This is a genomic window from Blautia sp. TM10-2 (assembly GCF_003480845.1).
Classification (GTDB): Bacteria; Bacillota; Clostridia; order Lachnospirales; family Lachnospiraceae; genus Fusicatenibacter; species Fusicatenibacter saccharivorans.
On the sequence record NZ_QUJZ01000015.1, the window covers coordinates 46,939 to 104,609 of the forward strand.

Annotated in this window: 48 protein-coding genes and 1 pseudogene (1 of these 49 running past the window's edge); 34 read left to right on the forward strand and 15 right to left on the reverse strand. The window is 48.4% G+C overall.

Annotated elements, in window-relative coordinates:
* The 5 genes from DXD92_RS19075 to DXD92_RS15085 form a co-directional block, all read left to right on the forward strand.
* Window positions 1-625, forward strand: a 625-nt coding sequence (locus DXD92_RS19075; protein WP_243104921.1) for an RNA-guided endonuclease InsQ/TnpB family protein, incomplete at its 5' end; no start/stop codon positions are given.
* 195 nt (window positions 626-820) lie between these two features.
* Window positions 821-1,252: a prepilin peptidase gene (locus tag DXD92_RS15070; protein ID WP_022461943.1), complete on the forward strand. Its 432-nt coding sequence runs from the start codon at window positions 821-823 to the stop codon at window positions 1,250-1,252.
* Between the two features lie 2 nt (window positions 1,253-1,254).
* Window positions 1,255-1,680, forward strand: a complete 426-nt coding sequence (locus DXD92_RS15075) for a TadE/TadG family type IV pilus assembly protein (RefSeq protein WP_243004587.1) — start codon at window positions 1,255-1,257, stop codon at window positions 1,678-1,680.
* A gap of 16 nt (window positions 1,681-1,696) precedes the next feature.
* On the forward strand, window positions 1,697-3,166 hold the full coding sequence (locus DXD92_RS15080; protein WP_118640919.1) for a DUF6382 domain-containing protein: 1,470 nt from the start codon (window positions 1,697-1,699) through the stop codon (window positions 3,164-3,166).
* 307 nt (window positions 3,167-3,473) lie between these two features.
* A complete protein-coding gene (locus tag DXD92_RS15085; protein ID WP_226906363.1) occupies window positions 3,474-4,148 on the forward strand; it encodes a rhomboid family intramembrane serine protease in 675 nt (224 codons plus the stop codon).
* Here the strand turns inward: DXD92_RS15085 and DXD92_RS15090 are convergent.
* The gene (locus DXD92_RS15090; RefSeq protein ID WP_055219129.1) at window positions 4,123-4,806 is read right to left on the reverse strand and encodes a two-component system sensor histidine kinase NtrB; all 684 of its coding nucleotides are present in this window, start codon (window positions 4,804-4,806) and stop codon (window positions 4,123-4,125) included. The genes DXD92_RS15085 and DXD92_RS15090 overlap by 26 nt on opposite strands.
* A 203-nt stretch (window positions 4,807-5,009) precedes the next feature.
* Here DXD92_RS15090 and DXD92_RS15095 point away from each other — a divergent pair, with 203 nt between their 5' ends.
* Both DXD92_RS15095 and DXD92_RS15100 read left to right on the forward strand, forming a co-directional pair.
* Window positions 5,010-5,426: an HIT family protein gene (locus tag DXD92_RS15095; RefSeq protein ID WP_172680766.1), complete on the forward strand. Its 417-nt coding sequence runs from the start codon at window positions 5,010-5,012 to the stop codon at window positions 5,424-5,426.
* A 59-nt stretch (window positions 5,427-5,485) separates the two neighbouring features.
* Window positions 5,486-6,010, forward strand: coding sequence for an RNA polymerase sigma factor (locus DXD92_RS15100; protein WP_158568377.1), 525 nt, complete (start codon window positions 5,486-5,488; stop codon window positions 6,008-6,010).
* Between the two features lie 3 nt (window positions 6,011-6,013).
* On the opposite strand, the gene DXD92_RS15105 is transcribed toward DXD92_RS15100, so the two are convergent.
* On the reverse strand, window positions 6,014-7,081 hold the full coding sequence (locus DXD92_RS15105) for an undecaprenyldiphospho-muramoylpentapeptide beta-N-acetylglucosaminyltransferase (RefSeq protein ID WP_117509959.1): 1,068 nt from the start codon (window positions 7,079-7,081) through the stop codon (window positions 6,014-6,016).
* Between the two features lie 83 nt (window positions 7,082-7,164).
* Between DXD92_RS15105 and DXD92_RS15110 the strand changes: the two genes are divergently transcribed.
* From DXD92_RS15110 to DXD92_RS15120, 3 genes are all read left to right on the forward strand, one after another.
* Window positions 7,165-8,118: a DUF4367 domain-containing protein gene (locus DXD92_RS15110; protein ID WP_118640920.1), complete on the forward strand. Its 954-nt coding sequence runs from the start codon at window positions 7,165-7,167 to the stop codon at window positions 8,116-8,118.
* Window positions 8,119-8,176: 58 nt separating this feature from the next.
* Window positions 8,177-8,674 (forward strand): DUF6147 family protein, encoded by a 498-nt coding sequence (locus tag DXD92_RS15115; protein ID WP_118640922.1) that lies wholly within the window; start codon window positions 8,177-8,179, stop codon window positions 8,672-8,674.
* Between the two features lie 627 nt (window positions 8,675-9,301).
* Window positions 9,302-10,924, forward strand: coding sequence for an MBL fold metallo-hydrolase RNA specificity domain-containing protein (locus tag DXD92_RS15120; protein WP_117509956.1), 1,623 nt, complete (start codon window positions 9,302-9,304; stop codon window positions 10,922-10,924).
* A 184-nt stretch (window positions 10,925-11,108) separates the two neighbouring features.
* Here DXD92_RS15120 and DXD92_RS15125 read toward each other — a convergent pair whose 3' ends face one another.
* Window positions 11,109-11,351, reverse strand: coding sequence for a TIGR03905 family TSCPD domain-containing protein (locus DXD92_RS15125; RefSeq protein WP_022461364.1), 243 nt, complete (start codon window positions 11,349-11,351; stop codon window positions 11,109-11,111).
* A 304-nt stretch (window positions 11,352-11,655) separates the two neighbouring features.
* Here DXD92_RS15125 and DXD92_RS15130 point away from each other — a divergent pair, with 304 nt between their 5' ends.
* The 3 genes from DXD92_RS15130 to DXD92_RS15140 all read left to right on the forward strand — a co-directional run bounded on the left by DXD92_RS15130 (window position 11,656) and on the right by DXD92_RS15140 (window position 14,762).
* Complete coding sequence (locus DXD92_RS15130; protein ID WP_117804838.1) at window positions 11,656-12,354, forward strand: 5'-methylthioadenosine/adenosylhomocysteine nucleosidase; 699 nt, start codon at window positions 11,656-11,658, stop codon at window positions 12,352-12,354.
* A 490-nt stretch (window positions 12,355-12,844) separates the two neighbouring features.
* Window positions 12,845-13,630, forward strand: coding sequence for a hypothetical protein (locus tag DXD92_RS15135; RefSeq protein WP_055226627.1), 786 nt, complete (start codon window positions 12,845-12,847; stop codon window positions 13,628-13,630).
* A 175-nt stretch (window positions 13,631-13,805) separates the two neighbouring features.
* A complete protein-coding gene (locus DXD92_RS15140; protein ID WP_118640924.1) occupies window positions 13,806-14,762 on the forward strand; it encodes a D-2-hydroxyacid dehydrogenase in 957 nt (318 codons plus the stop codon).
* Window positions 14,763-14,908: 146 nt separating this feature from the next.
* On the opposite strand, the gene DXD92_RS15145 is transcribed toward DXD92_RS15140, so the two are convergent.
* Window positions 14,909-15,172 (reverse strand): hypothetical protein, encoded by a 264-nt coding sequence (locus tag DXD92_RS15145; RefSeq protein ID WP_022461360.1) that lies wholly within the window; start codon window positions 15,170-15,172, stop codon window positions 14,909-14,911.
* Window positions 15,173-15,226: 54 nt separating this feature from the next.
* Window positions 15,227-16,102: an AraC family transcriptional regulator gene (locus tag DXD92_RS15150; protein WP_055265553.1), complete on the reverse strand. Its 876-nt coding sequence runs from the start codon at window positions 16,100-16,102 to the stop codon at window positions 15,227-15,229.
* A 204-nt stretch (window positions 16,103-16,306) separates the two neighbouring features.
* Between DXD92_RS15150 and DXD92_RS15155 the strand changes: the two genes are divergently transcribed.
* The 4 genes and pseudogenes from DXD92_RS15155 (at window position 16,307) to DXD92_RS15170 (ending at window position 18,354) form a co-directional block, all read left to right on the forward strand.
* Window positions 16,307-16,945, forward strand: coding sequence for a bifunctional 4-hydroxy-2-oxoglutarate aldolase/2-dehydro-3-deoxy-phosphogluconate aldolase (locus DXD92_RS15155; RefSeq protein WP_118640926.1), 639 nt, complete (start codon window positions 16,307-16,309; stop codon window positions 16,943-16,945).
* 30 nt (window positions 16,946-16,975) lie between these two features.
* Window positions 16,976-17,383 (forward strand): annotated as a pseudogene (locus DXD92_RS15160) (glycoside hydrolase family 3 N-terminal domain-containing protein); the annotation flags it as partial.
* Window positions 17,384-17,464: 81 nt separating this feature from the next.
* Window positions 17,465-17,722: a hypothetical protein gene (locus DXD92_RS15165; protein ID WP_055265559.1), complete on the forward strand. Its 258-nt coding sequence runs from the start codon at window positions 17,465-17,467 to the stop codon at window positions 17,720-17,722.
* A gap of 26 nt (window positions 17,723-17,748) precedes the next feature.
* Complete coding sequence (locus tag DXD92_RS15170) at window positions 17,749-18,354, forward strand: NUDIX hydrolase (protein ID WP_055219153.1); 606 nt, start codon at window positions 17,749-17,751, stop codon at window positions 18,352-18,354.
* Between the two features lie 109 nt (window positions 18,355-18,463).
* Here DXD92_RS15170 and DXD92_RS15175 read toward each other — a convergent pair whose 3' ends face one another.
* The 8 genes from DXD92_RS15175 to DXD92_RS15210 all read right to left on the reverse strand — a co-directional run bounded on the left by DXD92_RS15175 (window position 18,464) and on the right by DXD92_RS15210 (window position 28,499).
* Window positions 18,464-20,284, reverse strand: a complete 1,821-nt coding sequence (locus DXD92_RS15175; RefSeq protein WP_118640928.1) for an ABC transporter ATP-binding protein — start codon at window positions 20,282-20,284, stop codon at window positions 18,464-18,466.
* Complete coding sequence (locus DXD92_RS15180; protein WP_118640930.1) at window positions 20,284-22,086, reverse strand: ABC transporter ATP-binding protein; 1,803 nt, start codon at window positions 22,084-22,086, stop codon at window positions 20,284-20,286. The genes DXD92_RS15175 and DXD92_RS15180 overlap by 1 nt, the downstream gene beginning before the upstream one ends.
* A gap of 184 nt (window positions 22,087-22,270) precedes the next feature.
* Window positions 22,271-22,930 carry a sensor histidine kinase gene (locus DXD92_RS15185; RefSeq protein ID WP_055219159.1) on the reverse strand — a complete coding sequence of 220 codons (660 nt, stop codon included), beginning with the start codon at window positions 22,928-22,930 and terminating at the stop codon, window positions 22,271-22,273.
* Between the two features lie 51 nt (window positions 22,931-22,981).
* Entirely contained in the window at window positions 22,982-23,722 is a 741-nt protein-coding gene (locus DXD92_RS15190) for a LytR/AlgR family response regulator transcription factor (RefSeq protein WP_118601527.1), read from the reverse strand.
* A 1-nt stretch (window position 23,723) separates the two neighbouring features.
* Window positions 23,724-24,629 (reverse strand): alpha/beta hydrolase, encoded by a 906-nt coding sequence (locus tag DXD92_RS15195; RefSeq protein ID WP_118601528.1) that lies wholly within the window; start codon window positions 24,627-24,629, stop codon window positions 23,724-23,726.
* A 60-nt stretch (window positions 24,630-24,689) separates the two neighbouring features.
* Complete coding sequence (locus DXD92_RS15200; RefSeq protein WP_055226893.1) at window positions 24,690-26,078, reverse strand: alanine/glycine:cation symporter family protein; 1,389 nt, start codon at window positions 26,076-26,078, stop codon at window positions 24,690-24,692.
* Between the two features lie 201 nt (window positions 26,079-26,279).
* Window positions 26,280-27,674, reverse strand: a complete 1,395-nt coding sequence (gene mgtE, locus DXD92_RS15205; RefSeq protein ID WP_022461398.1) for a magnesium transporter — start codon at window positions 27,672-27,674, stop codon at window positions 26,280-26,282.
* Between the two features lie 420 nt (window positions 27,675-28,094).
* On the reverse strand, window positions 28,095-28,499 hold the full coding sequence (locus DXD92_RS15210; protein ID WP_117509948.1) for a GGDEF domain-containing protein: 405 nt from the start codon (window positions 28,497-28,499) through the stop codon (window positions 28,095-28,097).
* A gap of 245 nt (window positions 28,500-28,744) precedes the next feature.
* Here DXD92_RS15210 and DXD92_RS15215 point away from each other — a divergent pair, with 245 nt between their 5' ends.
* Window positions 28,745-29,440, forward strand: a complete 696-nt coding sequence (locus tag DXD92_RS15215) for a response regulator transcription factor (RefSeq protein ID WP_022461396.1) — start codon at window positions 28,745-28,747, stop codon at window positions 29,438-29,440.
* 16 nt (window positions 29,441-29,456) lie between these two features.
* Window positions 29,457-32,135 carry a sensor histidine kinase gene (locus DXD92_RS15220; RefSeq protein ID WP_117509947.1) on the forward strand — a complete coding sequence of 893 codons (2,679 nt, stop codon included), beginning with the start codon at window positions 29,457-29,459 and terminating at the stop codon, window positions 32,133-32,135.
* Window positions 32,136-32,239: 104 nt separating this feature from the next.
* Here DXD92_RS15220 and DXD92_RS15225 read toward each other — a convergent pair whose 3' ends face one another.
* Entirely contained in the window at window positions 32,240-33,055 is an 816-nt protein-coding gene (locus DXD92_RS15225; protein ID WP_070100805.1) for a YesL family protein, read from the reverse strand.
* A gap of 349 nt (window positions 33,056-33,404) precedes the next feature.
* Between DXD92_RS15225 and DXD92_RS15230 the strand changes: the two genes are divergently transcribed.
* From DXD92_RS15230 to DXD92_RS15250, 5 genes are all read left to right on the forward strand, one after another.
* Entirely contained in the window at window positions 33,405-34,517 is a 1,113-nt protein-coding gene (locus tag DXD92_RS15230; protein ID WP_055219170.1) for an ABC transporter ATP-binding protein, read from the forward strand.
* Window positions 34,518-34,713: 196 nt separating this feature from the next.
* Window positions 34,714-35,805, forward strand: coding sequence for a PucR family transcriptional regulator (locus DXD92_RS15235; protein ID WP_055219318.1), 1,092 nt, complete (start codon window positions 34,714-34,716; stop codon window positions 35,803-35,805).
* Between the two features lie 119 nt (window positions 35,806-35,924).
* Window positions 35,925-38,213: a hydratase gene (locus DXD92_RS15240; protein ID WP_199696582.1), complete on the forward strand. Its 2,289-nt coding sequence runs from the start codon at window positions 35,925-35,927 to the stop codon at window positions 38,211-38,213.
* Window positions 38,214-39,108: 895 nt separating this feature from the next.
* The gene (locus DXD92_RS15245; RefSeq protein WP_055265689.1) at window positions 39,109-39,774 is read left to right on the forward strand and encodes an RluA family pseudouridine synthase; all 666 of its coding nucleotides are present in this window, start codon (window positions 39,109-39,111) and stop codon (window positions 39,772-39,774) included.
* A gap of 159 nt (window positions 39,775-39,933) precedes the next feature.
* Window positions 39,934-41,154: an ABC transporter substrate-binding protein gene (locus tag DXD92_RS15250; RefSeq protein ID WP_158565876.1), complete on the forward strand. Its 1,221-nt coding sequence runs from the start codon at window positions 39,934-39,936 to the stop codon at window positions 41,152-41,154.
* Window positions 41,155-41,231: 77 nt separating this feature from the next.
* Here the strand turns inward: DXD92_RS15250 and DXD92_RS15255 are convergent, their stop codons facing one another.
* Window positions 41,232-42,323 (reverse strand): TM7S3/TM198-like domain-containing protein, encoded by a 1,092-nt coding sequence (locus tag DXD92_RS15255; RefSeq protein WP_022461538.1) that lies wholly within the window; start codon window positions 42,321-42,323, stop codon window positions 41,232-41,234.
* 163 nt (window positions 42,324-42,486) lie between these two features.
* On the opposite strand from DXD92_RS15255, the gene DXD92_RS15260 reads away from it, so the two are divergent.
* The 10 genes from DXD92_RS15260 to DXD92_RS15310 form a co-directional block, all read left to right on the forward strand.
* On the forward strand, window positions 42,487-42,912 hold the full coding sequence (locus DXD92_RS15260; RefSeq protein ID WP_082424871.1) for a hypothetical protein: 426 nt from the start codon (window positions 42,487-42,489) through the stop codon (window positions 42,910-42,912).
* A gap of 147 nt (window positions 42,913-43,059) precedes the next feature.
* Window positions 43,060-44,217, forward strand: coding sequence for a class I SAM-dependent methyltransferase (locus tag DXD92_RS15265; RefSeq protein ID WP_118640934.1), 1,158 nt, complete (start codon window positions 43,060-43,062; stop codon window positions 44,215-44,217).
* Window positions 44,217-46,685, forward strand: coding sequence for a hypothetical protein (locus DXD92_RS15270; RefSeq protein ID WP_118640936.1), 2,469 nt, complete (start codon window positions 44,217-44,219; stop codon window positions 46,683-46,685). Before DXD92_RS15265 ends, DXD92_RS15270 begins: the two co-directional genes overlap by 1 nt.
* Before the next feature lie 76 nt (window positions 46,686-46,761).
* Window positions 46,762-48,153, forward strand: coding sequence for an asparagine--tRNA ligase (gene asnS / locus DXD92_RS15275; protein WP_117762055.1), 1,392 nt, complete (start codon window positions 46,762-46,764; stop codon window positions 48,151-48,153).
* 129 nt (window positions 48,154-48,282) lie between these two features.
* On the forward strand, window positions 48,283-49,347 hold the full coding sequence (locus tag DXD92_RS15280; RefSeq protein ID WP_118640938.1) for a metallophosphoesterase family protein: 1,065 nt from the start codon (window positions 48,283-48,285) through the stop codon (window positions 49,345-49,347).
* A 26-nt stretch (window positions 49,348-49,373) separates the two neighbouring features.
* Window positions 49,374-50,906: an ATP-binding protein gene (locus DXD92_RS15285; protein ID WP_118640940.1), complete on the forward strand. Its 1,533-nt coding sequence runs from the start codon at window positions 49,374-49,376 to the stop codon at window positions 50,904-50,906.
* Between the two features lie 60 nt (window positions 50,907-50,966).
* Window positions 50,967-51,797: a deoxyribonuclease IV gene (locus tag DXD92_RS15290; RefSeq protein ID WP_117509937.1), complete on the forward strand. Its 831-nt coding sequence runs from the start codon at window positions 50,967-50,969 to the stop codon at window positions 51,795-51,797.
* Window positions 51,798-51,816: 19 nt separating this feature from the next.
* On the forward strand, window positions 51,817-53,229 hold the full coding sequence (rlmD, locus tag DXD92_RS15295) for a 23S rRNA (uracil(1939)-C(5))-methyltransferase RlmD (protein WP_118640942.1): 1,413 nt from the start codon (window positions 51,817-51,819) through the stop codon (window positions 53,227-53,229).
* A 1,195-nt stretch (window positions 53,230-54,424) separates the two neighbouring features.
* A complete protein-coding gene (locus DXD92_RS15305; RefSeq protein ID WP_243104923.1) occupies window positions 54,425-56,971 on the forward strand; it encodes an AAA domain-containing protein in 2,547 nt (848 codons plus the stop codon).
* A 53-nt stretch (window positions 56,972-57,024) separates the two neighbouring features.
* Window positions 57,025-57,671: the 5' portion of a virulence RhuM family protein gene (locus tag DXD92_RS15310; RefSeq protein WP_055265578.1), read on the forward strand. The gene runs 373 nt beyond the window's last position; 647 of the gene's 1,020 nt are visible here — the first part of the coding sequence; the start codon lies at window positions 57,025-57,027; its stop codon lies beyond the right edge, outside the window.

The window sequence follows — 57,671 nt, forward strand, 5'->3', positions numbered from 1 at the left end:
CAACAAAACTGCTGATCCTTCTAACGAAGGAATCGGCATCGACCTGGGGCTAAAGGATTTTGCCATTGTTTCAAATGGTAAGACCTATAAGAATATCAACAAATCAGCAAGATTAAAGAAATTAGAAAAACGACTCGTTCGGGAACAGAGATGTCTCTCCCGAAAGTATGAAAATCTAAAGAAAGGAGAGTCCACTCAAAGAGCGAATATACAAAAACAAAAACTTAAGGTACAAAAACTTCATCATAAAATAGACAATATCCGTACGGATTACATCAATAAGACAATCGCAGAGATCGTAAAAACCAAACCATCTTATATAACGATTGAAGACTTAAATGTATCGGGGATGATGAAGAACAAACATCTTTCAAGAGCAGTTGCTTCGCAGAAGTTTTACGAATTCAGAATAAAACTGAAGGCGAAAAGCAAAGAAAATGGCATTGAACTTCGGGTTGCAGACAGATGGTATCCATCATCAAAAATCTGCCATTGTTGTGGAACGATCAAGAAAGATTTAAAACTTTCCGATAGAACATTTCGATGTCATTGTGGCTATGTCGAAGACAGGGATTTCAATGCGGCACTGAATCTGAGGGACGTAAAAACTTACAAGATTGCATAAGGAAGCAAATGTAAGTATGTACCGAAGGCTATTTCGGGAATTAACGACTGTGGAGTGTACATGGACCTACGAGTAGATATGATTTCGGTCAATCAAAAGTATACACACTGAAGCAGTAAGTAAGATTCGTGAGAACTTACATTATCTCGATGTGATAAGTATATTTAATCACATTTTGAGTGGCAGGCCGCGGCTGTGTATCAGGAAGAAGTAAAGAGTGCAATTATATTGCTGTATCTTGGGATTCTTGCCGGGATGGATGTGAGGAAACGGCAGATCAGCCTTGTCCTGACCGGTGTTTTATTCCTTGCAGGCATTGGATGGCAGATTCTGGTGGAACAGACATCGTGGCTGGAATGGCTGCTGTCCCTGCTGCCGGGAGCAGGATTTCTGACGCTCAGTTATATATCACGGGAACAGGTGGGATACGGGGACGGCCTTCTGCTTCTGACGGTTGGAATCTGGCTGGGATTTGGGCAGACGTTCGGCGTTCTGACGCTGGGACTCATTCTCTGTTCGGTACTCTGCGGAGTTCTTCTGATGCGGAAGAAAATACGGAAACAGGATTCTATACCGCTGGTGCCGTTTCTGCTGCTTGGATTTGTGGGGAGGTGCGGAATGCTTTGAAAGTGAAAATGAGAAAAGCAAGTATTACGGTAGAGGCAGTTCTGGTCGTGCCGCTTGTTCTGATGGTGATTTTTCTTCTGCTGTCGCTGACATTTTTTGTGCACGCACGGAGCTGGTATACATTTGCGGCATATGAAAGCACAATGCTTGCCGCCAGTGAAGGCCGCCTGTCTGTGGAAAAAGGAGAGGCAGCCGCCCAAAGCCGGATGGAATGGTGGATTTCCCAGATACCGCTTCCGGCTGAACCGGTGACCGTACAGACGGTGTGCAGAGAAAAAGAGATTCAGATAAAAGCAGAAGGAAACATTCTGCCAATCTGGAGCCGGAACGCGTGGGAATATTCGGTTTTGAGTGAAATCAGGAGAAACAATCCGGTGAAAACGATCCGGAAGATACGGGCAGTAAAACAGATCTGGAACCAGAAGTAAGGACGGAAGCGGAGAAATGCAGATTGATTATAAAAGAGATTTGAACCATACGTATGTTATTTTACAGGAGGAAAAAGAGCCGGACACGGCGTCGTATCAGATCCGTATGCTGCTGACAAACGCAATCCCAGGGCTTTTGGACTGCAAAATCGGGAAAATGGATGATAAAACATTGTTTTACTATGAGGTGACATCAAGGCAGTCACTTCAGAGTGTGTTTGAACAGCGCTCGATTGGGGCGGAGGCGCTGCGGAAACTGTTTGAACAGCTGCTGGATCTTCTCGAAGAACTGGGGCAGTACCTGCTTGCACCGGACGGCCTCGTTCTGCAGCCGGAGCTGGTTTTTGCAGATGCAAATCTGGAGAACTTTTCCTTCTGTTATCTGCCGGGAAAGCAGGGACACACAGGCTGTTTTCAGAAGCAGATCCGGGAGCTGATGGAATATCTGCTGCCGAAGCTGGATCACCAGGAGCAGGATGCGGTGGTACTCGGGTATGGACTGTATCGGGAGATTTCGGCGGAGATCTTTTCGGTTGAGATGATTCAGGCACTCTTATATCAGACAGGGAAAGAGAAGAAAGAAACGACGGAGCAGGAGGGAAAAGAGCGTCCCAGGGAAGAAAATCCGCCTGTACAGATGGAGGAAACACTTTGGGAAGAACAAGAAGTGGAAGCGGCGGAAGAAAAGGATGAGGGACGCTGGAAAAATATTGTGGAAGCAGTGATCTGCATCGGATTTCTGGGAGGTGTGCTGGCACTGCGGTGGACACAGGCCGAAACTGTTTGGTATCTGGTGCTGGGAGGAGCGGCGGCTGTTGTGGGAATTGTAAGTCTGGCATTGGAACTTGCCAGCCGATGGAAAAAGCGGCAGTCGGGAACAGAAACAGGAAGCTATGGGAAGGCCGCAGGAATCCGGAAACAAGGAGAAACAGGAGATGTATTTTCGGAATATCAGAATCGGAAGGGCTTAAAACAGAAAGATGGAACATGGAATCCGCAAAGCGATACAGAACAGCAGGGATGGAGAAGGGATTCCTCAGTCGAAAAAGAGAAAACATGGGAAAAGAATGAAGAACAGGAAAACAGAAAGATGCACAGCCTGATGGAATTGGAGGGGCATGAAGAGGATCTGTTTGGAAAAACGGAACTGCTGACCAGCCCGGAGGATGAGGGAAGGGCATATCTGATTCCGATAGATCCGATTGATCTTCCGCTGATTCCGATTGAACGCGGAAGCACATTGATTGGAAAACTGTCAGCGGCGGCAGATGTAATTCTGCCATACCGTACGGTAAGCCGCCTTCACGCAAAGCTGGTCAGTACAGAAGAGGGAGATTATCTGCTGGATCTGAATTCGCGGAACGGAACAACGGTGAATGGCGTTCCATTGATGGGCGAGACAAAAAAGAAGCTGGAGGATGGAGACGATATCTCATTTGCCGGGAAGAAATACCGGTATAAGGCGGGAGAGAAAAACAGAAATTAGAGAAAAATGACGCATTACACTTTTTCGATTTGGAGAAAGTGCTGGATGCGTTATTTTTAATATGCCAGAATGATCGAAGAAAAAAGTTATGCGAATGAAACAAAAATATTATAGAAAAGAAAATTATGCATAAAATTAAAAAAAGAAATAATGTAAAAAATAATGTCATAAAACGTCGAAAGCCGTCGTGAAGCGTCAATAATTGTCGAAAAACGTTTATCAAAAAAGAAAAAAATTTGACGATTTCTTGCATTTACAAGTGAATTAAATTATAATAAAAAAATAGCACAGATAAGGAAATGATGTAATGGAAGAACAAAGGAAAAACAGTTACGATCCGAACGAAGATATCGTGGACCGTATGTGGAAGAGGTCAAAAAACAGCATCAATCTGGTCATCGTCGTATGCAATATTCTGGTATTCCTTGCAGTCACACTGACCGGAGGGACAGAGAGCTCCAGACATATGATGGACTGCGGTGCGGCGTATGCGCCGCTGATTGAGAGCGGAGAATACTATCGCCTGTTTACGAGTATGTTTCTTCACTTTGGCATCCAGCATCTGATCAACAACATGCTGCTTCTTTTGTTCCTTGGGGATTACCTGGAACGCGCAGTTGGAAAGATCCGTTATCTGGTCATCTATCTGGGCGGCGGACTCGTCGGAAATCTGTGCTCGTATCTGCATGAACTGTCCCTGATGAAAACAGGGGAAGCACCGGCAGTTTCCGCCGGCGCTTCGGGAGCGATTTTTTCTGCTGTCGGAGCGATGCTTGTTCTTCTGGCATTTCGGAAAGGAAGGCTGGAGGATCTCACCTTCCGGAGGATGGCCGTCATGGCTGTCCTTTCGCTGCTGGTCGGATTCCAGTCTTCAAATGTGGACAACTTCGCACACATCGGCGGTTTTCTGGCAGGTGCAGTCCTGATGGCGGTTCTCTATCCGGGAATGGCAAGGATCAGGAAAAGGGGAAAACGACCGTAAAGGTGCTTCCTTCCCCGGGAACGGAAGAAACGGAAATCGTGCCGTCGTGTGCGGTTACAATTTCCTTGCAGATGGCAAGTCCAAGGCCGGTTCCGTTTTTCTTATGTGTGACAAAAAGGTCAAAGAGAGTCGGCAGATCCTCGGCGGGGATTCCGCAGCCAGTGTCCTGCACACGGATGGTCAGAAAGTCACCGTCGAAACAGAGAGAGATTTTGATCGTTCCGCCGGAAGGCATTGCTTCCGCCGCATTTCGGATCAGGTTCAGAAAAAGCTGACGAAATTGCGTGGTATCAAGGGCAAAGCGCGGAATGGCAGATTCCTTGACAAGTTCAATGGAAACCTGTTGTTTTTCGAGGAGAACGCCGGTATCGGCACAGAGATTCTGGAGCAGAAGATAAGGATTCACGTAAGCGCGTACCGCCCGATATGAATGATTATAGCAGGAGAGCTCATCGAGCAGGGAGTTCAGAAAAGCCATATTTTCCTGGATTTTCTGAAAATAGAGATCGTTGGAAAGCTCCGGATGCGCTAAAAGAAGAAGCTGATGAAAGCTGTGGATAACCGCAACAGGATTTCGAACCTCATGTGAAATCCGGGAAATCATAGCGTGACATTCTTCCGATAAGCCCTGTGAATTGGTTGTTGGTTCTTTTGACATAGCCGTATCCTCCTTATGATGCGTAGGTAATGATTTTTGATTAGGCAAAAGTTTAGCATTGAAAAGGGGGAGCGCGCAACAAAAAGCGTTCTGCATTATTTGACATTTTTCGACAAATAGTGAGAAAATAGAGTTGTTCGGAACCGTGCAGAACGGGATTCGGAACAACAGAAGAATTAAAAAAAGTAAAGGAGAAAAAGATCATGGATTGTATTTTTTGTAAATTAGCAAACGGAGAAATTCCAACCGCGACATTGTATGAGGACGATGAGTTCCGTGTCATTCTGGATCAGGGACCGGCAACGAAAGGACATGCGCTGATTCTTCCAAAACAGCATTTTGCAAACATTTATGAAATTCCGGATGAAACCGCAGCGAAAGCAATGATTCTCGGCAAAAAAATGGCGACGGCCATGACGAAAGCGCTTCATTCTGATGGCTTCAATCTGGTACAGAACAATGGTGAGGCAGCAGGACAGACGGTATTCCACTTCCATATGCATCTGATTCCAAGATATGAAGGTGACAATGCCGGTATTGCTGCATGGAAGCAGGGAACTCTCGAGGATGCGGTAAAAGAGCAGATCATTGAGAGCGTGACGGCAGAGCTGAAGGCCTGAGAAAAGGCTGGCAGCAGCCAGAAAAAGAATCAATGACAGACGAACAGGGGCGGAGAACAATGGACAAAAATAACTTTTCAGAAATATATAAAAAGTATGTAATGACAGCCTATTCAGCCGCAATGCAGGTGGTGCACAATGAAGCCGATGCGGATGATATCGCACAGGAAACGATGGTGAAACTGTACCTGAATATTGATGCGCTGGATGAAGACAGAGTAGAAGGCTGGGTCCGTGTCGCTGCAAAGAATCTGGGAATTGATTATCAAAGAAAAACACAACGTTTTGACTGGAACGAACTGGATGAGGATCTTCGGGCGGAAGAGATGGAACTTCCGACGCTTGCAGAGGAAGAAAAGCAGGAGAGAAATCATTTTTTTCAGGAAGTGATGGATGCACTGAAAGATCATGATGAATCGGGTTATTATATTACGCGTGAAATCAAGGTGCATGAGCGTTCGGAAAAGGAAGTAGCATCCGAAATGGGTATCACCATCGGAAATCTGCGGGTGAAAATGACCCGGACGAAAAAATGGCTTTGCCAGCACTTTGCTGACAAAGCCAGAGAAAGGGGATTTCTGTAGTTACTATTTGCGTTCGCATTCCTGGATCAGGGAAAGGATGCGGCCGATGGAATCGGTGTGGCTGCTCTTCTTCATCGCATTGATGTAGGTCTGACGGTTTTCGTAAACCTCACGGATTGCGGACTGAAGAGTCTGCGCATTCACGGATTCTTCTTCCAGAACTTTACTGTAACCCTGACGCTCAAAGGAACGCGCATTTAAAATCTGGTCTCCGCGGCTGGCATTGGCAGAAAGCGGAATCAGAATGTTTGGTTTTGCCAGAGCACTGATTTCGCAGATCGCATTTGCGCCGGCGCGGGAGATGATCAGATCTGCTGCGGCGAAGAGATCCGGGAGCTCATCTTTGATGTACTCGAACTGAACGTAACCTTCGGTACCATTTAAGGATGCATCCAGTTTATCTTTACCGCAGAGATGAATCACCTGGAAATCTTTCAGAAGTTCTGGTAAAATAGAACGGACCGCATGATTGACAGCGACGGAACCGAGGCTTCCTCCGATGACGAGAATAACCGGTTTTGCGGCATTGAATCCGCAGAACTTCAGGCCTTCCCGTGCATCGCCGGACAGCAGTTCCTGGCGGATTGGCGTTCCGGTCAGAACGGCTTTGTTTTCCGGGAGACATTTAACGGTTTCCGGGAAATTACAGCAGACCTTTGCAGCGGACGGAATACACAGTTTATTTGCCAGGCCAGGCGTCATATCCGATTCATGGATGAGCGCCGGAACTTTACATGCTTTGGCGGCAAGGACAACCGGTACCGAAACGAAGCCGCCTTTGGAGAAGACAACGTTTGGTTTCAGCTTTTTGAGCAGTTTTTTTGCTTCAAAGTAGCCTTTTACGACGCGGAATGGATCGGAAAAGTTTTTCGGATCGAAGTAGCGGCGCAGCTTTCCGGATGAAATTCCGTAGTACGGAATGCCGAGATCTTCGATCAGCTTGCGCTCCATACCGCCGTAGGAACCGATATAAGAGATTTTATAACCTGCTTCCTTTAATTTTGGAATCAGGGCAATATTCGGGGTAACATGGCCGGCGGTACCTCCGCCTGTCAGAACAATATGCTTCATGAGAATTCCTCCCTGGAATTTGATAATATCATTTGGCTTTTATTATCCCCTCAAGAAGAAAAAAAGTCAAGAGCGGTTACAACATGGAAAATGCCGAGGAACGGAAGAAGATGAAAAAGATAGAAAAAGAAGAACAGCTGAAAAAGAAACTGGAGCAGACGATGGAAGAAAAAATGGCTGCGGATTCGAAAACGGTGGAAGGGGAATCGGCAGTTGTAAAGGCAGAGGAAGGAAACACAGCAACAGAACAGGAGGCTGCGCCTGCGCTTTCAGAGGAAGAACTGAACGCAATGTACGAGCGCTTCCAGCAGCGCCTCCAGAAGGAAGGACTCGCGGACACGGAAGGGAATCCGACAGAAAAAACACTGGAGATCCGCCGCCAGATCGTGGAGAGAAAGGCAGAACGCGAAAAGCAGGCGGAGAGACAGAAGAAGATTGCGAAGAGAGCGAAAACAACAAAACACTGGGTACGGACGGCAAAGGCGGCTGGTGTTGTGTTGGTTGTGGGGGCTTGCGTTTTTGGGGCGAGTATGACGAGCGAGGCGAATCGGATTCGGTTGGTGGAATCGGTGCATGGAGTTTGGAATACGGGCGATGGAACAGGGATGAATAATGGAGAGAATAGGGAATATTCTGCTGGAAGTTTGGATGAAGCAACTCAAGAAATAAAAAACAAATTACATCTTGCTGTGCCAGAATTTTATTATATTCCAACGGGAATGAAATATAGCAAAACGGTAATAATGTCTGAGATACAAATGGCTTCGATAGAATATCAATACAATAAACAACTTGTGTATTTTCGCTTGGCTGCAAATGAGAAGGATTTATCACAAGGAAGTTGGAAGGATAAAGAGAAAGTTCAAGTAGAAACATTTGATGATATAATAGAAGTTGAAATGGGAACAATCGCGGAGAATAACGAAGAAAATTATTATGCAATTTGGAAATATAAAGATGCATATTACCAATTGAGTGGGCAAATAGAAAAAGAGGAACTAATAAAAATTTTAAACGAAATGCAGTATAATTTGTAATTATTTAAGGGAATATCCGTATATAGTACGTAGATGAAAACGAGGGAAAAGAGGAAGTATGAAAAAGGTTATGAATTTAAAAAGCTTACTCTTTTGCGCAGTGCTTGTATTAACTATGACATTAAATACGGTGAATGCACAGGCAGATGCATTAGACTATTTGGGCAACACAATTGATGGATCTGAACTGACAAATGATACAGAAGCAAAAGGAAATTATCAAAGTGTGGCGAGAAGTACATATTTACACGAGGGATATGTAAGAATCACTAATAATGGGAATGGATATGTTGGAGTGGGTGGTGCGACATTGTGTAATGTCACTTGTAATACGGTGAAATTTAATCTTTATCTGGAACGTTCAAGTGGCGATGGTAATTTCTACAGTTATAAAAAGTGGGAAAATATAGACTATAATACTAATTCTTTATATTTTAGTACGCAGGTGAAAGTAGAAAAAGGTTATTACTACCGTTTAAGAGGATATCATTCTTGTACTAAAAGTGGCGTTACTGAGAATGGTGGAAGTAGAACTGACGGTATATACATTGGATGATTATTATCTTTCAAAATAGTAAAACAAGTAAATGAAGTATCATGTATACAAGCACAAGAGAGTAATGCAAACGAATGAAAATGATTTTTAAGCCAAAGTAGTTCATTACCCTCTCCCTGAAAACCTCGGGGCCAGTCCCCTATAGAAACCTTATAACAATGAATATATTAAGACGAAAACGCAGATCTTTCAGGATTTTCAACGCGTCGAAATTCCTTTTTCCAACCACAACACAGATCTGAGTCATCATGTGTTACTATGTTCAGTGTGTGAGTGATCATACGGAACATCGGCTGGCCCCGATAAGTGAGGCATCGGTATTACTGCAGGAATACCGGTGCCTCTTTTCTATGCACTTCCGGCGGCCGATGCCCATAATTGAACAAAAATATCAAGATTGTTGTGCAATCTGCCTTAAAATTCCGTTGGAATCTGCCAGATATTATGCTATAATAATCAAAAAAGAGAGAATAAGCATAAAATACAAAAGGAATTTCAGATTATTTTCGCGGACAACGCGTCAAAGACCATGCTGGCCGCGATAACGGGCCAAACGCATAACGCGTGTTTTGACCCGCAGTGACAACATTTTGTCCCCGAACAAAACGGGAGAACAGGAGGCATCTTATGCGTCTTACATTTCTTGGAGCAACACATGAAGTGACGGGCAGTTGTTATTATCTGGAGGCTGCCGGAAAGAAGTTTTTAGTGGACTGCGGTATGGAGCAGGGACCGAATATTTATGAAAACAAGCCGATTCCGGTCCCGGCATCCCAGCTTGATTTTGTATTGATCACGCACGCGCACATCGACCATACCGGAAATCTGCCGCTGCTGTATGCGCACGGCTTCCGCGGCCCAATCTATATGACTCCGGCGACGGTAGCGCTTTCGGACATCATGCTCCGCGACAGTGCACACATTCAGCTCGCCGAGGCCGAGTGGCGGAACCGCAAGAACCGTCGGGCGGGAAAAGAAGATTACGTCACACCATACACAATGGAGGACGCCCTCGGCGTGATCCGCTTGCTGGAGGGCATTCCGTATCATCAGCGTGTGACACTATCGGACGGCATTCAGATCCGTTTTCTCGATGCCGGTCATCTGCTCGGCTCCGCATCCATTGAGCTGTGGCTGACAGAGGACGGTGTGACGAAAAAACTGCTCTTCTCCGGCGATATCGGAAATATCCATCAGCCGCTGATCAACGACCCGGAGTACCCGGAGAGCGCTGATTACGTGATTATGGAATCCACCTACGGTGACCGGAGCCACGGTCCGAAACCGGATTATGTACCGGAGCTGGCAAAAATCATTCAGGAAACGCTCGACCGCGGCGGCAACCTCGTGATCCCGTCGTTTGCTGTTGGAAGAACGCAGGAGATGCTGTACTTTATTCGTGAAATTAAGGCAGAACATCTGGTTCACGGCCACGGCGAATTCCCGGTTTACGTGGACAGTCCGCTTGCCGTTGAGGCAACCAATATTTTCCGCGATCATCAGAAAGAGTGCTACGATTCCGATGCAGCTGCGCTCCTTGCGCAGGGCATTAATCCGATTCTGTTTCCGGGCTTAAAGCTCTCGATTACATCCGATGAGTCGAAAGCCATCAACTTCAACGAAACCCCGAAGGTCATCATATCCGCAAGCGGCATGTGCGATGCAGGCCGAATCAAGCATCATCTGAAGCACAACCTCTGGCGGCAGGAGAGTACGGTTCTCTTCGTCGGCTATCAGGCCGTCGGTACACTGGGACGGGCGCTGATCGGAGGCGCGAAGGAAGTGAAACTGTTCCAGGAAGAGGTTCATGTGAACGCGCACATCATCCAGTTCCCGGGCATGAGTGGCCACGCAGATCAGGAAGGACTGCTCAAATGGGCGGGCAGTCTGCGGGCAAAACCGGACCGCGTTTTCGTGACGCACGGAGAGGATAAGGTGACGGAACTTTTTGCAGAAAAACTGTGGGATGAATTCCGTTATCCGGCGATGGCTCCGTTCTCCGGAACCGTATTTGATCTGAAAGAAAATGAATTTATCGAGAAAACTGTCGGCATTCCGATCCAGAAAGAAAGTGCCGCAAATGCAGGAACCCTGCGCACGAGAAGCAGCGGAAATGCCGTCTTCGACCGCCTCGTTGCGGCTGGTCAGCGGCTGCTTACGGTTATTACAAGAAACAAAGGCGGCGCCAACAAAGATCTTTCCAAATTTGCTGACCAGATCAACAGTCTCTGCGACAAATGGGACAGATAAAGCAGTCCGGTGGCTGGAAGAAAGACTGTGCTATTAATATAGAAGAAAAACCGGAAGAAAGCAGGCGGCAGGGAAGCTGTGCTGCATCAGAAAAGAAAAAACAGAAGTGGATAAATTACAAACTCCCCGGGGTGAGCATTCCCCGGGGAGTTATTATAATAAAAAAGAGCAAGCGTAAAAAAAGTTATTTCTGGATAGCCTGTTCCAGCGCTTTTGCAAGCTGGTCTGGACATGATGTTCCGCGTCCGTTGCAGTCGATGCCTTTCATGCGGGAGATGGCTTCGTTTACGTCCATGCCCTCAACGAGTCTTGCAACACCCTGTGTGTTTCCGTTGCATCCGCCTACGAACTGTACGTTGTGTACTTTACCGTCTTCTACCTCAAACAGAATTTTTCTGGAACAGGTACCTTTTGTTGTATATTCCATCGATAGGATCCTCCTTTGTGAATAAAAAATTAGAACATTATCGTGAACTTCAGCCACGATAATTCTTCGGTTCCTGCTATTATATCATAGATTACGAAAACAGCAAAGAAAAAAGATACCACAGATCCCAAATTTATTGTATACTGTAACAGGAATTACAAAGAAACCAGAAGGAAAAGAAAATGGACTCCCGGAGTTTTCCGTTCTTACTTTAGCGGCTGACCGCTGACAAAAATGATTTCATAAAAGCAAGAACAGAAAGAATCGGGGAGTACATGTAAAGTTATTGGAGGATATCATAAACATGAAGTTAATCGGAATTATCGGTGCAATGGAAGTTGAAGTTGCAAGCTTAAAGGAAATGATGACGGATGTTACAATCCGCACGAAGGCATCCATGGAGTTCAACCACGGTTACCTGAACGGAAAAGAAGTGGTTGTTGTGCGCAGCGGAATCGGCAAAGTAAACGCCGGTATCTGCACCCAGATTCTTGTAGATGATTACGGCGTGGACTGTGTCATCAACACCGGAATTGCAGGCTCCCTGCGGAATGAAATCAACATCGGCGATATCGTCATCTCGACCGATGCTGTTCAGCATGACATGGATGTGCGCATCTTCGGATACCCGCTCGGCGAGATTCCGCAGATGGGTGTTTTAAGCTTCCAGGCAGACGAGCACCTCGCAGAGGTGGCAGAGGAAGTCTGCAAGGAAGTCAATCCGGAAATCCAGGTATTCCGCGGACGCGTGGTCAGCGGTGACCAGTTTATTTCCAGCAAAGAAGTGAAAAACCGTCTGATCGAGGAATTCAACGGTTCCTGCGCCGAGATGGAGGGCGCTGCGATTGCGCAGGGCGCTTATCTGAACAAGATTCCATACGTCGTACTCCGCGCCATCTCCGACAAAGCAGACGACAGCGCAACAATGGACTACCCGACCTTTGAGAGCGAGGCAGCCCGCCACTGTGTCAACCTGCTGCAGGAAATGGTAAAACGCCTGTAATCTAAAAAAAGCAAGAAGAAAAAATCGACAAACGGGCAGGCGAAAACCAGCGAAACCACGCGAACCGGCACGAAAGCAGTCCCCTGAAGGAACGAAAAATAAAAATTCACGCGAAAAAGCACAGAATCACAAAGAATTTGACGAACGTTTTTTGTTTCCAAATTTTTCCGGCAGTGCTATACTGTGGCACATCGGAACAAGAAGATGCTCACTACGGATTGCTCAGCAGTAAAACACTTGCTGTTTTGCTGCGTAAGAAAGTGATTCAGGTGTGAGCAGCCCTCCTTTTGCGAAGCAAAATTTTCAATGAGGGCTGCGAATGTTACAGTTCCCAGGTACCTGTGAACTGTAACACGTCTCCACTGCCGATATGCCAGCGGAAGAATCCTGTGCGCGCAAATTCTGCCGCGGCATCCGCCGATGCACCGCAACGGAAGCACCGGCATATGATCATGACAGGCAAATTCAAAAATCATCAGGGGGAATAAGAATGCTGGAGTTTTGTGTGAAACAAAATGTGTTCTTATACGCAATGATAGCAGCAGGAATCGCCGGTGTGTGGTGCCTGTTCTGGAATAACCGTTTCTACACCCGGGCCATCCGCGATCTCGGAAGGCTGAAGGAACCAAAGTCGAAATGGACCAGGTCGGTGCTGGAAACGTGTCAGAGAAAAGCGCATCCCTTTTCGAATGCCGGGGCGTTTATGCGCAGCCAGATTGCACAGGGCAGGTCAGCGGGAATGGCAGTCCCGACGCTTCTGCGCGGAAGCCAGAATATGATCCTCACGGTTCTGGCGCTGTCGATTCTTTCGCTGTGGGCGATCTACCGATACCGTTATGGAGAGGCGGAGCTGATGCGCTACCTCGGAACGGGCACCGCGCTCGCCGGAGGCCTTGTCTTTTTCCGGCTCTGTCTGGATTTCGGCGGAAAAGAGGAAATTCTGCTGAACGGCTGGACAGACTATCTGGAAAATGAGTTTGCAGCGACGAAACAGAGTGCGGTGCTGGAAACCGTACAGCAGACCGAACGGCAGCCGGTGCAGGCGGAAACCATGGCACAGGCAGGAACCGGAGCGGCGAAAGCAAAAGCGCAGACTGCGGGAAGCGAGTCCGCCAAAGAGAGGAATGAACTGTTCGCAGATCCGGAAAAAGAAGCGAGGATTTCGAAAGTCAGGGAGGGCATCCGCCAGACCGCCGCGGCCGAGAGCAGGTTTGCCGGAATGCTGACGCCCGAGGAAGAGAAGCTGATGAGGGAGATTATCAGCGAATACGTGTAAATACCAGGGGATCAGACCGGGGAGCATGGCATATCGACATGACCATATTTCCGAATCGGCAGTCCGCAGGTATCTAAGATAAAAATATTTCAGGCAGTGCCGTCTTTCAAAACAGACAGGCGGCACTGCTTTCCCGGATAAAGCAGAATCATCATCTGCAAAAGGAGGAACCAACATGAGACTTGTAATTCTTGAGGCAGAGTCACTGGGAAAGGACATGGATCTGTCCGGCTTTTCCCGTTTTGGAGAAGTGACAGTATATGAAAAAACAACGGAGGAGGAATGCCCGGAGCGTGTGCGGGAGGCGGATATTGTCATCTGCAACAAGGTGCGCATGTGCAGCCGCACCCTGTCCGGCGCGGAGAACCTGAAACTGATCTGCGTCACCGCGACCGGCATCAACAACATCAATCTCGATTATGTGAAGCGCCACAACATCGCCGTGACGAACGTCGCCGGCTATTCCACCGTCAGCGTGGCCCAGCACACCTTTGCGATGTACTTCTATCTGGCAGAAAAACTCCGTTATTACGATGATTACGTAAAAAACGGCAGCTACGCCGCCAGCAGTCTTTTCACCTGCATGGACAGACCGTTCACCGAGCTGGAGGGCAAGACGTGGGGCATCATCGGCCTTGGCGCGATCGGCAGAAAAGTGGCTTCGATTGCACAGGCATTCGGCTGCCGTGTGATCTATTACTCCACCTCCGGTGCACACGACGATCCGGACTACGAGCGGGTCGATCTCTATCGTCTGCTGAAGGATTCTGATGTGGTTTCCATCCACGCCCCGTTAAATGAGGCGACCGAGAACCTGATGAATATCGAAACGTTTGCCAACATGAAGCGGAACGCAATTCTGATCAACGTCGGCCGCGGCTCGATCGTGAATGAGCGTGACCTCTGCTGTGCCCTGCGCGAGGGCCTGATCGCCGGAGCAGCGCTCGATGTACTTTCCAGCGAGCCGATCCGCAGTGACAGTCCGTTGCTGAAAATGGCGGACGATGACCGCCTGTACATTACGCCGCACATCGCCTGGGCATCGAAGGAAGCCCGCACGCGCCTGATCGGACTGGTGCAGAAAAATATTGCTTCGTACCTGGAAGGCGGCATGGAAAACCGCGTGGTATAAAAGGGGTACAAAGCCAGGGACAAAATACATAAAAAGAGCCGGACATCCGACGGAACCGCAGAGGGGACTGTAAGAACAGCCACTCCCAAGTTCCGCCGGATGCCCGGCTTTTGCATTTGCTTTATTGCTGCAAAAACGAGAGAACATTATTCCTCTGTAATCTGAATTTCCAGATAATCAAACTCCAGCGATTCAATAAAATTATCCTGTGTGAACCGCGTTTTCGATCTCCGTTTAAACTCCGAAATATTCGTATCGAGCCAGATCGGCTTCGCCAGATTCCAGGCATCACAGATTTCATCGAGCGCACGGAAGACCTTGTGCGTTCTGGTATCCTCATCGTCGATGCAGACGGTAAGATCCTGAAGAACATGATTGTTTTCCACTAATTTTCCCCACATCTGAAACATATTAAAAATCCTCCTGAAAAGTACAAAGTGAACAGTGCATTTGGAACGACCGTGTTAATCGCTGGTAACGGTATGCAGTTCTTTAAAATCCTTCGGCGAGATCCCGTACTCTTTTTTAAACGCGCGGTAAAAACTCGAATAGTCGTGAAATCCGAACAGCAGATACACCTTCGTGACCGGTACATCGCCGAGCAGCGCTTCACGGCACCTTGCCAGCCGCTTTTTGGAAATGTACTGGTGGATCGACATGCCGATTTCATCCTTGAAAACGTGTGCAATGTGATATTTGCTCACAAAAAGTTCCGCCGCCAGCCGTTCGAGCGACAGATCCTCGGACAGGTGCTCATCAATATAGAAACAGAGCTGTTCATACAGCGAAAGCTGCGCCTTCCGGGTGAGCGGGTGGTGCTGTTCATACACCGTGCGGTTGATCTGCATCAGCAGGTCGCTGACGTAGAGAAAAATCTGCGTCTCTTTTCCAAAATGATCGGACCGCATTTCCTCAATCAGTCGGATGGTGCGGTACTGGATCGTGTTGAACTCGACGGAATCGAGCGGGAACAGATATTTCTGATTTTCGGCAGCGTATTCCATCAGGTAAACGTAGTCGGCGGAACGGGCGCGGAGCTGTTCTGCAAAAGCGGCGCTGACCCAGAACACAAAGCGGCGGTACGGCACAGACAGGTCGTGCATCACCAGATGATGCGGCACGCCGGGCGGAATCAGAAGAAGATCGCCGGGCGTCGGTGTGTAGAGCACTCCGTCGATTTCCAGTGAGATCGCCCCTTCGAGAAAGAGATAGAACTCATAATGCGTATGCGTATGTTCTTTTACTCCGGGCACATCGTCGGTGCTGTAATAGTATAACTCAAACGTATCCGAAATCATGTACTGCCGGGTGGCAAATTTCGTCTGCAGTTTTTCTTTCATAATAAAAGCATCCTTGCAAAAAAATGATATTTTTGAACCATAACAACAATTCCCAGCATATCACAAAACAGCAAGTTTTACAATGTATTCGGCAATCCGCACAATAGAAAAAAATAACCTGTCCGGTTATGATACAAGGGAATAAAATAAAAACAGAATGCAGAATAATTTTCAGATAAAGATCAAAACGGAGGAACAGCTATCATGAATCAGATTCTCGAACAGCTTGGAACATACGGCATTGTGCCGGTTGTCGTTTTACAGGATGCAGCAAAAGCAGAGCCGCTTGCCGAAGCTCTCTGCAAGGGCGGACTTGCCTGCGCCGAGGTGACCTTCCGCACCGATGCGGCAGAAGAATCCATCCGCATTATGAGCGAAAAATTCCCGGAGATGCTGGTGGGAGCCGGAACTGTGCTCACAATCGAGCAGGCGGACTGCGCCGTGAAAGCCGGAGCAAAATTTATCGTCAGCCCGGGCCTCAACCCGGAGGTAGTAAAATGGTGCCAGGCACACGAAGTACCAGTGATCCCGGGCATCGTGACCCCGACTGAGATGGAGCAGGCGATCGGTCTTGGGCTCACCATGGTGAAATTCTTCCCGGCAGAACCGGCAGGCGGACTGAAATACATCCGTGCCATCGCAGCACCGTACACCATGATGAAATTCATGCCGACCGGCGGCATCAACCCGCAGAATGTAAGAGAATACCTGGCATACGACCGCATCGCAGCATGCGGCGGAAGCTGGATGGTAAAAAATACGATGATTGAAAACAACGAATTCGACCGCATCGAAGAGCTGGTGAAAGAGGCGGTTGAGATCGTAAAGGAAAGCCGGACGTGACGACATCCTTCCCGCAGCCGCTGGGCACCGACCGTTGACCTCGAGCGTGATCCGAGATGGGGAAGAAACGAGGAGGGCTACGGCGGGGACCCTGCGCTGACCGGAAAAATGGCCGGCGCTTACATCGAGGGAATGCAGGGCGACGATCCAAAATATCTGCGCTGTGCATCAACCCTGAAACACTTCTATGGAAACAACACCGAGGTCGGCCGCGGCTGGAAGAACTCTTCGATTGACCCGCGGAATAAATATGAGCTGTATCTCGAGCCGTTCCGCAGATGTATTGAGGAGAGCGGCGCAGAGGGCATCATGACGGCGTACAACAGAATCAACGGCACCGTCGGCGGAATGGTCCGGGAAAACATGGAAATCTCGGAATCCGTCATCATGAAACAGGCGGACCAGAAGATGTATGAAAATAAAAAAAGTTCACGGTGAATCGCCGCAATGGATTGTCCCCGCGGGTCTTTTCGTGGTACAATGAAACATAACCGATAAAAAGAAAAACGAGGGCAGAACATGAACGAATTATATGAAATGATTGAAAAGAAAATCAAAGAATCCGGCTATCCGCGGCCGATTTCGGGAAGCGATGTTTACGATGACATCTGCGACCAGATCGAGGGAAAAGAGAACGGTTCCTATGTGGTATTATCGAAATTTGATGATGATGTGATTTTCGAGTACCACATCACGGTGATGGATGATGAATTCAACCTCGGCGTGCTGACGATGCGCACCCCGGAGGGCGTGTTTGAGACTGATTTTGACCAGTAAAAGAGAAAAGAAAGAGGTTGTTACTTATGCCGAATGTTGAAAAAATCACAAAACAGACGGAAAATCCGTTCGTAAATCTTTACCTGGTGGAAGGGACAAACAAAGTAAACCATCACTTCCGCTATTACGTGGCTTCCCGCGCAAAATCCATCGAGCAGATGAAGATTAAAACAAGGAAAAATACGCCGGACGGTGTGCTGATGTACAGTCTGTACGGGGAAAAACGCGACAAAATTGTCCTGGTGCGCCAGTACCGCGTTTCCATTGATGACTACATCTACGAATTCCCGGCAGGCCTGGTGGAACCGGGCGAGGAGTTCCATGAGGCTGCCGTGCGCGAGATGCATGAGGAGACCGGTCTTACGTTTCACCCGTTGAAAGTAGATCCCTGCTACGAGAAACCGTTCTTCACCACAATCGGCCTGACTGATGAAGCATGCTCTGCCGTTTACGGCTGGTGCGAGGGCGAGATCAGCCGCAAATACCTCGAAGAGAGCGAAGTGATCGAAGTTGTCCTTGCTGACCGCGAGGAGGCAAAGAGAATCTTAAAGGAAGAAAATGTAGCAATTATGTGTTCTTATCATCTGATGCATTTTATTCATGATGAGGAGCCGTTTGCATTCCTGAAATAAGTGGAGGGGAGCCAGAAAAACACAACCCCTGGAAGTTCTTAGCACGAACTGCCAGGGGTTGTGTTTTTCTGACTCCCATTTACGTTGTGGGGGACGGGAGGGTGAGGACTCAGGTGTAGTATTGGGCCTGGGTTTCGTAAAGATTGGCGTAGATGCCGTGGTTTGCGAGGAGGGTGTCGTGGGTTCCGTCTTCGGCGATGCGGCCGTGGTCGAGGACGATGATGCGGTCGCAGAATTTGCAGCTGCTCATGCGGTGGGAGATGTAGACAGCCGTTTTACCGGCGATCATCTGGCTGAACTGTTCATAGATTTCGGCCTCAGCGATCGGGTCGAGGGCTGCGGTCGGCTCGTCGAGGATGACGAACGGGGCATCCTTGTAGAGGGCGCGGGCGATGGCGGTGCGCTGGGCCTCGCCGCCGGAGAGGTCGACACCGGAGCCGTTGTTGTTGTAAAGGCGGGTGCGGACGCCCTGCGGGAGTTGCTGTACACGGTCGGTGAGACCGACTTTTGCAAGAGAGGATTGCAAAGCAGCTTCATCAATCGTAGTCCCTGCGGCGATGTTTTCGTCGAGCGGAAGGGAGAACAGGTGGAAATCCTGGAAAACCACGGAGAAGGCCTGGGTGTACTCTTTGTAATTGTATTTGCGGATGTCAATGCCATTTAGGGTAATGTAACCTGAAGTTGGTTCATACAGGCGGCAGAGCAGCTTGATGAGTGTCGTTTTTCCGGCTCCATTGCGGCCAACGAGGGCGGTTTTGTCGCCGACGGCAAAGGACAGTGTCACATGCTCGAGCACCGGAAGATCCGTGCCGGGATAGGAGAATGAGACATCGTGGAACGCAAATTCATATTGGCCGTCGTCGCGTTTCTCAATCGGCAGTGTACCGTCGTAGGCCATAGACGGCTGCGCGATGAAATCCTCATAGGTCGAGAGATAGGAATTGATATAGTCGAACTCCGATCCGGTTGCGAGAAATGTCTGAAGATCACTCATGGCGCGTGTCACGGAACCGGCATACAGAAGAACATCCCCGATGGGGAGAACGCCGTACAGAGCCCTGGCGCCGATCACAAGGTACGCAGCGAAATTGGAAAGGAGCGAAAGCAGCGCGTTTTTTCCGTCTGTGATGGTGGAGAAGCGGGCGAAGTCGAGGTACATCGGCAGGAAATGTTCCATGGCCTTTCCAAACTGTGTGTCGAGAAAGTGATCAAAATGACCGATGCGGATATCGTCCGCGCGCCGTTCTTCCAGCGTCGCATTGGCGAGATAATTGGCAACCGAGTTGGAATGGTCGTTGCCCTGGTTCAGCTCTATCTTTTTCTGTGTACTCTTGCGGTTGATGCGGGAGGAAAGTGCAAGCTGCACACCACAGAGCAGGAGCAGTGCAAGCATCGAAAACGGCGAGGTGAAAAAGTTCTTCCTGCTGCTGGCGGACAGAAGAAACAGACGGAGCAGGAAAAACAGGGCATAGAGAACCGAGAGCAGGGAAGTGATCAGCGTATGAATGACAATGAGCTGGTCACCCACATTTCCCGATCCCATGGAGGAGACGTTGGTGCGCCGGATGGCATCCATCGTCTCTGTTTTTTCGAATTTCTCAAACTCCAGCTCCAGCGCCTTTGCGGTGATTTTCTGTTCCGTGCGTGCAAGACAGAGTTCTTTTTGGCCGTCGAGATACTGACGGCAGATTTTTTCAAACAATCCCAGCCCATACTGCGTAAGCAGAAAGACGACAACAGTATACAGACAGGCGCGGTACGACTTTGCAAGCAGTAAATTCAAAATTCGCGCCGAGAAAAACAAGGAGAGATACGGCAGCGTTGCAGCTGCAAAAGCGCTTCCGAGAAGCCAGAACAGCACGCGGTGATTGCCCTGGCTCACCATAGTTAAAAAGCGGCAGATGGCATGAAACCGTTCTTTCATTTTCATCAGATATCTTCCTCCGTTTCCTGATAATACTGGCTCTGCACCTCAAACATATGCGCATACGATCCGCCGAGGGCAATCAGCTCATCGTGGGTTCCGCATTCTTTGATCTTTCCGTTTTCGAGAAACAGGATCGTATCGCAGAAGCGTGTCGATGCAAGACGATGCGAGATGAAAAGCGCAGTCTTATTTTTCAGCAGTGTGCTGTAGGTTTCGTACATTTTATTTTCCGAGATTGCATCGAGCGCAGCCGTCGGCTCATCGAGCAGGAGCAGATGGCAATTTTTATAGAGTGCCCGCGCCATCATCAGTTTTTGCATTTCACCGCCGGAAAGCGTAATGCCGTCGTCCGCCATATCCTTGCCAAGATAGGTTTCTTCTTTCTGCGGCAGACTTGCAATTTTTTCCCAGAGTCCGGCGCGGATGAGTGCTTCTCGGCAACGGTTACGATCGGTCTCTTCCAGCGGGGAGCAGCTCACATTTTCTGCAATCGAAAACGAAAGTGCAAACGGGTCCTGAAAAACCGCTGCGATTGCTTTGTAATACTGTGCCGGATTCAGACTGCCAAGGGGAATGCCGTTAATGGTGATGTTCCCTTCTGTCGGCTGATATAGTCCGCAGATCAGCCTGACAATTGTGGATTTTCCGGCGCCGTTGATGCCGACAAGTGCCGTATGCTCACCCGCATGGAGCGTAAAACTGACATCATCGAGGATCCTTTTATCGCTGCCCGGATAGGAAAACGAGACGTGGGAAAAGCAGATTTCCAGCGGTTTTTCTTCCGCAAGTTCCGGCCGGAACGGCAGCGTGTGGCCTGCAGGGAACGGAAGATCGAAGAATTCCCGCAGCCAGCGGATCTGCTCGAGACAGAGCACGGATTTGGAGAGCGCGGCGGTGATCTCGTTAAAATATGAAGAAAAACCGGAGACGGCACCGAGCGCAAGCACAAAGCCGGATACGGTCATCGTGCCGTGGGATAGACGGTAAATCAGAAAGCCATAGCAGATTCCGTCGCGCAGAAGCTGTAGTGTAAGTGTCAGCAGATCATTTGCAAAGTAGGCGCTGCGGATGCGGAACAGAATTTTCTGATACCGCTTGTTGAGCTGGCGATAAACACCATCGAGCCATCCGTTCAGCTGATACAGACGGATATCCTTTCCGGCGGATGTGTTGTACGACTGTTTCTGGAAATAGCGCTGCGATACTTCAATTTCAGACAGATCGTCTCTGCGGCGGACTTCGTAAGAAGCCGCGCGGCGGTAGCTGAGAAACTGCAGAACCGAGAGCACAAGCAGCAGAAGAATGATAGCCGGATGGACGGTTCCGATCAGTCCTGCGTAGAGAATCAGCCCAAGAAACGAAGAATAAATTGTGACATCGTATCGGAACATGCCTTCCACGCCAACCCAGTTGCTGCAGGTGGCTCCGACGGCTTTTTCGGCGAGCTGCAGCGTTTTTGGTTCTGTCAGAACCGCATAATCTATCTGCATGAAATGACAGAGAAGGCGGCGCGTAAAAAAGCCGGTCCGGAATTCGGTATACTGCCAGGCGTTCCGCGATTGCAGAAAGGTGTGGCTGACAAAAACAACGGCATAGCAAAGAAAGAGAACGAGCGTTCCAAGTGCAAATCCGGAAAAGCCGCTGCTCTGTTCCAGAAACAGGAGAATCCCGGCAGGAAGCAGAATCCCGAAAAAGCCGGTGAGCACCTGTGAGACGATTTCGAGTGCCTGAAAGAGAAACGGCTTTTTGCTGTAATGCCACAGCTCCCGATGAATATAAATGTAGTTAGACCATAATGAATACATAAAGACCTCCTCTGTCACATGTCTTTCGTGAACTGTAGTTATCCTACCATATTCATGCAAAACACGGGGGAAAAGTACGTAAATGGAACAAAAAAGAACGCGAACAGCAAAAAAAGTGTTCACGTTCTGCAAAATTTTTCTGTAGAATCATCGGACAAAATCAAAAAATTCTGGAAAGAGCTTTTTACAGCGGCAGCATAATCTCCGTCACGAAAACGCCGGGCTCGTTCTGCCGGTTGATATATCCTTCGTACTTTTCCACAACAAGATTGATCCGTTTCAGCCCATGCCCGTGATTTCCGCGCTTCGTGGTGATATACTCGCTGTCCAGCTTCCGCACAGTATCCTTTGTTGCATTCGTAACGGAAATATACAGCTGGTTTTTCAGCACACCAATATAAAGCCGGATATAGGGATCCGCAAGGCCCTCGCATGCTTCCACCGCATTGTCAATCAGATTTCCGATCAGCGCGCAGAGATCAATATCACTCACCGTAAGATTGGCCGGGCAGGCTGCCTTGTAATCCACGCGGATGCCGTTCTTTTCGGCGAGTGAAATTTTGGAATTTAAAATCGCATCGAGATTCACATTCCCCGAGTCGCAGAGCTGGTTGACCTGATCGAGATCATTTTCGAGCAGCCCGAGATATTCCTGCAGCTTATCATACTGTCCCATCTCAACATATGCCTTCATTGACTGCAGATGATTGTGGTAATCATGACGCCAGCCGCGCATTGTCAGATAGATATTCTGCACTTCCTCGACCTGGCGGGCGAGAAGCTGGTTCTGGTATTCGATATTTTTGCGTTCCAGATAATGGGATAAAAATGGAATGTGCGCCATGAAACATCACCTCGGTTCGTTCGGAATTGGAAATTAAAAAATGCAAAACCTTTAAAACGCATTCGGCCGGTAAAACTGCAGGAACACCTGGTTGAGTGATGCATAGCATCCGCGGCTGACCGGAATTTTTGTTCCGTCCGACAAGAGACATTCCGTCCGCGTGATCCGCTCCACATGAGCGAGATTCACAAGATAACTCCGGTGTGCTGCCGCAAAACATTCTCCTGTCCCACCAGAAGCCTGCCATGCGGCGGAAAGCTCTTCGCGGAACTCCGACAGATTTTTCTTAAACGTTTCCGTGCCGGCGGCCGTATGCAGCGTCAGATAATGATTATCGGACTCCACAAAAAGCAGATCCGAGAGGAACAGCTTCTGCGTCTCCCCGCCAAGTGAAAGCAGCAGATGCGGCTTTTCCTGTCCGCGCATCGTCTGCAGTTCGTCGAGCAGCGGAAACAGTGTGTCTTCCGTCACCGGCTTTAAGAGATACCGGAACGCCTGCACCTCATACCCTTCGAAAACGTATTCTCTGTGGTTCGTCAGAAAGAGAATCGGCACCTCGCTGTCCGTCTCACGGATTTTCCGCGCCAGCGCCATGCCGTCCATTCCGCCGAGATCAATATCGAGAAAGATGAGATCGAACGGATACGAGTCAGGGTAGTGGAACAGAAAAGCAGCGGAGTCTGAAAAGGCTTCCACGGTAAGAGGAAGCCTTTTTCGCTCCGCAAAGGTGTGGAGCAGCAGTTCCATCCGGGAACGCTGCGCCGGTTCATCTTCGCAGTAAGCAATTCTCATGTTATTCACCCAAACATTTTTTGAAGAAGTTATCGTAAACGGTAATCATTTCCTCGGTCCAGAATGCTGCACCGCCGTGGTCTGCGCCGCGAAGAAGATACAGCTGTACATCTTTTCCGGCATCCTTTAATGCGTGGTAGAGATCGACACTCTGCTGGCAGAACACCATCGTGTCCTTGGTGCCGTGTGCGATCAGCATCGGCGGGAAATCCTCGTTCACGTATGTTTTGGAGCAGGCTGCCTTAGCCTCCTCAAGATGCTCGGTAATGTCATAGCCCATCAGCATGCCCTCCGGGCTGTCCGGTTTCTGATGGTTCAGCGTTATCGGATAGCCGTACGGCAGTGTCACATCAACAGCTCCGTACAGATCGATAATACCGCATACCTCGCAGCTTTCCTCATTGATCGGCTCGTCAAGTTTTCCGCTCTTTGCGGTCATGCCGGCAACGGAAGAAACCTGTCCGCCGGAAGAATCTCCCATTAGGAACATCTGCGATGGATTCAGCTTGTATTCCTCCGCATGCGCACGCAGAAAACGTACCGCATTTTTTGCGTCGATGATCTGCGCTGGGAAATGTGCGATTCCGCTGTGACGGTATTCGACGATTGCAACAACGTAGCCGCGCTGCGCCAGACGGGCGATCATGCCGACCTTCTGGTAGACATACTGTTTCATCCAGGCGGATCCCTGAATAAATGTGATGCACGGCCAGGTGCGCTCCGGGTGCGCCATCTGGAATGGTGTGAAAATTTCCAGATGAAGATTGTGCGCCTCGTCGTAGACAACTTCATGCGCATAGCGGATCTCCATTTCCTCTCCGGTCACCGGAATTTCCACGGCGCCGTCTACCGCGTCCGTGTAGTCCGGCATTGTCTCATACGTGTAGTTTGATGGTTCAATGATCATGTGTAAAAACCTCCTTTTTCTAAAACCCCTTTTTCGGTCCGAAACAGCAATCCACAGGATTTACAATTTCTTCGACTCCTCATATGATTTTAACTCGGAAAGCGCCTCACCTGCAAGTGGATACAGTGCAATAATGTTGAAAATTGTCATCAGCCCGATGCCGACATCACCAAGATCCCACACAAAAGTGTATGCGGCAATACCGCCGATAAACAGCATTACAAGTGCAAGAACCTTGTAAGCGGTCTGGAAACACCACTTGTCACCGAACAGGTAGGCAACGTTGCTTCTTGCATAGAACAAAATGCCGAGGAACGTGGAAAAGCTGAACAAAAACAGCGTAAGTGCGATAAAAATCACACCGAATTTTCCCAGATGATACTGCATGGCGGTCTGCAAGAGATCCATGCCGGAAAGGCCATTAATCAGATCCTTTGGTGCAAGCAGCATAATCATTGCGGTGCAGCTGCAGATGACGATTGTGTCAACAAAAACGCCGAGCGCCTGTACAAGGCCTGCTTTGGCCGGGCGGTCACATTCTGCGGCGGCAGCGGCGCATGGAGCGGAGCCGGAACCGGCTTCATTCGAAAACAGACCACGCTTTACACCGTTCATCAGAACAGCACCAAAACCGCCGGCTGCCATCTGACGAAGTCCGAAGGCTTCCTCAAAAATGCGTGCAAACACAGAAGGAATCTGACGGAGGTTGACTGCGATGATAAACAGTGTGATAAAGAAATAGCAGACTGCCATGACAGGAACTATAAAATCCAGCACCTTTACGGTTGCATTTTTCCGCAGTACGATGATTGCAGAAAGAATCACCAGCATGATACTGGTGTAAAGCGGCGGAATGGAAAATGCATTTTTAAAAGAAGAAGCCACGGAGTTGCTGATTACCTGACTGATACCGCACCAGCAGATCAGACCGGCAATGGCAAACAGAACAGCCGGCAGAACGTATCGTTTTTTCTTCTTGAGGTGGTCTTCAACCAGATCGTGAATGTAGTAGGCAGGACCGCCGCGGTAGCCGCCGTACAGAGGATCTTCTTCTTTGTGAAGCTGTGCGAGCGTAGCTTCGATAAACGCGGTAGACGAGCCGATGATAGCCGTCACCCACATCCAGAACACAGCACCTGCGCCTCCGGCGGAGACTGCAGCGACAACGCCGACCAGATTTCCCATACCGACACGCGTTGCGGTGGAAACGATCAGTGTCTGAAAAGAAGAAAGGCTGCTTTTTTCATTTTTCTTTTCCGACAGGGCACGGATCATGTCCGGGAACAGACGGATAGGAAGAAAACGTGTCCGGATCGTAAAATAGATGCCGGTTGGGATCAGCAGAAGAATCAGAAGGGAGATTCCGAGACTGCCGCCGCCCGGGAGCGGAATCGTAAAAAGATCGCCCCAGAGAAAGTTGTAGACTGTGGTGATGAGATTGACAATCATGTTTTCAAAAACCCTCATTTCAAAATATTTGCGGCACTGTGAAACGTCAAAGCATAAAAGCACCGTTACCTGCTATTATATCGGTTTCTGTTTGGAATGTAAAGAAGGGAAGAGAAAAGATAAGAGGCAAATATCAGCTTTTTCCGAAACCAGAAAAAGTTGATATCTGCCTCTTAAAAATTTTTCAGTCGTATCAAAAGATCAGCCTGCGAGATGCAGCATCTCGATCAGGAACAGCCAGCTCAGGCCATAGAATGTAACGACAGCGACAAGGTCGTTGACCGTTGTGATCAGCGGGCCGGAAGCAACCGCCGGATCGATGTGGATCTTTTTAAAGAACAGCGGAATGCAGGTGCCGACGGCACTGGAAATCAGCATAGCCAGCAGCAGCGCGATACCGATGCAGGCGGAAACAGAAAATGCGAACATCATGGTCTTTCCTTTGAATAAGAAGATGAAAAGTCCGATGACAGCAAAGGACAGAACACCAAGCAGAAGACCATTGCAGAAACCGATGCGCATTTCCTTGAAAACAAGCTGTAATTTCTGTTTTCCGGTCAGGGACTCATCCATCAGGACACGGATGGTAACAGCCAGGGACTGGGTACCAACGTTTCCGGCCATGTCAAGGATCAGGGACTGGAAGGTCATGATGATCGGAAGGGTTGTGACAACCTGTTCGAAAATACCGACTACAGAAGAAACCAGCATGCCAAGACCGAGCAGGATGATCAGCCATGGAAGACGTTTTTTCATACTGTCTTTTAACGGCTCTTTTAAATCCTCCTCTGCGGTCAGACCTGCGAACATCGCGTAGTCCTCACCCATCTCATCATCAACCAGGTCGATGATGTTTGATGATGTGATGACACCGAGCAGGCGGTTGTCATTGTCGAGGACCGGAATAGAATCCTCGGAATAATCCTTCAGTTCTTCGATACACTCGTTGATCGGCTCCTCTGCATATACGTACGGGTAAGAAGTTACGGTCAGATCCTCGAGCGTCTCGTCGCGTCTTGCGATGATCAGGTTTTTCAGATCGATCGCTCCGTAAAATTTCTGCTGCGCATTGACAACAAAGATGGTAGAGATGTTGTCGTTCTTTGCGGCCTGATCGATCAGGCTGCTCATCGCCTGTTTGACATTCAGATCCTCGCGGATGATGATGCAGTTTGTCGTCATGCGGCTACCGATTTCATCTTCATCGAAGGAGGCGATCATCTCAATATCGTGGCGTACTTCCGGATCGAGCAGTTCGATCAGAAGTTTTTTCTTTGCTTTGTCGAGTTTCTGCAGAACCTCGGCCAGTGCATCGGTCTCCATTTTGGAGAGGATGGAAGCGGCTTTTTTGACATCCATCTCTTCGAGGTACTCGGCTACGTTGTCGGATTCAGCATACTCAAAAATATCGGACAGCATGTCCGTGTCCAGAATGCGGTACAGTTTGCATCGCTCCGGAACCGTTAAAAGCGGCAGAACATCTGCCAGGTCATTTTCGTGGTAATCTTCCAGGCGGCTGCCCATGACAGCCGGAGAAGAGTTACTGCGGATTGTATCCAGGATCTCCTGGGTATAATCCTGTACTCGTTTTTCCATTTTTTCGTTATCCTCCATTCTTTTTTTTGACAGCAGAAAAAAACATGCGTGCTGTCGGTGCGAAAAAGCATGTTGGAACCCTCACAGGGCAGTAAAAGCACACGAAAAAAGAACCAGAGAATTACGTTTCAAAACTGGTTTGGATCATGTGTCTTACTTCGGGTTTTCATAGGATAAGAAGGGAAAATATTTAAGATTAAAGCAGGACAGAAGGATGGCCGTCATCCTGCATATTTTCCGGTTCCCGTCCTATGCTGGTACTTCGCCCATGAGAATCACAACTATCCATTCTGTTCACCTGCCTTTTTTTAGAAATTTTTTGATCAAACAGCCGTTTTTGCCGGTCTGTTTCGCTTGAAATACGGGATTCAAAAATCATCCCTCAAGTATTCTAACTGCTTTCCAGAAAAAAATCAATTCCTATTTTGGTAAAATTTTCGCAACATTCTTATCTCGTTTCTGTTTCTCCTCGTAAAGCATTGCATCCGCATGCGCGAGCATCTCCGGAAGTGTGGAATCCATGTCTTTCGGAAGCAGATAAAAGCCGGTGGAAACGGTAATATTATATGCTTTTTCGTTCGTTCTATTAAAAATGTCGAATGCGGAGTGCAGCGTCCGGTACAGATCCCTGGACATTGTTTCGTCGGAACACGGAACAAGACATGCGAATTCATCGCCGCCGATGCGTCCGCAGACACCGCGTTTGCCGATGGAATCCTGCAGAAACTGTCCGACAAGGCGGATGGAGAAGTCCCCTTCTTCATGCCCGTATCGGTCGTTGATGATCTTTAAATTATTGAGATCCGCATAGACGGCAAGCAGGATGTGCTAAGAAAATAATTGCAATTGTCTAAAAAATGTTTGAGCTCTGAATTCACAGACAAAACTTTATAGAAACTTAAGATTTTCCTTTGCGGACCTAAAGATTCCTTTGGTACAGTAAGGATGAAAACAAAAGACATCTGGCAACTTGAGGGAATTTGCGGTACAATCATCTTTGAATCATGTGGGAGGTCCGGCGCGGAAAAAAAGTGCCGGAAAAGAAAAAATGAAAGGTGGAGAAAGAAGAAATGTACAACATTTTAGTATGTGATGATGATAGAGAGATTGTAGACGCCATTGAGATTTATCTGACCCAGGAGGGCTATCATGTGCTGAAAGCATATGACGGCATGCAGGCCATCCAGATGCTCGAGAGGGAGGAGATTCAGCTGCTGATTATCGACGTCATGATGCCGAAACTGGACGGCATCCGTGCGACGCTGAAAATCAGGGAAAAGAGCAGTATTCCGATCATTATTCTGTCCGCAAAATCAGAGGATGTGGACAAAATTCTGGGACTGAACATCGGCGCGGATGATTACGTGACGAAGCCGTTTAACCCGCTCGAGCTGGTGGCGAGGGTGAAATCTCAGCTGCGGCGCTACACGAAACTTGGAAATCTTCCGGCGGACGACGGAGAAAATGTGTATCAGGTCGGCGGGCTTCTCGTCAATGACGATTTAAAAGAAGTCAGCGTCGAGGGTGAACCAGTCAAACTGACCCCGATCGAATATAACATTCTCCTGCTGCTGGTAAAAAATCCAGGCAAGGTATTTTCGATTGAACAGATCTACGAGAGCATCTGGAACGAGGAGGCGATCGGTGCGGACAACACCGTTGCGGTCCACATTCGTCACATCCGTGAGAAAATCGAAATCAACCCGAAGGAGCCGCGCTATCTGAAAGTTGTATGGGGAATTGGGTATAAGATTGAGAAACAATAATAAGGAGTGAATAATTGTGAAAGAACGAAAACTCTACAGCCTGACGGGGAAGCTGATCGTTTTTCTTCTGCTGATCGTTTTTGCCGCCAGTGCGCTGTTCGGGGGCATTCAGACACTGATGCTTTCCAGCGTCGGCCTGACGCCGAATGCGGCAGCAAAAAAGTATGCGTTTGAAGAAACCACCGCATGCGGCACACTGGTGCAGCGGCAGCTTCATAACGTCATGAGCTACTATAATGATATGAGTAAATTCGGCACAAACGGTCGATACGACGGAACAAAAGAGATTGATTACCGTGCCTTTGCAACCGATGGAGAGGGAAGCGGCGGGATAAGTACAACGTACACCATTGACCAGCTTGTCAAGATGTACGATGACGGCAGCAGCGCAGACCTCAATGAGGTGGCAGCGTATACTGCGGACAATTATGCGACGAACGATGCCGGAATTGACAAAGAAGCCTATCTTGCATACGAAGATGGAACTGACGTGAGCCAGGAAACAGAAGAGACGGATGTAGCCGCACTCACCGAAGAAGTGAGCGCGGCAGATGCAGAGACGTTTGACAGCTTTTCCCCGGACGGCGAGGTCTACTTTCCTTCCGATAATGCAGTGAAAAGCCTGAAAGAGAAAAAAATTGATCCTGCTGATGTTTCCTCCCAGTTTTTGTATCTATACGATCAGGGAATGAGCCTGGAAACGCAGAAAACGAAAGCGGGAACGTACCTCTATGAGTACGCGGCGGCAAATCTGAAAAAGGTATCCATCCGCGATCTGTATATGACACTTTCCGGGGTCACGGAAGAAGTTGCTGCTTTTAAAAACCAGGAGAGCGGCATCAGCGTCGATGCGGACGATGCCAATCTCTGGTACTGTCTGGAGGATAAAGAAGGAAATATCTATACGAATGTGGATTCCTGGAAAAATGGTTACACAACAGCCATTGCGCAGAAATCGCCCTATCCGTTCGCCTTTGCTGTTGACCGGACCGGCGGTGCCGACAAAGTCCGTTCTTATGCAACAAGAAAAAACAGCCCGGCCGTGGAAGCAGCGAGAAGCTATCTACTGAACAATCAGATTGCAGATAATTATCAGAAGATCTTTGTTGCACTGGATCCGGATCTGGCAGCAAGCGACTATTTCTCCCAGTACAGTGAGATCTACAGCCAGTGGCTTCCGAAAATGCAGCTCCTTCTTCTGATGATTGCAGTTGGCGGAATCGGAACGCTGGTCTGCCTGGTCCTGTTCACACTGCAGGCAGGAAGAAATGGAAAAAACAAAGAAATCCGCCTTTACTTTTTCGATCAGTGGTACACGGAAATCGCAGCTGCAGCCGCCATCCTGATTGTGATGGGAGCAGTTGGAATCGTTGCTGTCTGCATCGAACTTTCCTACGGCGGCGTTCATTATATCCAGAATTTTGACGGAAACTACATCTACAGCGGATCCTATGGAAATGAAGCAGATACATGGCGAAGCCTGGTGGCCGCATCGGGCATCCTCGCCGGATTTCTGATCACACTGATTCCGTACTGCTCACTGGTGCGCCGGATCAAAGCACGCAACGTCTGGAAACAGTCGTTTTTGTACTGCGTCGGCCACCGGATCGTGTCTGCCGGAAGAACCTTCTATGAAGGCAGACAGGAGTCGGAGCGAACGATCCTTATGTTCTGCGTTTTCTGCGGCGTGCAGATCATTCTCTGCTGCGGCTTCGGAATGTTCGGCGTATTCCTTACCCTGGTGATGGATGCCGCAGTGCTGCTTCTTCTGCTGCGCGAGGCATCCGGAAGAAAACAGATTGAACATGGCTTAAAAGAGATTGCTGCGGGCGATCTGGATTACAAGATTGACCTGACGGAGCTGCAGGGGGAAGACAACCTTCAGCTTGCCGGAATTGTCAATTCGCTCGGAGAGGGAATGAAAGCGGCAGTGCAGGAGCAGATGAAGAGCGAGCGCTTAAAAGCGGATCTGATCACCAACGTATCCCACGATATCAAGACACCGCTTACTTCTATTATTAATTATGTCGATCTGCTGAAACGGGAAAATATTGAAAACGAGAAAGCGAAAGATTATATCCGCGTACTCGACGAAAAATCACAGCGCCTGAAACAGCTGACGGAGGACCTTGTCGAGGCATCGAAGATCAGCTCCGGAAATATTAAACTGGAATTCATGAACCTGAACCTGAATGAACTGGTACAGCAGGTGAACGGAGAATTTGCGGAGCGGTTCGAAGGCCGCAATCTCGACCTGATCTGTATTCTCCAGCCGGAACCGCTTCTGATCCGTGCGGACAGCCGCCGCATCTGGCGCGTGCTTGAGAACCTGTACGTAAATGTCTGCAAATATGCCATGCCGGGAACACGGGTTTATGTGGATGCCATCAAAAAAGACGGAAAGATTCAGCTCTCGATTAAGAACATTTCCGAGAACCCGCTGAACTTCCAGGCAGATGAACTGACGGAGCGTTTTATCCGCGGCGATGTCAGCCGGAGCACCGAGGGCAGCGGCCTGGGTCTTTCAATCGCAAAGAACCTAACGGTATTGCAGCATGGAAGCTTCAACATTTATCTGGACGGCGACCTGTTCAAGGTTACGATTACGTTTGATGAAGCTGTAAAGGAGAAAAAACCGATGCCTCCGATGATCGTACCGGAAGCGGTACAGGAGGAAGCACAGCAGGATGCCTGAGAAGTGTTGAAAAATAAAAGAGAATAGAAAACGACAACTCCCCGCCGGGAAACACGCAGCAGATGCGGTTCCCGGCGGGGAGTTGTTTATGAAATGCAGTTTATTTATTCGTTTGTTTCGTCTGTTTCTGTCTGTTCAGCCGGGCTTGCAGATTCCTCTTCCGAAGCAGTTTCTGCAGCATCGGTAGTTTCAGCCGGAGCAGCGTCATCGGAACGTTCAGTCAGCGGGCTTGGTCTGTCCATTGCTTCGAGTGCCCGTAAGGATTCTTCTTCCGGTGTCAGAACCTCGTTTTCTTCCTCAGGCATATAGAATGGGAAGATTTTGTTTACGAAGAACCAGGAGCATCCAAGCGCTACCGTGGAAAAGCCCAGAAGGAACATCAGAAGAATCAGATAGCTGACAATCTTTGTCGTGGAGAATACATAGATCAGCAGCGGACAGAGATTGACGAGCAGGATCATGATGGTCCACGGCAGGTGGCGGATTGCCATCAGGATGGAGTTCTTGATCGTGTTTTTTACAGTATTGTCAAAGCGGCTCAGTACCGGAAATACATAGGAAAGTACCATGGCCTCGAAAAAGATCAGTACCAGGAAAACAAAACGCAGGTAGGTGATGGTACCCGGCATTCTCATGACCAGCAGAAGATCAAGAATCAGAACAATCAGAACCGCCAGCAGGATGAGCCAGATGGCAGTTGCCTGCTTGAAGTTTTCGCGGAAGGATTTCCAGTAGGTACGGAAGATATACGTCTCCTCATTTTTGATCATCTTCAGCGTGACGTAGTACATTGCTGTGAAATTGGCGCCGATTGTCACAATCGGGATACACATAATAAGGAAAATAATGTTCAGCATCATCAGGTCGAAGACACGGCCCATAATCTGCGAGAACTTACTGTCCAGGCTGAAAAAACTCATAATTTGTTCCTCTTTTCTGTTGAATTAAGTGTGCCGCCGATTAACGTTCCGGCTGGCAGACATCATAGAAAAGTATAGCGAATTTTTCAGAAAAATGCAATGAAGAGAATATAAACTTTTCGTTTCGTCATTTTGTATAAGAGTGAACATTTTGTTTGTGCAAAGTGGACAGAAGAGAACGGTTCGAGAAAATCCGAAAGCAGAATTGCCAATCTGCCGGAGGAAAGTTTGTGTAATTGTGGCATGGTCGAATGCGGGTAGAAAAGGTATACTAATCCCATAAGCAAGAGAGATGCAAATGCAAAACTCATAATAAAACGCATGATGTTCATTTAGGGAGGATTCAAAAATGGCAAGTTTATCTTTACAGCACATTACAAAAAGATATCCGAACGGTTTTGAAGCAGTAAAAGACTTCAACCTGGAAATCGCTGACAAAGAGTTTATCATCTTCGTAGGACCATCTGGATGTGGTAAATCTACAACACTTCGTATGATCGCAGGTCTTGAGGAGATCTCCGATGGTACTCTGAAAATTGACGATAAAGTAGTAAACGATGTAGAGCCGAAAGACCGTGATATCGCAATGGTATTCCAGAACTACGCTCTGTATCCACACATGACCGTATATGATAACATGGCATTCGGTCTGAAACTGAGAAAAGTTCCGAAAGATCAGATCGACAAACAGGTTAAAGAAGCAGCTAAAATCCTTGACCTGGAGAAACTGCTTGACCGTAAACCGAAAGCTCTTTCCGGTGGTCAGAGACAGCGTGTTGCTATGGGACGTGCAATCGTACGTGATCCTAAAGTATTCCTTATGGACGAGCCTCTGTCAAACCTGGATGCAAAACTTCGTGTACAGATGCGTACCGAGATTTCCAAACTGCATGAGAGACTGGGCGCTACCATCATCTACGTAACACATGACCAGACCGAGGCTATGACACTTGGTACCAGAATCGTTGTTATGAAAGACGGAGTTGTTCAGCAGGTAGATACCCCGCAGAACCTGTACAACGCACCGGGCAACCTGTTCGTTGCAGGATTCATCGGATCTCCGCAGATGAACTTCCTGGATGCAAAAGTAAAAGTTAACGGAAACGACGTTACTCTTACTGTTGGTAAATACAACATGAAACTGCCGGCTTCCAAAGCAAAAGCTGTTATCGACGGCGGATATGACGGAAAGACCGTTGTTATGGGTATCCGTCCTGAGAACGTACATGATTCTCAGATGTTCATCGAAACTTCCAAAGACAGCGTAGTTGAGTGCAAGATCAACGTATACGAGCTGTTAGGTGCAGAAGTTTACCTGTACTTCGATTGCGAAGGCTTCCCAATGACAGCCCGCGTAGATCCTCGTACAACTGCAAGAAGCGGTGATACCGTTAAATTTGCTCTGGATATGGAGAAAGTTCATCTGTTCGACAAAGAGACAGAGATCACCATTACCAACTAATCCATATGAACATCAGCGCGTATGCGCAAACATAGAGAAAAGGATCGGCATCCGTTCGGATGCCGGTCCTTTTTGCATATGCACCGCCCTCCTTTTGCGAAGCAAAAAATAGTTGCCAATGAGAAAAAAATAAGCTATAGTTATAGATAAGACGCACCCTGGAGTAAAATACGCCAGGAGAAAGGAAGTGGCAGATTTGGTATCAAGTCAGGTATTACAGAAAACCCTTGATGAATTAAGAAATATTACGAGAATTGATTTATGTGTGACGAATACGGATGGTGTTCTGCTGGTGACCACATTCCCGGAAACCGCGATTGATGCAGAAAGCATCCGTTCTTTTGTATTATCCGCTGCGGACAGCCAGATTGTACAGGAATATCATTATTTTAAAGTATATGACAACCAGAATGTGGAGTATATTCTGATTTCTAAAGGAAGTAGCGACGATGCATATATGATCGGAAAGGTTGCCGTATGTGAGATTCAGAATCTTATCATTGCATACAAAGAGCGTCTGGACAAAAACAACTTTATCCAGAACCTTCTTCTCGACAATCTTCTTCTGGTGGATGTCTACAACCGCGCGAAAAAGCTTCGCATCGACACAGATGTGCGCCGCGTTGTTTACATGGTAGAGACGAAGCTGGAAAAAGACATCAGCGCACAGGAGACAGTAAAGAGCCTCTTTGCTTCAAGACCGAGAGATTTCATCACCGCAGTCGATGAGAAGAGCATTATCATTGTAAAAGAACTGAAGGATACCGACACCTTCGAGGATATGAACCAGACCGCAAGAATGCTGGTTGATATGCTGAATGCAGAGGCAATGTCCCAGGTACGTGTTTCTTACGGAAATCCGGTCAGCGAGATTAAGAGTGTTTCGCGTTCCTACAAAGAAGCGAAGATGGCGCTTGAGGTAGGAAAAATTTTCTACGCAGACAAAAACGTGGTACCATACAACAACCTCGGCATCGGCCGTCTGATCTATCAGCTCCCGATTCCGCTGTGCGAAATGTTTATGACCGAAGTCTTCGGCGAAAATCTGCCGGATACGTTCGATGAGGAAACACTGACCACAATCAATAAATTTTTTGAAAATAACCTGAATGTGTCCGAGACATCCCGTCAGCTCTATGTACACAGAAATACTCTGGTGTACCGTCTGGAGAAGCTCGAGAAGAGCACAGGACTCGACATTCGTAAATTTGACGATGCGCTGACCTTTAAAATTGCCATGATGGTCGTAAGCTACATGACGTATATGAACAACAGCGAAAATCTGTAAAACCGTTCAGAGCCGTACAGGATTGCGGGAGTGCAAAGCACGGAGCAATCCGGGTATCGAAGGGGTCAAAAGACTTTTTGACCCTGACATTTTATCAACAACAAGAGGAGAGCAACGACATGATTGAATTACTGAACACAGGTGCATACCTTGTCAACGGAATCGACATCATCCCGGATACAGAAGAAGGCCGCGCGGAACTCAAAGCGCGTACCGGCGCTGTGCCGTGTCCGGCGGATGCTGCAAAAGAAACCATTGCCTATGGAATCTTAAAAGACCACAATGTTTCCGGCAACATGGAAAATCTGCAGATCAAATTTGACAAACTTACATCGCATGACATTACTTTTGTTGGAATCATTCAGACCGCGCGCGCGTCAGGACTGGAAAAATTCCCGGTACCGTACGTGCTGACCAACTGCCACAACTCCCTTTGCGCAGTCGGCGGAACCATCAACGAAGATGACCACATGTTTGGTCTTACCTGTGCGAAAAAGTACGGCGGCGTCTATGTACCGCCTCATCAGGCAGTAATTCATCAGTTTGCCCGCGAGATGCTTGCCGGCGGCGGAAAAATGATCCTCGGATCCGATTCCCACACCCGTTACGGTGCACTCGGAACCATGGCCATGGGCGAGGGCGGACCGGAGCTGGTAAAACAGCTTCTCTCCAAAACATATGATATCGCTATGCCGGGAGTGATCGCAATTTACATGACAGGCGCACCGCAGCCGGGCGTAGGACCGCAGGATATTGCACTTGCCATCATCGGTGCAGTCTTTGCAAATGGTTACGTAAAGAACAAAGTTATGGAGTTCGTAGGACCTGGCGTATCTTCCTTAAGCGCAGATTACCGGATCGGTGTGGACGTTATGACAACCGAGACAACGTGTCTGTCCTCCATCTGGAGAACCGATGAGAAGATCAGCGAGTTCTATCAGATCCACGGCAGAAGCGCAGATTACAAAGAGCTGAATCCTGGCGCGGTTGCTTACTATGACGGCGTTGTAAAAGTAGAACTCGACAAGATCAAACCGATGATCGCGATGCCGTTCCATCCGAGCAATGTTTATACCATTGAAGAGCTGAAAGCAAACCTCGATGACATCCTGAACGATGTAGAGAAGAAAGCAGCCATCAGCCTCGACGGAAAAGTTCCGTTCACTCTGAAAAATAAAGTACACGACGGAAAACTCCTGGTAGACCAGGGAATCATCGCAGGATGCGCCGGCGGCGGATTTGAGAACATCTGCGACGCAGCCGATATCCTGAAAGGCCACAGCATTGGCGACGATGCGTTCACCTTAAGTGTTTACCCGGCAAGTACCCCGATCTATATGGAGCTGGCAAGAAACGGAAAACTGGCAGACCTTTTGGAAACCGGTGCGATCGTAAAAACCGCATTCTGCGGACCGTGCTTCGGCGCAGGCGATACTCCGGCAAACAATGCGTTCTCAATCCGTCACTCCACCAGAAACTTCCCGAACCGCGAGGGATCCAAGATCCAGAACGGCCAGATTTCTTCCGTTGCCCTGATGGATGCACGTTCCATTGCAGCAACCGCAGCAAACAAGGGATTCCTGACCGCAGCAGACGAGTTCACCGGAACATACACGAAACCGGCATACCACTTCGACAAGAAGATTTACGAGAACCGTGTCTTCGACAGCAAGGGTGTGGCAGATCCGTCTGTAGAAATCCAGTTCGGACCGAACATCAAAGACTGGCCGGCTATGCCGCAGCTTGCCGAGAACCTGATTCTGAAGGTTGTTTCCGAGATCCACGATCCGGTTACGACAACCGATGAGCTGATTCCATCCGGCGAGACTTCTTCCTTCCGTTCCAACCCGCTCGGACTGGCAGAGTTCACCCTGTCAAGAAAAGATCCGGCTTACGTGGGACGTGCAAAAGAAGTACAGGCCGCAGAGAAAGCCATCCAGGAAGGAAACTGCCCGGCAGAGGCACTTCCGGAACTGAAACCGGTCTTCGCAGCCATCCATACCCAGTACCCGGATATCGACAAGACAAACGTCGGTGTCGGATCCACCATCTTCGCTGTAAAACCGGGCGACGGCTCTGCGCGTGAGCAGGCAGCTTCCTGCCAGAAGGTATTAGGCGGCTGGGCAAACATCGCCAACGAGTATGCAACGAAGCGCTACCGCTCCAACCTGATCAACTGGGGCATGCTTCCATTCCTGATCCCGGAGGGAGATCTGCCGTTTACAAACGGAGATTACATCTTTGTACCGGAGATCCGCAAGGCAGTGGAAGAGAAAGCCGATGTGATCAAAGCGTACGTTGTAAAAGACGGAGCACTTGTTCCGTTCGAGATGACGTTAGGCGCGCTGACCGATGATGAGAGAGAAATCATCCGCAAGGGATGCCTGATCAACTATTATAGAGGATAAGTATTTGAGAAAGAGCTGTGTGGCAGGAGAAAAGTCTGTTTCATAGCTCTTTTTCTGCGCACTTATTTGAAATAAAATATCAGAAAACAATATAAAATTCAGAAAATAAACACAATAATTAAGAAAAGGAAAAGTGATATAAAAAAACAGTAAAAATATTTTAAAAATGTATTGACAAATGCTGACGGATCTGTTATATTAAAATCACAAAGAAACAAGAAAACAAAAACCTAACCAAGAGGTACAAAGAGAAAGACTTGGGACCCCCTTTTCAAGAGAACAAACCATTTTCATAGAAAGAGACGAGAAATCTTCTATAGAAGAATGGAAAAAAAGGGAAAAGGAAGATGTTCTTAAGATGAGAGACTTCCGAAAGGAAAGAAAACCTGAGATAAAGATCCATACAAAAGAAGTTCGAAAGAAAACCTTTTGATAAACATGAGATCAGAGCAGATCTTAGGAAATCCTAAGGAAAAGATTTTCGGAGTGGAAATCTTAACCGCAAAGGAAAAGCCTCTGAAAAAGAACATCTTCCCGAAAAAAAGAAAATCTACAACAGGGAAATGGAAGAGAAACGATCTTTGAAATATCAAACGAAAGCGAAAACAAAGATCACAGATCGGTAAAGAAAGAAAACCAGTGAAAATCCTTGAAAGTAGAGAAAAAACTGAATATGGAAAATAAAGAAAAAGCGGTCGCTGTATCAGAAAAAATGATTGGTATGGCGATCGCTTTCTGTGTTGTGTAATTCGTCCGCCGGGCATGTTTTTCTTGACAGATGCGGCAGAAATGGTGCATACTTCTTAAAGCATAACAGCGGAGAAATCCGTGTATCGAAAATAAGAAGTCAGAACAGGAGAAGAAAGTGGCTGGATTTTGCAGAGAAGATATTTTAATGGAAGATAACGATATTCTTGTTGTTCACAAGCACGCGGGTATGGCAGTGCAGAATGCGCGGATGGGACAGATGGATCTGGAGCATGCGCTGCTGAATTATTTGGCGAAGCAGGCAAGGGCGGAAACACCGGGTCAGGCGCGGACTCAGATTCCATATCTGGCGGTCGTTCACCGGCTCGATCAGCCGGTTGAGGGCGTGCTGGTGTTTGCGAAAAACAAAGACGCCGCAGGAAAACTGGGACGGCAGGTGAAGGACGGGACGATGAAGAAAGAGTATCTCGCCGTCTGTGAGGGAAAAATCGAAAAACAGGGCGTGCAGAAGTTTGAGGATTTCCTTGTAAAAGACGGACGGAGCAACACATCCCGCGTCGTACAGCCAGGCACCGCCGGAGCGAAAAAAGCGGTGCTGGAATATGAAGTGATAAGGACACAGGAGAACCGAACCCTGGTGCAGATCCACCTCGGAACGGGCCGCCACCACCAGATCCGCGTCCAGTTTTCCCATGCGGGATATCCGCTGGCGGGGGATGCAAAATATGGGGCGAAAGAGAAAGGATCTCTGGCGCTGTGCGCGCATCATCTCGAGCTGAAGCATCCGCGGACAGGCAAACGACTTTCGTTTACCGTAAAACCAGAAGGTGAAATCTTCCACAGCTTTGTGTAACTATTCAGAGCTATGTGAAATTGCAAAAAAGTTCAGAAAATTATAAGAAAACAGGACTGGACTATTTTTACGGTTTGTGTATAATAGAGAAAGGTTATGTAACAAAACTGTAAAAAGTAATGGAAAATGATTCATCAGGCAAAGCAGAAAGGGAGAATTATGAAACGCAGAATGATTGCAGTACTGCTTTCCGGAATCCTGCTGTGCTCGGCAGCTGGATGCGGAAAAGAAGCAGTGACAGACAAGAGCACCGCAGCATCGTCGTCTCAGGAAGTGACAGAAACTCCGGCGGCAGAAGAAAGCCCGGAGGCCTCATCGTCCAGCGCAGATTCTACAGCAGAGTCAGCCAGTGCATCCACATCTTCTGAAAGCTCTGGAGATGAAGGAAAAGAAGCAGACAAAAAACGAATAGAAATCACCGTTCCGCACAAAGACGGCATGGAAGCATTGTACGACACCGTGGATGGACTTACCGTTGAAAAAGGCTCTTACATCGCCGTGGTTGCAAAAGACTTAAGTGCCGGTTTTTGGAAAGCCGTAAAAGCCGGTGCGCAGCAGGCACTTGACGATCTGAACGCCTCGCTTGGCTACACCGGAAACGACAAAGTTTATATGACATTTGAAGGCCCGGAAAATGAAAGTGACACCAACTCTCAGATCAATATCATCGACTCTGTCATTTCGGAAAATCCGGACGCGCTGATCCTTGGCATCATTGACCAGCAGTCGGGACAGGCACAGATGGAAGAGGCTTCCGACAGCCAGATTCCGGTCGTCATCGCGGATTCCGGTATCGAGAGTGATCTGATCACCTCGACATGTGCGACTGATCACGCAGCGGCAGCAAAGCTTGCGGCAGATCATCTCTGCGAGGCCATCGGCAACAGCGGAGAGGTTGCGATTGTTGCACATCAGTACAACACCGAGAGCAGCGTAGAGCGCGTGGAAGCATTTAAAAAAGAGATCGAAGAAAAATATACCGATGTGAAAGTGGTTCAGGTGAATTACGGAGATGGAGAAGAATCCATCGCGGACATGCTGAAAAATACACTTGAAACCTACCCGGCTCTGAAGGGCATCTTCTGTACGAACGAAGACATGGCAGACCAGACGCTGGATGCGCTGGCAGATATGGAAAATACTGAGCAGATTCAGATTGTCGGTTTTGATTCCGGTGAAAAACAGCAGAAAGCGATCCAGGAGGGACGCGAGTACGGTACCGTAACGCAGAATCCGTACGGTCTTGGCTATGCGGCAATCGTGGCGGCCGTCCGCGCGATTCAGGGACTTCCGGTAGATCAGAAGATCGATACGGGATATCAGTGGCTCGACAAAGACACGATCGATCTGGAGACAAATCAGAAGTATCTTTATAACTGAAAATCAGGATAAAAAATGAACCCGGCAGACAAGGGAATGTTCCTTTGCCTGCCGGGTTTTCTGCGCTGCAGTGCGGATTACGAGTTCTGATCGTCTTCGTAAATTCTCTGTACCTCTTCGGAAATCTGCTGCCGGATCGCGGAGAGATCGACATCCGGGATGCCGTCCTCGGTGATCTGCGGTTTGGAAGGAGAGGTATACGGCTTCGTGTCGCCCATGGAAGCTTTTGGGGATGTTTCTTCTTCGTCAAACTCCTCCGGAGCGGCCGGTTTTGCGGATGGCCGGCGGCGGATGATTTTCGGAAGATCTTTCTCATCGTCGTCATCGTCAGGTTCTTCCGGAACAAAACGGAAATCGTACATGGTGTTCTGCGAAACACGGGTACGGTTCGACGGTTTCTGATAGCTGCGGTACGGATCTCTTGCGTTGCCGGAAGAAGAGGAAGAGGAGCCGCGGCGTTTCTTTTTCTTCTTTCTGGATGGAAGAGGATCGAAACCGGATCTGCGCTTCCGTCTGGCGCGCGCTTTTGCACGGTGTTCGCGTTCTTCTTCGTCGTCATCCTCCCAGTAGTCCGCCTCTTTCCACGGTTTAAACTGGAAGAGCATGCCTGCTGCGGCGAGAATGGCAGAGACAATCCAGAACATCATGTTCAGATCGAGGTCCTTGAAGAAATATGCCATGCGGATCGTCGTGAGGGCGCCGCAGATGGAGGTGACCAGGATTACGGAAATGCGTTCGAACGGAACGCAGATCAGGCCGATCACGAAAGCGACGAGGGCGACGAGTCCATAACCTGTGGTATCGTTTGGATTAACGAGATGCCAGAGGCAAAAGCCGACGAGCCCGCAGATCAGAAGAAAAAGTCCGATCCGGTAGAGGACGAAGGCAATGATTGCGGTCAGAAGACCGGTGCCGACGGCAAGCGCCAGGGTGATCGTCGTGGTCTGATTCGTGTAGGTACCCGCTGCATAACCGGCGGCCGCGCCGAGAAAAAATCCGGGAATGACGCTCCAGAGCTTGCGGAGCGCATAGCCGAAGAAACAGTTCAGCAGGGCAAAAACAATCACAATCAGAAGAAGCTGCTGCTGGTAAACACCCATGACGTCCCGGACTTTATCGAGACCGCCAAGCAGCGTGTTGATGTTAAAAGCTTGCATATTCAGATTCATGATATTCACTCCTATATGATGTATCGGAAAAATAGATACAGGTTGTATTTTAGTACGGAACGGCGGTTTTGGCAAGTGAAATTGTGTTTGAGATCTGGGAAACGGCAGAATGGCGGCGGTGTGCATATGGTATAAGGAAGAGCAAAAAGGAAATAAAACAGGCATGAATCAGGATAGAGTGTATGAAAATAGAAGAAATTCCTATCAGGGAAATCCGATGGAGCGGCCGGAGCCGTTTTTTGCGGCACAGCCCTTATGGGGAAGAAGTATGGAGGAGCAGCAGGAAGCGCGGGAACGGCAGCGGATGCAGTCGTATTATTCCCGGACGGCATCTGATCTGCAGCGGCTGGTGGAGGCAGAGTGTGACCGCATGGATTACCGCGGCAGCATGATGTACGACGAATTCCCGGACCGGCTCATGATGGAGCACACCTGCCGGAATATCGCACGTCAGTACGGCAGGGAAAACGGCGGGAAGGATGAGAAAACGGCAGAAGAGGAACTGCTCGATTTGATCGGCGTTCTTTTTTATAATGAAATGTTCCGGAGGCGGAGCAGGAGGAAACATTATTACAATCTGTGGCTTTAAACTGCGCCATAAAGTAATAAGAGGGTAACACATTTTTAATAATTTTTCTGTTGTGGTTTTGCGGAAAACAGATTACAATATTAGCGAGGTTGTAAGGGGCTTTATTACACATGTTTACAAACGATTCAGGAAGTTTGGAGAGTATAAATGGAATTACAGAAATTATTACAGGATGAAATCCGGGAAGGGCTGTATCGTATCACGATCAGCGGCCCAAGAGGGGACAGTGAAGTGTCCAAAGTGAGAATACGCCCGGTTGAAATAAAAGGAAAACTGCTCTTTCAGTGCCAGGAGACTGTCGGCACGAAGGAGTTTCATAAAAATATGACAAAAGACGACGTGATCACCCGGATCAGCGACTGGATGAACGGAACCTTCAAGCAGATGCAGCTCGAATCCGACACCTGCACAGCATCCGTTCTGGTCAGCAAAAAGGGAACGATGACGATCAAAAAGAAACCGCATATGAAAGGAACCGGCAAACCCGTCAATCTGGCGCACAACCGGAAGAAACGGTATATTCTGGAAGAAGGAATCCCGGTTCCTTTTTTACAGGATCTCGGTGTTATGACAAAAGAAGGCAAAATCGTGCGGACCCGCTACGACAAGTTCCGCCAGATCAACCGCTTTCTGGAGTTCATCGAAGATATCCTGCCGCAGCTCCCATCGGACCGCGAGATCACGATTCTCAATTTCGGCTGCGGAAAATCGTATCTGACGTTTGCGATGTATTATTACTTCCGCGAACTGAAAAAACTGGATGTCAATATCATCGGACTTGACTTGAAAGAGGATGTCATCGCGATCTGCAACGGACTGGCGGAGAAATACGGCTATGAAAAGCTGCATTTCTATCAGGGCGACATCGCTTCTTATACCGGCCGCGACGAGGTCGATATGGTGGTGACGCTGCACGCGTGCGACACGGCGACTGACTATGCGCTGGAAAAGGCCGTCAAATGGAATGCAAAAGTTATTCTTTCCGTTCCGTGCTGCCAGCATGAGCTGAACCGCCAGATTGCAAACAAAGAACTGTATCCGATCATGGATTACGGCATCTTAAAAGAGCGCATGGCGGCGCTTCTGACCGACGGAATCCGGGCAAAGCTTCTGGAGAATGCAGGCTATGAGACACAGATTCTCGAATTCATCGACATGGAGCACACGCCGAAGAACCTTCTCATCCGCGCGGTAAAACGCCAGGAAGGCTCGAAAAAACTGCCGGAAGAACTGAAAGCGTGCATGGAAGCGTACCATGTGAAGCCGACACTGGCAGACCTCCTCACAGAAAAGGAGGAGCCGTGATGAATAAAAGAGCAGCAAGGATTCTGATCCTTTTTCTTGTTTTTGCCGCATCAGTCGGTGTGTTCACACACCTGATGAGCCACGAGACGACGGAGAATGCGACCGATCTGGACGCAGCGAGTCTTCCGGTGCTGTACATGAAGACCGCGGACATGACAGTGAACCGCATGTACGGATACTGCCAGGAGATGAACGGCGTAACGACAAGAGAAAACCTGACACCGCTGCCGATGGACCGTTCGCTTACGCTGGAAATTGATGCGAAGGGACAGAAAATTAAAAACGTGACCTATACGGTGGAAAGCACAGACGGCGGAGCGCTGATTGAAAACTCGGTGCTGAAATCGTTTGACGAGGACGGAAGCTATCTGAAAGCAGACTTCCAGTTAGAGACCGCGATTCTGATGAATCAGGAATATACGCTGAAGCTCGAGGTTGCCTACGGAAACGGCCAGTCTGCCTGGTATTACACCCGCATTGTACAGCGCAACGGCGTGGAGGTCGGCGATTATCTGGCCTACACGCAGATGTTTGCGCAGACATGCCTGGATAAAACGCAGGCGGAAGCGCTCGTTCCGCAGCTTGAGCCGGATGAGACGGGGGATAATTCTTCGTTCCTCAATGTCAACATTCATTCCAGCCTCGACCAGATTTCCTGGGGAAGCCTCGCACCGACGATCGTACAGCAGCCGGTGCAGCAGATCAAAGAAGCGAATGAGACGACGACCAGCATCACACAGGAGTACATGATCAGTGCGCAGGATGAGAACGGACAGACGGAGTATTATACCGTAAGCGAGTTCTACCGGATGCGAGAGTCCGACGGAGAGATTATTCTGCTGGACTTCGAGCGGAGCGTACAGCAGATCTTTGATCCGGAGCTTGGTGTTCTGACGAAATCCGGCATCAACCTCGGTGTGACCGGCGAGGATACCGAGTATGTGACGAATACGGCAGGTGATATTGTCGCATTTGTAGTAAACGGTGATCTCTGGTGCTACAACCGCAGCGCCAACAAGACGATCCGCGTTTTCAGCTTCCGTGAGAACGGCAGCATGGATGACCGGGAACAGCACGGAGAGCATGATGTCAACATTGTGCGTGTGGATGATGCGGGCGATGTGACGTTTGTTGTTTATGGCTATATGAACCGCGGAAACCACGAGGGTGAAGTGGGAGCAGCCGTTTACTATTATCGCGCCGAGCGGAATGTGGCAACCGAGGAGATTTTCGTTCCGGCGGATATTTCCTACGAGATGCTGAAAAAACAGCTCGACCGCCTCTCCTACGTCAACAAGCAGAGAGAGATGTATCTCTATCTGAATGAGAACCTGTGCAAGGTTGATATTGGAACCGGCACGACGACGGTGGTCCGGGAAAGTATCCCGGAGGACTGCTTTGTAGTATCGGAAAGCCAGGAGAGCATCGCGTGGATGGATGCGGACAATGCAAGCAGTGCGATGAACATCACCGTGATGAATCTGGAGAGCGGGGAAACGCAGCGCTTTGCGGCGGATGACGGACAGAAGATCCGGGCACTTGGCTTTATCAATGAAGACTTTGTCTATGGTATGGCAAACGACAGCGATATTTTAAAAGATATTTCCGGCAATGAAGTTTTCGCTATGCATACGGTGCGGATTGTCAGCATCGACGGAACCGTGAAAAAAGAGTATCACCAGAACGGCTATTATGTGACAGGCGTGTCGATTTCGGACGGCCTTCTGGAGCTGGACCGCGTGGTACGCCAGGAAAACGGCTATGCGGATGCGCCGGAGGATCACATCATGAACGGCGAGCAGCAGAGCCAGGAACTGGTGACGGGCCGCCTGGCAACGGTGGACGACAGAAGAGAGCAGCAGTTCCTTCTGGAATTCTCGACGAGCGGCAAAACACAGTCGCTTCTGACACTGACACCGAAATATATCTATTCAACCTTACGGACCGATCTTACGATGTCGTACGAAACAGGCAGCGCAGAGCTTTACTATGTATATGGAAAAGGAAAACTGATCGCCATTTTAAGCTCCCCGGCCGAGGCCGTACAGCTTGCCGATGAGAATGTCGGCGTTGTGCTGAACAGCAGCCAGTCCTATGTGTGGGAGCGCGGAAACCGCCAGCAGGGCATGCGCCTCGACGAGACAACGATGCCGTCGGGATTCCAGAGTGCATCTTTGGACGAAAACGTGCTGAAGGAGTCACTCGGTGATGATTACGAACTGCTGAACCTGACGGGCTGCACAAGAGAAGAAATTCTCTACATGATCAGCAGCGGCTACGGCGTTGTTGTAAAGACCGGCGAGAACGAGAGTCTGCTTCTGACCGGATACGATATTTTCGGAAATTCCTGGCTGTATAACCCGGCAACGGGCGAGACAACTGCACTTTCTGACGATGACAGCGATGCATTGTTCGCACAGAACGGCAATGTCTTCATCAGTTATATTAAAAAAGTAAAGATCGAGTGATTTGCGGGGTTTTCTAATGACGCAAAAAGTGCTAGAATAAAGAAAGCACTATGAATATTTAGGGAGAAAAAAGACAATGAAACTTACAACCATCCGAGAGATTTATAAAAACCGGGAAGCATACCTGGACAAAGAAGTAACCGTAGGCGGCTGGGTGCGCAGCGTACGTGATTCCAAAACCTTTGGTTTCATCGTTCTGCACGACGGAAGCTATTTCGAAACCCTGCAGATCGTATACCACGATGAGATGGAAAACTTCGCTGAGATTTCCAAAATGAACGTCGGCGCAGCCATCATCGTAAAAGGTACCCTCGTTGCTACCCCGCAGGCAAAACAGCCGTTTGAGATTCAGGCGGCAGAAGTTACCGTAGAGGGCGTTTCCGCACCGGATTACCCGCTGCAGAAAAAACGCCACTCCATGGAATACCTTCGTACCATTTCCCATCTGCGTCCGAGAACCAACACCTTCCAGGCAGTATTCCGTGTTCGTTCCCTCTGCGCCTATGCGATCCATCAGTTCTTCCAGGAGAGAGACTTCGTTTATGTCAACACCCCGCTGATCACCGGAAGCGACTGCGAGGGAGCCGGCGAGATGTTCCAGGTAACCACCATGGATCTTGACAATATTCCGAAAACCGAGGACGGCGCTGTTGATTTCACACAGGACTTCTTCGGAAAGAAGACAAGCCTTACCGTAAGCGGACAGTTAAACGGCGAGACCTTTGCACAGGCATTCCGCAATATCTACACCTTCGGACCGACCTTCCGTGCAGAGAATTCCAACACCACCCGCCATGCAGCAGAGTTCTGGATGATCGAGCCGGAAATCGCTTTCGCTGATTTGGAGGATGATATGGAGCTTGCTGAGGCAATGCTGAAATATGTCATCCGCTACGTTATGGAGCATGCACCGGAAGAAATGCAGTTCTTCAACAGTTTCGTGGACAAGGGACTGATCGAGCGTCTGAACCATGTCGTAAATTCTGAGTTCGGCCGTGTAACCTACACCGAGGCTATCGAGCTTCTGGAGAAAAACAACGACAAATTCGATTACAAAGTATACTGGGGATGCGATCTGCAGACCGAGCATGAGCGTTATCTGACCGAGCAGATCTTCAAGAGACCGGTTTTCGTTACCGATTATCCGAAGGAGATCAAAGCGTTCTACATGAAGCTGAACGATGACAACAAGACAGTTGCCGCTATGGACTGTCTGGTTCCTGGCATCGGAGAGATCATCGGCGGAAGCCAGCGTGAGGACGACTACGAGAAACTGCTTGGCCGTATGAAAGAGCTGGGACTTGCTGAGGAAGATTACGGATTCTATCTGGACCTCAGAAAATATGGTTCTACCCACCATGCAGGATTCGGACTGGGATTTGAAAGATGCGTCATGTATCTGACCGGAATGGGCAATATCCGCGACGTCATCCCGTTCCCGAGAACAGTAAACAACTGCGAGCTGTAATTACGAAAAGTGATATAGAAACTTAAAAAATACGGATGCCGGGTGCAGTGGAATCCAATGTGGATTTGGTGTGCCTGACGTCCGTATTGTAGTAATGGAGAAAATGAATCCAGAAAGGGGTATGCGCCTATGCGGTTTATTCATATTGCGGATGTGCATCTCGGCATGCAGCCGGATGCGGGATTTCCCTGGAGCGAGGAGCGAGGGGAGGCCATCTGGGAGAGCTTCCGGCGGATCATCCGCCTGGCCGGTCGGGAAAAGACGGACTTTCTGCTGATTGCGGGAGATCTGTTTCAGTGCCAGCCGCTTCTGCGGGAACTGAAAGAGGTTAATGATCTCTTTGCTTCCATCCCGGAGACGATCGTCGTGCTGATTGCCGGAAACCACGATTATGTGAAACGGGAGAGCTTTTACCGCGGTTTCGACTGGGCAGACAACGTGGTAATGCTCCTGTCGCCGGAGCCGGAGTGTGTTGAAGTCCCGGAGAAGAAGACGGCGGTGTACGGATGCAGTTACGACAAAAAAGAGATTCTGGAAAACCGGCTGGACGGCGTGCGGCCGGAGGGAAAAATGAAATATCATCTGCTGCTCGCGCACGGCGGCGATGCCCGCCACATGCCGTGGAATCCGGGCCGCATGGCGCAGGCTGGGTTTGATTATATTGCGTGCGGGCACATTCATAAGCCGGGGATTCTTATTCCCGACAAAATGGCATACGCAGGCGCACTCGAACCGACGGATGAGACGCAGTTGGGGCCGCACGGCTACATCCGCGGAACGGTGGACGAGCACGGCACGCGGATTCAGTTTGTGCCGTTTGCCAGATATGAGTACGAAGATCTGGTGTTGAACGTGACGGAGGATCTGACACAGTATGCGCTGGAGACGAAGCTGAAACAGGAGCTGGCGCTGCGGGAGGATGGGAAGATCCGAAAAATCATCCGCCTGAAACTTGTGGGACACCGTGCCGCCGAGCTGGAATTTTCTCCGAAACGGCTGCTGGACTGCGGCAGAGTCATCTCCGTGGAGGATGAAACACGTCCGGCGTACGATCTGGAACAGCTGAAGAAAACGTATGGCGCTAGTCTGATCAGCGCCTATATTGAAGCATTTGAAACAAAGACGGATGCGCAGTCACAGAAGGCGCTCGACTATGGTCTCGAGGCGCTGCTGGCGGCACGCAGGAACGGCTGAAAAAAAGATTGCGGGAGGTATAGAAGATGAAAATAGAAAAACTGGAAATCCGCAATTTTGGAAAAATGCAGAACCGCACGCTGGAATTTTCCGATGGGATTCAGCTCATCAGCGGGGAAAATGAGAGCGGAAAATCGACCGTCCATACCTTCATCCGCAGCATGCTGTTCGGCATGACACGCGGCCGGGGGCGGGCGGCAAAAAATGATGTCTACAGTCGTTATGAGCCATGGGAAAATCCGGCATACTATGCGGGAGAGATGGTGCTTGAAAGCGGCGGCAAACGGTTCCGTCTGACCCGGAATTTCGGGCGGCAGAACGCCAATGCAAAGCTGGTGTGCCTGACGGACGGCGAGGTGCTCTCCGTGGAGGACGGCGATCTTTCCATGCTGCTCGGCGGTGTCAGTGAGATTGTGTATGATAATACGGCTTCGATCGGGCAGTTAAAAGGAAGAACCGAGGAAGGGCTTGCGGATGAGCTGCGGAACTATATGGCAAATTACCAGGGGAGCAGCGATGGAGAGCTCGATGTGGCGGCGGCGCTGGATCTGCTGAAGCAGAAGAGAAAGCGCCTAGAGCAGGAACAGAAAAAGACGCTGGCGGGACTGGAAAAACGGAAGGAAGAACTTGAGACGAAAATTTCCGTTTTTACGGAGGAGTGCCGTCAGAGCGAGGAGAATCTGCAGCAGGCGAAAGAGCAGATGAAGCGGGATATTTATCAGAAGGATGTGCCGATCGAACGGGTGCGGAAGATGAAAAAAGAATCTCGGAAGAGCCGCAAATGGGGTGCCGCGTGCGTGGCGCTGGCTGGATTTCTCTTGTTCTTATGCATTCTGCAGTTCTTCCATATTGATTCGCTGCTGACGAGAACGGGACTCGGGCTTGCGATTGCGGCGCTCTTGTATCTGGCGTACAGTCTGTTCCGTCACCGGAAAACGGAGGTCGAGCAGGTCGTGACGGAGCCGGAGGAGCAGGCGATCCGCCGCCAGCAGTGGAATGTGGACCGCCTGAAGCAGGAGCTGGGGCAGAAACAGACGGTGCTGTCGAACCTGCAGAGTGAATACGAAGAGCTCTGCATTTTCATGACGGAAAAAGATCATCTGCAGGAAGAACTCGATGCGCTTTCCCTGGCGGGGGAGACGATCCAGAGTCTCTCCGTACAGATGCAGAGCCGGATCGGCGACCGCTTAAAACAGCAGATGTCAAAAACGCTGTCATCGCTGACGAATGGCCGCTATCTGCAGGTGAATATGGATGAGAATCTGCGGATCGGCCTTCACACCGCAGACGAATATGTGCCGCTTGAACAGGTCAGCCGCGGCACGATCGAGCAGGCGTACTTTGCGCTCCGCATGGCGGCGATGGATGTGCTCTGCGGCGAGGAGGAGCTGCCGGTGATTCTCGATGAATCGTTTGCGTTTTACGATGAAAACCGGCTGAAAGAAACTTTGAAATGGCTGGCGGAAAACCGGACGCAGGTGCTGCTCTTTACGTGTCAGAAGCGGGAGGAGGAAGCACTCTCGGAGATGGGAATTCCGTACCGGAAAATTGTGCTTTAAGTAATGCGGCTCGCAGAGAATCGGTGAGTTGTGGTTTGGAAATAAAGGAGAATAAAAGTTATGCTGACAATAGGATGTCATTTATCATCGTCCAAAGGATATCTTGCCATGGGAAAAGAGGCGGTGTCCATCGGGGCGAATACCTTTCAGTTTTTTACAAGAAACCCGAGAGGAAGCAAGGCGAAAGCCATCGACGAGGCGGATGTCGCAGCGTTTCTTTCTTACAGTAAGGAGCATGGAATCGAGCGCATTTTGGCACATGCGCCGTACACGCTGAATCCGTGCTCGAAGGATGCGCACACGAGAGAGTTTGCATGGATGACGATGGCGGATGATCTGAAACGGATGGAGTATACGCCGGGAAACTGCTACAATTTCCACCCGGGCAGCCATACCGGACAGGGGGCGGAAGAGGGAATCCGTCTGATTTCGGAGATGCTGAATGAAATTTTAAAACCGGAGCAGACGACCACGGTGCTGCTCGAGACGATGGCAGGAAAAGGAACCGAAGTCGGCCGCTCGTTTGAGGAGCTGGCGGCGATTCTGGAGCGCGTGGAATTAAAAGACCACATGGGTGTCTGCCTGGATACGTGCCATGTGTACGATGCGGGATACGATATTGTGGATCACCTCGATGATGTGCTTGAGAGGTTCGACCGCGTGGTAGGACTTTCGAAGCTGAAAGCGGTTCATCTGAACGACAGCAAGAATCCGTTTGAGAGCCATAAGGACCGCCATGAGAAGATCGGCGAGGGATCGCTGGGACTTGCGGCATTTGAGCGGATTGTGACACATCCGGCGCTGGCGGGACTGCCGTTCTATCTGGAAACACCGAATGAGCTGGACGGATATGCAAAAGAGATCGCGCTGCTGCGCGGGTTTGCGAAATAGAGGAAGAAGGTAAGAGAAAGTGGAAAACACGAGAGAGAAGAATAAAAGATCTGACGGAAGAAAAAAGACGTATTTCGACAGGGAAAATAAAAAGAAAGCTGTTCGTATCGAGAAAACAAAGAGCGTGGCACCGGAAAAAGGAAAGCAGAAAAAGAGTTCATCATCGTCGAAATGTCCTTATCAGAAAAAATGCGGCGGATGCACATATCTGAACCTCTCCTACGAAGAGCAGCTCGCGAAAAAAGAGCAGTTCCTGAAGAAGACTCTGAAGGGCATCGTCCCGGTCAAAGGCATGGTTGGCATGGAAAATCCTTATCATTACCGGAATAAAGTCAATTCCGCCTTTGCACGCAAAAAAGACGGAACGATCATATCCGGCATTTATGAAAAGGGCACACACAAAGTGGTCCCGGTCGATGAGTGCCTGCTCGAGGATCAGCGTGCCGATGCCATCATCCGCGATATCCGCAGTCTGCTGAAGAGCTTCAAAATCATGATCTACAACGAGGACAGCGGCTACGGCCTCCTGCGCCACGTCATGGTGCGCACCGGCTTTGCTTCCGGCGAGATCATGGTCGTCCTCGTCTGCGTATCACCAGTCTTCCCGTCAAAAAACAACTTCGTAAAGGCCCTGCGCAAATTCCACCCGGAGATCACCACGATCGTACTGAACGTCAACGACCGCACCGACAGCATGGTACTCGGAAAACGCGACATTGTCCTCTTCGGACGCGGCTACATCGAGGATGAACTCTGCGGCTGCACCTTCCGCATCTCCCCGCAGTCCTTCTACCAGGTCAACCCGGTTCAGACGAAAAAACTGTACGAAAAAGCCATCTCCCTGGCCGGCCTCACCGGAAACGAACGCGTCCTGGACGCCTACTGCGGAATCGGAACCATCGGCCTCATCGCATCCCGCGATGCCAGAGAAGTCATCAGCGTCGAACTGAACCCGGACGCCGTCCGCGATGCCGTAACAAACGCCAAACGAAACCAAATCAAAAACGTCTCCTTCTACCAGAACGACGCCGGCGCCTTCATGGTCTCCATGGCCGAAAAAGGCGAAAAAGCCGACATCGTCTTCATGGACCCGCCAAGAGCCGGCAGTGATGAAGCCTTTCTGTCCTCTGTCGTAACCCTTTCACCGAAAAAAGTGGTCTACGTCTCCTGCAATCCGGAGACATTGGCGAGAGACCTGCGGTATCTGACAAAACACGGATATAAGGCAGAAGAGGCATGGGGGTATGATATGTTCGCGTGGTCGGAGCATGTGGAAAGTATCGTGTTGCTTTCCAAACTTAAATCAAATAAGTTGAAGCATATCAATGTGGAATTAGAGATGGATGAGCTTGATTTGATGGCGGCGGAGAGTAAAGCGATCTATGCGGAAGTCAAGGATTATGTTTCTGAAGCAAAGCGGATTGAAAGTTAGCAACTTGTATATCGCACAGGTGAAGCAGAAATGCGGCATTATTGAGAGGGCAAATTATAACCTGTCAAAATTGGAAAACTCTAGACAGCCGAAGTGTCCGCCAGGGAAAGAAGCGGCTATAAGGGAGGCACTGGAACATTTTCGGATGATATGACGATATCGTAGAAATAGAAGAATCCTTTTTCTTTGACTTGGTTCTTTAAGTCCCTTTGTTAGTTTTGGTTAGTGGGACATAATTTTACATTTGAAGAAACGTGAATACGTATCGGAAGATAGATAGAGAGTTCAAACAGATACGAAGGAGTTTTGTTCATAAATGATAGAAAAAAATAAGATTTTAGAATCATGGATAATGGTGGAACATTTATCGGAGGGAGACATCGGTTTGAATGATAAGGCTATTCTCACTCTGAATGATTTGCAGGAACAGGATTTCTATTCTCTGTTTCTGCATAAAATTGAGAAAAAGAAATGGAATCGACGGCAAAAAGGAGGAGTCGTTGTCTATTTTGATATTTTTAAATTTCAGGAAGTTGTGGACATACTTCATGCAGAGTATGGCTTGGAATCGACGGATGAGGATATTCGTTTCGGAGACAAGTTCAGTTTCGCGCTGTATTTCGATAAGAATCTTAATTTTCTGGAGGATATGACATTCTTTACAGAAAGTGCTTACATACGGAAATTCAAAAAAGTTCCCTATGAGAAAGAGTTTCGGGAATTTGAGAAAGATTTTAAAAATCAGCTTGCTCAGGATTTTGATGAGACAGCAGGGGATTCGGCGAAGTTTAATGCTGCGATGCAAAAGGAACTCCTGCAACATGAGGTTGATATAATAAATTGCCGGATGAAGATTCTGGGAAATATCGAGACTGAAGCGACGAATCTGCATTCTTTTTTCATCGATGATCTGGAAAAAGCAAAAAAAATCGAAACGGTTAATTTGAATGCTTATTTGTATGGAAATAAAAAGGAACGCATGAACCTTGACAGCAAAAAAGATTCAGTGAATTTTCATCCGCATCTGTTTGAACAAATTCTGCAGCCGAAGAATTATCCCCTGGGAAGGTTTCCAAGCAATACGACATATGCGCTTTCTCTGATGCAGCAAGTTGCGGTAAACTTATCCATCGGCTTTGACAACAATCAGATGAGAAGTGTCAACGGTCCGCCTGGAACCGGAAAAACGACGCTTTTGAAGGACATATTTGCGCAGTTAGTGGTACAGCAAGCGTATAGTATTGCGAAACTTTCGGACCATTTTATCAAAGGAACAGAGAAAACAATTTATTTTAATCATGCATCGATTGGAGAGATCCCGGAACATATTATCGAAAATAATATCGTGGTTGCAAGTTCGAATAATGGTGCGGTTCAAAACATTGTGAACGAACTTCCGTTGAGTAAGGAGATTGACAATTTTCTAATCGATGAACTGAAAGAAGCGGACTATTTTTGTGAGATATCGAATGCGAAGGTGTCGGTAGAGTGGTTGGAAGATGAGAACGGGAAGAAAAGAGAGGAACTGGTAAAAGAATCTGTTCCGGGAGAAGAAAAGTTTTGGGGAGTATTTTCACTTGAAGGTGGAAAAGCGAATAATATGAGCAATATCCTCACGAATATGAAGCATATCCACAAATATTTGGAAGAAGATTATCTGCCGAATCAAGGTATATATAAACAATTTCTGAGTCATTATGAGGAAGTAAAAGCGATTCGAACAAAAAGGCAGGAATTTGCAGATAGCGTTCGGATGTATCAGGAATATACTCAAAAGATGGAACAGGTTCGTGGCAGCTATCAAGAAAAATTAGAGAAGAAAGAGCATGAATTGTGCGTAGAACTTAAGAAGCTTGCAGAAAATAAACAGGAATGCGGGCAGCAGTTGGAACAGTTACATCTCAGTTTGAAAGAGGTACAAAACAGGGCAGAAGCTGTCCGAAAAAATATGGACAGTATGAACCAGTGCCTTCAAGTACACAAGGAGCAACGTCCTTGCTTCTTTGCGGGAAAGAAAAAGAAAGAGGAATATAGGAGCAGATTAAATGAGATTACGGATCAGTTAGTAAAATTAAATGATGAAGATATAGAATGCAGGGAACAGGAGAAAAAAATTAATGAAAATATTCATTTGCGGCAAACAAGGCTGAGTAAAATTAATGAAAAACAGGAGAAGCTTAAGCAGGAGTTTAACAGTTGGAAGACGGTGGAAACAGGTAAAATTTCAAATTTGGAGAAAAGAGTCCGCGAATATGAAAATATAAAAAACGACAGTAAGACAGAACCGCTGAATATGAATCAGGAGTATGAAGATTTACAGATATCAAACCCGTGGTTTGACGAAGCGTATCGTGTCGCACAGTCAAAATTGTTTGTTATGGCATTACGTGTTCGAAAACAATTTCTTTATGAGAACAGAAAAAATGTAAAGGCGGCCATTATCGTCTGGGATCAGCAGGAGAAGTATTTGGATCGAAAGCATGTGATTGAGGCGGCATGGAACTGGATTAATATGACAATTCCGGTGATTAGTTCTACGTTTGCCAGTTTTTCGCGTATGTGCAAAAATCTTGGAGCTGAGACACTGGGGCATCTTTTTATCGATGAAGCAGGACAGGCGCTGCCACAGGCGGCTGTCGGTGCAATCTATCGCAGCAGGCATGTAATGGTGGTCGGTGATCCGTTGCAGATTAAACCGGTTCTTACGTTGGATTCTAATACCCTATATATGTTGGGGGAGCATTTTGGAGTGACAGAAAAATATTTATCTGCATCTGCATCCGCACAGATTTTAGCAGATGCGGCAAGTCAGTACGGGTTTTATCGAAAACAGGACAAGGCGGAGGATTCATGGGTTGGAATTCCGCTATGGGTGCATAGAAGATGTCGGTATCCGATGTTTACAATTTCGAACATGATTTCCTATGACGGATTTATGGTGCAGGGAATGGAAAAGTACGGAAAAGCAGACTGGTTTGATGTTGGTGGAATGGCGAACAATAAATATGTCGAGGAACAGGGAGAATTCCTTTTGCATAAGCTCAAGGAGATGATAGATAAAAATCCGAAAATCTTAGATAAAAAAGAAAAAGATGTGGTTTATGTAATTACACCGTTTTCCAATGTGGCATATCAGCTTTCTCAGAAATTACGGAAAATTCACTTTACCCGATATGATGAACAGGGAAAACCGACAAATGTCGGAACTGTCCATACGTTTCAGGGGAAAGAGGCTCCAATCGTATTTTTTGTACTCGGTGCCGACAGGCAGAGCAGCGGAGCGGCACGCTGGGCAGTAACCGAAGCGAACATAATGAATGTTGCGGCGACGAGGGCCAAAGAGGAGTTTTATATTATTAGTGATAGGAAATTGTATCTTGGGCTTGGGTGTGATGTTGCAACAGATACGGATCGGATTATCAGAGAATATAAAAATCAGTATCTTGTGGATGATCATGCACACAAGAATGAGTTGCGCATGCAGGTTGACGAGACACGGACACTCATTATTGATGCGGATTTTAGACGCATTACAGGAACGGTCAAATATGTTGGAAAGGGAACAGAAAGTTTTTATGCCTATGTAGTTGGTGCTGATGGAAAAGAATATTCCATTACCGAAAGTATTTATTCTAAGACAGAGAGTGCAATAGAAGTGATTCAAAAGGGTAAAAAAATATCTTTTATTCCAGGAGAAGGGAATAAGAAACTATTTGCTACAGAGGTGAAGATAGATGTTTAATTAAGAGAGAGGTTATCGGGAATTTAATGGAACGGTAAAGGGAGGGGTAAAAGATGGAGGATCAAAGAGACAATCCTAATATTATTGGGAGTGAAATCATCATATATCAAACGGAAGATGGATATACAAAAATTGACGTTAAATTTGAAGACGAGACCGTTTGGCTTACACAGGCACAATTATGTGAGTTGTATCAGACAAGTAAATCTAATATCAGCGAGCATATCAAGCATATTTTTGAAGAGGAAGAATTGGATGAAGAGTCAGTTGTTCGGAAATTCCGAACAACTGCAGCTGATGGAAAAAACTATAATACAATTCATTATAATCTTGATATGATTATTTCTCTTGGATATAGAGTGAAATCCAAGATTGCTACAAATTTCCGTCGGTGGGCTGCTGAACGATTAAAAGAGTACATGATAAAAGGCTTTACAATGGATGATGAACGGCTAAAAAATCTGGGTGGGGGTAATTATTGGAAAGAGTTATTAGACCGTATTCGGGATATTCGCTCATCTGAAAAAGTGATGTACCGACAGGTACTTGACCTTTATGCAACAAGTGTTGATTATGATCCCAAGAGTAGTGAATCCATTGCATTTTTTAAAATGGTACAAAATAAATTACACTATGCAGCACATGGACATACAGCAGCAGAAGTTATATACGAGCGTGCGGACGCCAGTCAGCCTTTTAT

What these genes read in the sequence shown, in the direction of transcription:
- DXD92_RS15200 (WP_055226893.1), bottom strand. Translation starts at nt 26,078, where the DNA reads ATGATTGTCAATCTCATCACCACAGTCTACAACTTTCTCTGGGGCGAT.
- DXD92_RS15130 (WP_117804838.1), top strand. Translation starts at nt 11,656, where the DNA reads ATGAAGTTAATCGGAATTATCGGTGCAATGGAAGTTGAAGTTGCAAGC.
- DXD92_RS15255 (WP_022461538.1), bottom strand. Translation starts at nt 42,323, where the DNA reads ATGAATCTGAATATGCAAGCTTTTAACATCAACACGCTGCTTGGCGGT.
- DXD92_RS15265 (WP_118640934.1), top strand. Translation starts at nt 43,060, where the DNA reads ATGGAATTACAGAAATTATTACAGGATGAAATCCGGGAAGGGCTGTAT.
- DXD92_RS15290 (WP_117509937.1), top strand. Translation starts at nt 50,967, where the DNA reads ATGCTGACAATAGGATGTCATTTATCATCGTCCAAAGGATATCTTGCC.
- DXD92_RS15100 (WP_158568377.1), top strand. Translation starts at nt 5,486, where the DNA reads ATGGACAAAAATAACTTTTCAGAAATATATAAAAAGTATGTAATGACA.
- DXD92_RS15140 (WP_118640924.1), top strand. Translation starts at nt 13,806, where the DNA reads ATGAGACTTGTAATTCTTGAGGCAGAGTCACTGGGAAAGGACATGGAT.
- DXD92_RS15095 (WP_172680766.1), top strand. Translation starts at nt 5,010, where the DNA reads ATGGATTGTATTTTTTGTAAATTAGCAAACGGAGAAATTCCAACCGCG.
- DXD92_RS15125 (WP_022461364.1), bottom strand. Translation starts at nt 11,351, where the DNA reads ATGGAATATACAACAAAAGGTACCTGTTCCAGAAAAATTCTGTTTGAG.
- DXD92_RS15090 (WP_055219129.1), bottom strand. Translation starts at nt 4,806, where the DNA reads ATGTCAAAAGAACCAACAACCAATTCACAGGGCTTATCGGAAGAATGT.
- DXD92_RS15115 (WP_118640922.1), top strand. Translation starts at nt 8,177, where the DNA reads ATGAAAAAGGTTATGAATTTAAAAAGCTTACTCTTTTGCGCAGTGCTT.
- DXD92_RS15165 (WP_055265559.1), top strand. Translation starts at nt 17,465, where the DNA reads ATGAACGAATTATATGAAATGATTGAAAAGAAAATCAAAGAATCCGGC.
- DXD92_RS15135 (WP_055226627.1), top strand. Translation starts at nt 12,845, where the DNA reads ATGCTGGAGTTTTGTGTGAAACAAAATGTGTTCTTATACGCAATGATA.
- DXD92_RS15175 (WP_118640928.1), bottom strand. Translation starts at nt 20,284, where the DNA reads ATGAAAATGAAAGAACGGTTTCATGCCATCTGCCGCTTTTTAACTATG.
- DXD92_RS15225 (WP_070100805.1), bottom strand. Translation starts at nt 33,055, where the DNA reads ATGAGTTTTTTCAGCCTGGACAGTAAGTTCTCGCAGATTATGGGCCGT.
- DXD92_RS15150 (WP_055265553.1), bottom strand. Translation starts at nt 16,102, where the DNA reads ATGAAAGAAAAACTGCAGACGAAATTTGCCACCCGGCAGTACATGATT.
- DXD92_RS15230 (WP_055219170.1), top strand. Translation starts at nt 33,405, where the DNA reads ATGGCAAGTTTATCTTTACAGCACATTACAAAAAGATATCCGAACGGT.
- DXD92_RS15195 (WP_118601528.1), bottom strand. Translation starts at nt 24,629, where the DNA reads ATGATCATTGAACCATCAAACTACACGTATGAGACAATGCCGGACTAC.
- DXD92_RS15180 (WP_118640930.1), bottom strand. Translation starts at nt 22,086, where the DNA reads ATGTATTCATTATGGTCTAACTACATTTATATTCATCGGGAGCTGTGG.
- DXD92_RS15105 (WP_117509959.1), bottom strand. Translation starts at nt 7,081, where the DNA reads ATGAAGCATATTGTTCTGACAGGCGGAGGTACCGCCGGCCATGTTACC.
- DXD92_RS15080 (WP_118640919.1), top strand. Translation starts at nt 1,697, where the DNA reads ATGCAGATTGATTATAAAAGAGATTTGAACCATACGTATGTTATTTTA.
- DXD92_RS15155 (WP_118640926.1), top strand. Translation starts at nt 16,307, where the DNA reads ATGAATCAGATTCTCGAACAGCTTGGAACATACGGCATTGTGCCGGTT.
- DXD92_RS15280 (WP_118640938.1), top strand. Translation starts at nt 48,283, where the DNA reads ATGCGGTTTATTCATATTGCGGATGTGCATCTCGGCATGCAGCCGGAT.
- DXD92_RS15285 (WP_118640940.1), top strand. Translation starts at nt 49,374, where the DNA reads ATGAAAATAGAAAAACTGGAAATCCGCAATTTTGGAAAAATGCAGAAC.
- asnS (WP_117762055.1), top strand. Translation starts at nt 46,762, where the DNA reads ATGAAACTTACAACCATCCGAGAGATTTATAAAAACCGGGAAGCATAC.
- mgtE (WP_022461398.1), bottom strand. Translation starts at nt 27,674, where the DNA reads ATGGAAAAACGAGTACAGGATTATACCCAGGAGATCCTGGATACAATC.
- DXD92_RS15190 (WP_118601527.1), bottom strand. Translation starts at nt 23,722, where the DNA reads ATGAGAATTGCTTACTGCGAAGATGAACCGGCGCAGCGTTCCCGGATG.
- DXD92_RS15260 (WP_082424871.1), top strand. Translation starts at nt 42,487, where the DNA reads ATGAATCAGGATAGAGTGTATGAAAATAGAAGAAATTCCTATCAGGGA.
- DXD92_RS15120 (WP_117509956.1), top strand. Translation starts at nt 9,302, where the DNA reads ATGCGTCTTACATTTCTTGGAGCAACACATGAAGTGACGGGCAGTTGT.
- DXD92_RS15270 (WP_118640936.1), top strand. Translation starts at nt 44,217, where the DNA reads ATGAATAAAAGAGCAGCAAGGATTCTGATCCTTTTTCTTGTTTTTGCC.
- DXD92_RS15145 (WP_022461360.1), bottom strand. Translation starts at nt 15,172, where the DNA reads ATGTTTCAGATGTGGGGAAAATTAGTGGAAAACAATCATGTTCTTCAG.
- DXD92_RS15250 (WP_158565876.1), top strand. Translation starts at nt 39,934, where the DNA reads ATGAAACGCAGAATGATTGCAGTACTGCTTTCCGGAATCCTGCTGTGC.
- DXD92_RS15170 (WP_055219153.1), top strand. Translation starts at nt 17,749, where the DNA reads ATGCCGAATGTTGAAAAAATCACAAAACAGACGGAAAATCCGTTCGTA.
- DXD92_RS15245 (WP_055265689.1), top strand. Translation starts at nt 39,109, where the DNA reads ATGGAAGATAACGATATTCTTGTTGTTCACAAGCACGCGGGTATGGCA.
- DXD92_RS15215 (WP_022461396.1), top strand. Translation starts at nt 28,745, where the DNA reads ATGTACAACATTTTAGTATGTGATGATGATAGAGAGATTGTAGACGCC.
- DXD92_RS15185 (WP_055219159.1), bottom strand. Translation starts at nt 22,930, where the DNA reads ATGGCGCACATTCCATTTTTATCCCATTATCTGGAACGCAAAAATATC.
- DXD92_RS15110 (WP_118640920.1), top strand. Translation starts at nt 7,165, where the DNA reads ATGGAAAATGCCGAGGAACGGAAGAAGATGAAAAAGATAGAAAAAGAA.
- DXD92_RS15240 (WP_199696582.1), top strand. Translation starts at nt 35,925, where the DNA reads ATGATTGAATTACTGAACACAGGTGCATACCTTGTCAACGGAATCGAC.
- DXD92_RS15085 (WP_226906363.1), top strand. Translation starts at nt 3,474, where the DNA reads ATGGAAGAACAAAGGAAAAACAGTTACGATCCGAACGAAGATATCGTG.